The organism is Thermobifida fusca NBRC 14071 = JCM 3263, from assembly GCF_001592045.1.
GTDB lineage: Bacteria > Actinomycetota > Actinomycetes > Streptosporangiales > Streptosporangiaceae > Thermobifida > Thermobifida fusca.
Window position 1 is genome coordinate 1 of sequence record NZ_BCWB01000038.1, and the last position, 57671, is coordinate 57671.

Here is a 57671-nt window from a genome sequence, read left to right on the forward strand (position 1 = left end):
ACCGTCCGCAACATCGCGGCGGGCCCCTACGGCACACTCGACAAAACTGCCCTGATCAACTACCTGTGCCCGTTCGTGCACGGCATGCTGCGCGCCGAAGCAGAGCACCTCGGCGGCAGCTACGACCTAGTCCACACCCACTACTGGCTCTCCGGCCAGGCCGGATGGCCCGTCGCCCGGGAATGGGGCGTGCCGCTCGTGCACTCCATGCACACCATGGCCCGGGTGAAGAACATGTCCCTCGCCGAAGGCGACACCCCCGAGCCTGAGGAACGAGTACGCGGAGAAGACGCCCTGGTCGCCCTCGCCGACCGGCTCATCGCCAACACTGACGACGAGGCAGCCCAGCTCATCAACTACTACGGCGCCTCCCCCTCGCGCGTCTCCACCGTGTTCCCAGGGGTCGACCTTACGACCTTCACCCCCGGGTCGCGCGCCGAATCGCTGCGCCGTCTCGGCCTGCCCGAGGACACCATCCTGCTGCTGTTCGTCGGCAGAGTGCAGCGGCTCAAAGCCCCCGACGTGCTGCTACGCGCCGCTGCCCGCCTCCTGGAGCTCAACCCCAGCCTGCGTGACCGCCTCGTTGTCGCAGTAGTCGGCGGCCAGTCCGGAACCGGCTACCGGGAGCCCTGGCTGCTGTCCGACTTGGCGGACTCCCTGGGCATCGCTGACCTGGTCCGCCTGGAACCGCCCTGCCCACGGGCGGAGCTCGTCCACTACTACCGGGCAGCCACCGTGACCGTGGTGCCCTCCCACTCGGAGTCCTTCGGTCTGGTAGCAGTGGAGTCTCAAGCCTGCGGCACTCCCGTGGTCGCGGCCCGCGTCGGCGGCCTGCCCACCGCGGTGCGCGACGGCGTCTCCGGAGTGCTCATCGACGGGCACGACCCCCACGACTACGCCAACGTGCTGCACCGGATGATCACCGAACCCCGTTGGCGGGAACGCATGGGAGCCGCGGGCATCCACCACGCCTCCGGGCTGAGCTGGGAGTCGACCGTGGACGGGCTGCTGGCGGCCTACCGCGACGCCCTCCACCAGTGCCGACTCACCGTGCCGTGCCGGTGACCCCCGCCGGTGCGCTGAAGGCGAGGACGGCGACGAGAACAGCCCACCCAGGACGACACGACCGAGAGAGGACCGTATGCCCACACAGGAACAGGTCGACGCGGCCGAGGCGATCGAACAAGCGCTCAAAGAAGCGGAACTGGAGTACGAACGGCCCCGGCCCGACGCCTTCCTGGTCACCCTGCCGGGCGAGCGCAAGCTCAAGACTCTGGTGTGGCTGAACATTGGCAGACACAGTCTGCTGATCAAGAGCTTCTTCTGCCGGCGGCCAGACGAGAACGAAGGCGAGTTCTACCGCTACCTGATGCGGCGCAACTCCGACATGTACGGCATGGCCTTCACCGCCGACGACGTGGGCGACGTGTACATCACCGGGCGGCTGCCGCTGGCCGGGATCACCCCGCAGGAAGTGGACCGGCTGCTGGGGTGCCTCCTCTCTTACTCTGATGAGAACTTCAACCCGGCGCTGGAACGCGGGTTCGCCACGGCGATCCGCAAGGAGTGGGAATGGCGCACCAAACGCGGCGTGAGCCGCCGCAACCTGAAAGCCTTCCGCCACCTGGTGGAGCAGGGCTCTGACGACGGGTGCGCCCGGTGAAACCTAGGAAAATTGGCGTAGACCATTCGCTGCCCTCCGCCGTGGGCGGCCAGGGCGAGTCGCTAGGCTGAGACACATGTCGACTCTGGTTCTGCTGCGCCACGGCGAAAGCGTGTGGAACGCTGAAGGGCTGTTCACCGGCTGGGTGGACGTGGACCTGTCCCCGAAAGGCGAAGAGGAAGCCCGCCGCGGGGGCAGGCTGCTGGCCGAGGCGGGAATCCGCCCCGATGTGGTCCACACCTCCCTGCTGAAGCGGGCCATCCGCACCGCCAACATCGCGCTTGAGGAGGCCGGACTGCACTGGATTCCGGTCAAGCGCTCCTGGCGGCTCAACGAACGCCACTACGGCGCCCTCCAAGGAAAGAACAAGGCGCAGACCCGCGCCGAATTCGGTGACGAGCAGTTCATGATCTGGCGGCGTTCCTACGACACGCCTCCGCCGCCGCTCGCCGAAGACAGCGAGTTCTCGCAGCACAACGACCCGCGTTACGCCACCCTGCCCCCCGAGCTGATGCCGCGCACCGAATGCCTGGCAGACGTCGTGCGGCGGATGCTGCCCTACTGGTACGACGCGATCATCCCCGACCTGGCTGCGGGACGCACCGTGCTGGTCGCGGCGCACGGCAACTCGCTGCGCGCCCTGGTCAAGCACCTGGACAACATCGACGACAAGAGCATCGCCGGGCTCAACATCCCCACCGGTATCCCGCTGGTGTACGAGCTCAACGACGACTTCACTCCGCGGAAGACGGGCGGCGAGTACCTGGACCCCGAGGCGGCCAAAGAGGCCATCGAAGCGGTCAAGAACCAGGGCAAGTAGTCCGGAGCAGTGGACGCGAAGGCGGCCGGAGCCCCCGTGGACCCGGCCGCCTTGCGCGTGCTGGAACTGCTCGCAGCGGCAGTCACGTAGCCGGTTCGGGCTCGAACTTGTAGCCCAAGCCCCGGACCGTGATGATGTGCTGCGGTTTGCTGGGATCGGTTTCGATCTTGGCGCGCAGCCGCTTGATGTGGACGTCGAGGGTTTTGGTGTCCCCCACGTAGTCGGCCCCCCAGACCCGGTCGATCAGTTGCGGACGGGTCAGCACCCGGCCGGCGTTGCGGAGCAGGACTTCCAGCAGCTCGAACTCTTTGAGAGGAAGCTGCACGTTTTCCCCGCGCACCGTCACCACGTGGCGCTCCACGTCCATGCGGACCGGCCCGGCTTCCAGGACGCTGGGCAGCACCGTGTCGTCCGCGGTGCGGCGGCGCAGCACCGCGCGGATCCGGGCCACCAGCTCCCGCGACGAGAAGGGCTTGGTCACATAGTCGTCTGCACCCAGTTCGAGACCGACGACTTTGTCGATCTCGCTGTCTTTGGCGGTGAGCATGATCACCGGGACGTTAGACTTCTGTCGCAGGGTGCGGCACACCTCGGTACCGGACAGGCCCGGCAGCATCAGGTCGAGAAGGACGAGATCAGCACCGGTACGGTCGAAGATCTCTAGAGCACTCGTTCCAGTCGGGGCAACGGCGACCTCGAAGCCTTCCTTGCGAAGCAGGTACGACAGGGCATCGCTGTAGGATTCCTCGTCTTCAACGACGAGTACACGCGTCACTGTGCTGCCTCCTGATCACTTGTGGCAGTGGAGCCTGGCGGCTCCGGGGTCTCGGACCGGGGGAGACGCAAGGTGAACGTCGACCCCTCGCCCTCTTTGCTCCACACTGTCACTTCCCCGCGATGCAGGGTCATGATGTGTTTCACAATGGCCAGGCCAAGGCCGGTACCTCCGGTGGCCCGACTTCGAGCCGCATCCACTCGGTAGAAGCGCTCGAAAATGCGTTCCAGGTCTTGTGGGGGAATGCCGATTCCTTGGTCAGCGACACTGATCTCCACCGCGGTGTCGGTGGTCCGCACCGTCACCGCGACGCGGGTGTTCGCCGGGCTGTAGGCGACGGCGTTGGCGACCAGGTTGCGCAGCGCGGTGATCAGCAGGCCCTCGTCACCCATGACGGTGACGCCTTCGGCGCCACCGGAGACCAGTTCGATGTTTTTTGTGTCGGCGGCGGTACGCACCGCATCCAGTGACTCTTCCACCACGGTATCCACCGCGACTTCGACGGGTTCGGAGAGGGGTTCGGCTCCCTGGATGCGGGAGAGGGTGATCAAGTCCTGGATGAGGCTGGTCAACCGGTCCGCCTCGTGTTTCATCCGGGAAGCGAAGCGACGCACAGCGTCCGGGTCGTCGCTGGCGTCGTTGATCGTCTCCGCGAGGAGGGAGAGTGCGCCGACCGGGGTTTTGAGTTCGTGGCTGATGTTGGCGACGAAGTCGCGGCGCACCGCTTCCACGCGGCGGCGCTCGGTCTGGTCTTCGGCCAGGACCAGGATCAACCCGGTTGCGCCGAGCGGGGCGACCCGGACCGCAAAAGTGGTGGAGTCAGGGCCGAACCTGCGCACAGACACTTCGATCTCGGTTTCGCGGATCACCCCGTCTCTGCGGACCTGTCGGGCCAGAGCGAGCAGTTCCCCGATGACGAGTTCGTCACCGCTGACGAGCCGGTAGGCCCGGGCCGCAGAACTGGCGCGCAGCACCCGGTCGGTGGAGTCCAGGACGACTGCCGACGAGGGCAGTGCGGCAAGTACTTCGGCGATCCCGGGAGGGAGGCTCGATTGCGGGGCCGGATCGGGGGTATGGCTATGGCTTGACTCGCTGATGCGGAACGCTAGACCGGCCGCGACTCCTGTCACGAGCCCTACAAGTCCCGCGATCGCGGCCAGCAGCTCCCCTTCCACAATTCGATCGTAAGCGGACAGAACGGGCCGCTACCCGGAAGGTGGGCTGGTAGAGCGGAGTTTTTTCAAGAGTTCACCGGGGATTCCTCGGTGATTCACAGACCCCTTGGAACGATTGAGGACATGCGCGACACCTATCACGAGGAGCTGGACGCTCTCTCTGACCGGCTGATCGAGATGACCCGGCTGGCCCGGCACGCGATTGCGCGCGCCACCACCGCACTGCTGGACGCCGACCTCGACGCGGCCCAAGAGGTCATCTCGGGGGATGAAAAACTCAACACCCTCAACGACGAGATCGAAAGCAGCGCCATGGCGCTCATGGCACGGCAGCAGCCCGTGGCGCAGGACCTCCGCACTATTATCACCGCCCTCCACATGTCTGGTGACTTGGAGCGGATGGGGGACCACGCGGTGCACATCGCCAAGATCGCCCGGCGCAGGTACCCCGATTCGGCGATCCCGGCCGAGCTGCGCTCGATCGTCCTGGAGATGGGCCACCAGGCGGAGATGCTGGTGATCAAAGCGGGGGAGGTCGTCGCGAACCGGGACGTGGAGACCGCCCGGGAACTGGACAAGGACGACGACCGCATGGACCGGCTCCGCCGCAAGCTGCTGGAGCGCATCCTGTCGTCGAAGTGGGAGTACGGGGTGGAAGCCACGATGGACGTCACCCTGGCAGGCCGGTTCTACGAGCGTTTCGGGGACCACGCCGTCCACGTTGCCGACAACCTCGTCTACCTGGTGACGGGGGAACGGCCCAAGGACTCCTACGGGGAAGGCTGATCGTGCTGCGCCGACCCTGAAGCGGGGTGATGGGTGTCGGCTGGCGGCAACAGGAGCGGACCGGGGTGGGAAGTACCGCGGCTCCTCCGCGACGGGATGTTTCGGAGCCAGGAGCAGGGGGGCCGAGCAGGGCTGGCTCGGGAGATGGGCTGTGCCACCTCGTCCCGCCGCGAGTTGCCGGGATTTTTACTGGTTTTTTGCTACGGGGAGTGGGCGAGTTCGGCCGCGAGAGGGCCGGGCTCGCCCATGTCGTGTGGGGCGGCCGGGGTTCTGCTCCCGAATTGTTCGGGAGGTCCGTGCCTCGCAAGGGCTTCTGGACAGGGGATGACGGGATCGTAGGAGGACTATGGCCCTGTCTTGGGCGTACCCATGGCCGACTTGGGGGGTCGCGGGTAGAATGGGGGTTTCCCACCGCTATCAGGAGAAGCGGACTCTGGTGAGTGTCCCGTGAGTTTTTCCGATGCTTCGACAGCTACTCAAGCTTGCTTTGTCAAGCCGGTGATTGCGGCTTTGACCTGCGTATTCATAAATCCGATAGGTGCGTTAAGGGACGAGTTCGTGGTATCCTGGTAGTAGCGGAAGGGGTACTTGTCACATGACTTTCAAGGTCGGCGACACTGTTGTCTACCCCCATCATGGGGCTGCTCGAATCGAGGCTATCGAAACACGGACCATTAAGGGCGAGGAAAAGACTTACCTCGTTCTGAAGGTCGACAAAGGTGATCTTACGGTACGTGTTCCCGCGGACAATGCCGAGGAAGTCGGCGTCCGCGACGTGGTTGGTCAAGAAGGTCTAGATCGGGTTTTCGAGGTGTTGCGCGCGCCGCACACCGAGGAGCCCACGAACTGGTCTCGGCGCTACAAGGCAAACCTCGAAAAGCTGGCCTCCGGCGACGTCAACAAGGTTGCAGAAGTCGTTCGGGACCTCTGGCGGCGTGATAAGGAGCGCGGTCTTTCCGCCGGAGAAAAGCGCATGCTCGCGAAAGCCCGACAGATTCTGGTGAGTGAACTGGCGCTCGCCGAGAAGACGAATGAGGATAAAGCCGAGGCTCTTCTCGACGAGGTTCTCGCCGGTTAACGAACACAAGAAACACAGATGTGATTCGTGAATTGCCGATGGTGGGCGTCGGAACAGACGTTCACCCTTTCCAAACGGGACGTCCGCTTTTCCTCGCCGGTCTCGAATGGCCTGACGAGGTGGGGCTGAGCGGGCATTCCGACGGTGACGTCGCGGCTCATGCCGCCTGCGATGCCCTCTTCTCGGCGTGTGCTCTGGGCGACCTCGGTTCGCAGTTCGGCACCTCCGACCCCCGCTGGCGCGGGGCGTCCGGAGTGGCGCTGCTGACCGAGGCCGCCCAACGTGTTCGTGCGGCCGGTTATGAGATCGGCAATATCGCCATCCAGATCATCGGCAACCGGCCGAAGTTCGCGCCGCGCAGGCACGAGGCAGAGAAAGTGCTCAGCGCCGCGGTAGGCGCGCCCGTGTCCTGTGCTGCGACCACAACCGACGGCCTGGGTTTCACCGGTCGCGGCGAAGGGATTGCGGCGGTCGCTACTGCATTGTGCGTGCGCGTGCGCTGACTCTCTTTTCCACGGCGGTCCGCAGCGCTGGGGCGCTATTTCTTAGCGGCACGACTCCGCCTGTTCCGGAGAAGCAGCGTCATTGCGGTCGATGCCACCAGGCAGAGCAGTGTCATGGGCACGAACGCGGCCTGGAACGACAGGCCGAGGTCGAGCACGATGCCCGCGCCCACCACGCCCAGCATCACCGAGGTGAAGCCGCTCATGTTGACGAGGCCGGAGGCGGCACCGGTGCGCTGCTCTGGCAGCCCGTCCCGGGCGTAGTCGAACGAGATCGACGGGGCCAGCACCGAGGCGAAAGCGCTCACCAGGATCACCCCCGCGATGACTGGCAGCGGCGGCAGCCCGCCCGGCCACAGCACGACACCGAGCCAGACCAGGGTGACGGTCCACGCCAAACCCAGTCCCATCGGCTTGCGGGCGCGCGGGTAGTGCCCGGGGATGCGTCCCAGGAACGGGACGAGAGACATGGGCAGGAGCATCGCCCCGGTCAACAGCACGCCGGTGGTGTGCGAGGAAAGCCCGTAGCCCTCTTCGAGCAGGGGATAGCCCCACAGCACGCCGAGCACGGTGAACGGCACCATGATGACGGCGTGGGCGGCCATGCCGACGCGGGGGCCCCGGTGCGACAGGGCTTCGGCCAGGCTTTCCCGCATCGACAGGAGGGCGTGCGTCTGGGCGCGGCGGCCGTCGGGGCGATCGCGGATCACCAGCAGCACGAGCGCGCCGACGACGAGGTTCACCGCTCCTGCGCTGAGGAAGGAGACTTCCCAGCCGAAGGCGGTCAGCAGGGCGGACAGCGGGGCGGCGCTGACGAGCTGGCCGAGGCCGCCAGCGAGGCCGGTGAGCGCACTGACCAGGCTGTAGTGCCGTCGGGGGAACCACAGGGCGGCGAGCCGGATGGTGTTGAGGAAGACCAGGGAGTCGCCTGCGCCGATGAGGATGCGTCCCGCGATGGCAGTGGGCGCGTCAGGGGCGACGGCGAACAGGACCGTGCCTGCGGCCATGACGCCCAGGCTGATGAGCAGCGAGCGTCGCGGTCCTAGCCGGTCGGCGAGCAGTCCGGAGGGGATCTGGAGCAGGACGTAGATCACCAACTGGACCATCGGTAGCGTGGAGAGCAGGGCCGGACCGATGTCGAAGCGTTCCTGGGCGTGGAGGGCGGCCGCGCTCATCCCGTTGCGATGGAACATGGCGAGGAGGTAGACGGTGGCGGCGGTGCCCCAGACCAGCCAGGCGCGGAGACCGCCGGAAGGCTCGCCTCCTCCCGAATCGATCCCATGATCGGATCTTTCTCTGTTTTTTCGCAGGGGTGGTTCCAGAGTCATCATTCTCCTGTTCGCGCCCAAAACAGCGCTGATCGTACTCCTCCGGTCACCCTCAGCCTCGGTGGAGCTCCCCGAAAACGCGGCCGGTATGCGGAAGAGCGGGATACACGGGTGCGGGACTCAGCGCGGGACAGAAGGCAGGGGAGCCTTGCGGGTCCAGGTGGGTGATCCTGGCTGCTGGCGGGAGCAACGGGTGTGCGGCAGCGCCTGAAAGGTGCAAATCAGGCAATGATTGGGCAAAAAACACACCATGTCATGGTTGCAAGAAGATCACAATGTGACATGGCCTACAGCTCAAAGTAGCTCCAGTGGCGGGGGAGATGCTGCTAGCATCCCGGTTTCGAGGATCACTAAGAGGTAACGGAGAGATCTGTTCCTCGTAAAGAAGGGTGGTCCTCGGGTTGTCCGCCATCTGGAGGCGAGACGACCGGGCGGGCACAGCCAGTGGCCGCTGAAGAGGGGAAGGAGTGCCGCAGCGCAGCGGCGACTACGCCAGCCAGCAGGAGAAACCTTGAGTCATCCACGTCTGAACAATCCGCGGACTTATCGGGCGAAACTTGCGGAATCTGCTCGAATCCGGCGTCTCCCTCGGCACGGGTTTCGCGCCGACCGTTCGGTAGAAGCGCTCTTCGTCGAACTCCGCGAAACCTGGGCCGAACCCTGGTACCAGGCAGGCTCCTCGGACGTGGCCTTCATCTCCACCCGTTGCGGACTCAACGTGTGGTGTTGTGACGGCAAGTTCATCTGGAGCGACAAAAACGGAGCAACGGTCACCCACCCCGCCAACGATCCTTCCGGCGCAGCCGCCCTCCTCAACGCGATGTTCGCCCCCCGACTCTCCACCGCGGCCTAGAACCGCTCCTCCCCCCGAAGACCAAGCCCTCCCTGGCCTGCGGTCCCGCACACTTCGACGCTCAACACCCGCATTCCGCGACGGCCGCGGCAAGACGGTCAAGGGCTGCCCCCGTCGCGCTCGGATGGTTTGCGACAAACGCGAACACCAGGAGACGGCCTTGAGCGGTGTAAATGGTTCCCGCCAGCGAACTGACCCCGTTGAGAGTTCCAGTCTTGGCGCGGACCAGCCCCGCACCTGAGGCCGCATCGCTCTCCGGCGCGTACCGGGCGCTCAGACTTCCCGTGCTGTGCGCGGTCGGCAACCCGGAAAGGACCGGGTAGAGCTCGGGCCGCTCCGGATCAGCGGCCAACACCAGAAGCGTCGCCAACGCCTTGCTAGTGATCCGGGTGTCCACCGACAGGCCGCTGCCGTCACTGACCTGCACACCCGCCACACCCAGCTCGTCCATCACCGCCATCACTGCTCGGGCCGCGCCCGCAAAACTGGGCTCCTCCCCCTGCGCGATCGCCACCTGGCGGGCCAGCGCCTCCGCGACATTGTTGTCACTGTCCATCAGGGTCTTCTCCACCAGCGCGGAAATCGGTGGAGACGACACCCGGGCCAGCAGTTCCGCGCCCGCAGGCGCCTGGGTCGGCTGCGGGGTTTCCAGCACACTGATTCCGGCCTCATCCAGTTTGCGGGCGAACGCTTCCGCCGCCGCCAACGGCGGATCAGCCACCCGCGGACCGTACTTGCTCTCCACGGGGATGTCGATCCGCCCGCACTCGTCGATGACCCGGGCCAACCCGCAGTCCACCATCAGGGCGTGCACCGATGCGGTGCTGCCCTCGTCGATGTAGCCCTGCTTCCAGCCCGGGCCGAGCGGCTCACCCGCATAAGCCGACGTGTCATAGCCCAGCCGCACCGCGGTCACCCCCGCCTCCGACAGGGCCGCCGCGGTCTGCTCGGCGAGCTCTTCGAGACTGGCCAGCCGGGGGTAGCGGTGCGGGTCGGCGTTCTCGGTCAAAGTGGGGTCGCCGCCGCCGACCAGAACGATCTCTTCCGGCGAAGCCCCCTGGACGACGTCCGTGTGGATCTGCGCGTCCGGGCCGAGCACGTGCAGCGCCGCCACCGAGGTGACGACTTTCGTGGTGGAGGCGGGCACCAGTCCTTCGTCGGCATCGCGGGCGTAGAGTTCCTGGTGGGTCTCGGCGTCGATGACATATGCGGAGAGCCCCTCACCGATGCCCGACTGCGACATGGGATCATCAAGCTTATCCGCGAGTCGGGCCGGATCCACGGTCTCGGCATTCGCGGCGTCCGGAAGAGGCACCGCCTCTGCGACCGCGACGGGAACAGGCACGGTCTCGGGTGGGCGCGCGGCGATGACGTCGCGGGCGACCAGGCCGGTGGTCAGCACAAATAGGGTGAGCAAGGCCAAGGTGAGGAGAGCCCAGAGTCGATCGTTCCGCACTCCCGGTACCTGCCTTCCGTCGGCGTCGCGAAAACTTGTGAACTATGGCGACATTAGTCGTCAGGGGAGCCGAGAACAGTATGGAATTCGACGTCACGATCGAAATCCCTAAGGGAGAGCGAAACAAGTACGAGATGGACCATGAGACCGGCCGTATCCGGCTGGATCGCATGCTGTTCACCTCGACCAGTTACCCTGCCGACTACGGTTTCATCGAAGGCACCCTGGGTGACGACGGTGACCCGTTGGACGCCCTCGTGCTGCTCAAGCAGCCCACCTTCCCCGGTTGCATGATCCGATGCCGCGCCATCGGCATGTTCCGCATGCGTGACGAAGCCGGGGGAGACGACAAAGTTCTCTGTGTCCCCGCGACGGACCCCCGCATGGAACATTTGCGTGATATTCATCACGTAAATGAGTTTGAGCGGCTGGAGATCCAGCACTTCTTCACCGTCTACAAGGACCTGGAGCCGGGCAAGTCAGTGGAAGGCGCCATCTGGGTCGGCCGGCACGAAGCGGAACAGGAGATCAAGAACTCCATCAAGCGCGCCGCCGAGAGCGGGCAGCAGCACGGCGCGTACTTCAAACTGGACTGATCCGGAGCCGACGGCGGTGGCGCGGTCGTCGCGACACAAGGCCACCGGTCCTGACAGACGCCTCACCCCACGGTTGGACCACCGGACTGGCAGGCCACGGACACCAGACCCTCCGCACACGTCCAGGCGGGCGATGCCATGCACCGCCGCAGCGGCCAGCGCCACCTTCGTACGGACTTCAGCGATCAGCCCGGACCAGGGAAACCCGGGCGCCGGACCGTGATCGGCAGCGGAATCCCCGTGGACTGCACTGGTTGCCCCGGGCCGCGCGGTTGGCGCGCGCCGTCTGCTTCCGGGGCGACCGTTCCACTCAGCTTCCTGACACGGACCATGCGGGGAGCCCGACGGGAGGGGAACACGGGCTGTCCCGCTACCCGGTGCAGGGCTGCTGGGTAGGCCCCGTTCGCGGGGCGCACCGCACTGGAGGGAGAGCCGAGCGGTGCGCACGGCTTGTCCAGCCACGGGTCTCCTGGCCGGGACACGCGGCACTCCTCCGGCAGGGGAAACCGCCGTGGCGTGCGGTGCCCCTGCCGAGAAAGCCGGTCCGGGCCGCACCGCGGTTCCGCACGGCCGCGCCCGGCGGGCAGACAGACCCGCTAGGGGACGGGGCACGCAGTGAAACGCTGGGCGATACCGGTCACATCCTGGGGGTCGAGGATGGTCGGCTGCGCCAAGAGGTACTCCACCACCTGTCGGGGCCGGGTGATGATCGTGCGGCCCACGTGGAGTACCGGTTCCGGCATGCGTCCGGCAGCCGTGATCACCGGGGTCACTTTGACTCCCGGCCAGTTCTCCGCCAAGTGCAGGGAGCGTTCCAAACGGGCCGCGTGAGCGCTGATCCGCTCCGCGGCACGCCGTGCAGGCAGCGTGCCCAGCATGATCGTGTCGCCGTCCCGGGAGACCACGTGCCGCCACGTCCGGGTCTCCAGCAGGTAGACACCTCCCGCGCCGATCGCCACATGGCGGGACTGGTCACAGGGGACCACGTGGTAACCGTTGCGGTGCAAGGCACGCAGCAGGCGGCCCCTTCCCCACGGGGCGCGCAGGTGAGGGGCGAGAGTGGCGGACAGCAGGTAGCTGAGCGCGACCAGTACCGCGACCAGGGCGCCTGCCCGCCAGCCGAGGAATCCGGCGGCCATCACCCCCGAGGCCACGGCGACGAGGGACCGGATCGCGAAGCGTGTGACCTGGGCGCCTAGGGAATCGGGGACGACCGCCACGGTCCTGAGGTTCTCGGTGTGCGAGTTTCCGCCATATCCCACGTGGTGTCTCACCTCCGGTGTGGATCCCGAAAGCCGAGGCGCGGTCCCGGCGGGTGGAGCGCCCTCGCTGTCCGGCTGCGGTGCCTACGCAACCCCAACATCAGTCTTTTCGGCAAAGCCCAATGTCACCATTAGCCCCTCCAAAAACACAACTTCTCCGTAAACAGGCCGGGTGCGGCGATTCCAGGCCTCAAGGAGACACTTTTCCAGCTCGCCGCCTGTGACTTGACATCGCACCCCAAGGTTGATCTGCTTAACCACATGCGTACGCGCACGGTCATGTTCCACACAGCTCTCGCTCGTCAGGCCCCAGTGGTCTTCCAGCGGGTGGCCAGTGCGCTGTGTCGGGTTCCTTCGTGTTGTTGTTGATCGACTGATCCGCACCGCGGTTGCAGAGCCCTCGTGCGGCGGCTCTCCCGCGTGCGTCTTCTCACGCATCCTCGCGCGAACCGGGCTCCCGTGAGCCATTTCTCTGCCTGATCGCACCCCGCTCGGCATTGCGGGGGCTGACTGAACTTCACGAAGGACCACCGCCCATGTTCTCCGGTATGCCCACTGTTTCCGCTTCGTCCACTACGTCCGTCACGGAACGCAACGAAACGATCACCGTTTCCCCGGAAGGGATCGGGGACATCGTGATGGCCGGCGAAGCTAGCGGCTACGCGCATCTCGCGGCCCGCGCGGTGCCGACCGTGGGCCAGTTGACCACCGCGGCCCGGCGCGCCGCCGCACTCCTCGCCCAGCCCGAGCTGTGGCCGCGGCAGTACGGCCAGTGGCAGCGTCCCCCGCGCCCGGTGCGGCAGCGGGTGCCTGGACGAATGCGGATGAGCGTGGTAGCGCTGGCCCCCAACGGATTCGTCACCCTGCCTGCCGCCCGCCCGACCGCCCCCGTGCACGGTGATGTGCTGCTGGTGGTCCACGGCCGGATGCACGCGGTGATCATCGGAAGCGACGGTCGGCTGCTGGCGGTGCAAGAACTGGTAGCGGGCCGCACCCGAGTGCTCGGCGGAGTAGACGGCCGCCAGCTCGTCAACACCGGCTCCGAACCCGCCGTCGTGGTGCGGGTCACTGCCTGACCTGGGATTCACCGGACGGTCCAGGACTGATGGAGCGCAAGGCGCGATCAACGGCTTCGACTGCGCGGAGCGTGCGCGCAAGGCGGCTGCCCTCCGCGCGGTAGACCTCCCTGACCTGCTCCACCGCGGCCCGGGGCAGGAGACCGACCAGGTCGTCCGGGGCGGCCCGGTACCCTTCCCGGGCCGCGGCCAGTTCCGCCCGCACATAGCGCACCGCCAGCGCGGACAGCGCCGCCGGATACCTGCGCAGCACCCCGTGGATTCGGTAGTCGGCGGGAAGCAGGCCCAGCAGCCACTCCGCCGCGCTCTGCGGAAAATCCTCAGCCCAATAAGGGTGCACCCCCGCGGGCCACTCCTCAGGCAACCGTCGTTCGGCCATGCCGCCAAGCATAACCGTTATTCGAACACCAGTTCGATAGCGCAAGCGTGACAAAAGGCTTCCCCGGCGTACAAGACCCGGCCTCGCAGCGGTCACGCTCCGCAACACCACAGGCGTCCGTGGAGAAAACCCCGAAATACTCGCTGATCCCTAATGAGCGGGGACCCAGTGGGTACGGTGAAAAGGTGACTTTGATCGACTGGGACGTAGCTGTCAACACCGGTGTGCGCCTCGTGCGGCCCGGTCCGAACATCAGTCTCGCTGAGGCCCGGCAAGCAGTGGCCCAACTGCGAGAACTCTCCGTGATCGCACAGACCCATGTGCGTGATTTCACGGGGTTGACCAGTCTCGAACCGGCGGGCCCCGCCACCATCGTCGACCGCCCGGGGTGGATCAGGGCGAACGTCGACGGTTTCCGGGTCGTCCTCGACCCGGTCCTCGAGGCCCTCGGCCCCTCCACGCTCAGCAGCTCCCCGGTGGGCACCATCACCACGGCGGTTGGCTCCCGGGTCACCGGGGCGCAACTGGGCGCGGTCCTCGCCTACCTCGCCGGCCGAGTCCTCGGCCAGTACGAACTGTTCCTGCCGCCCGACCCTGAAGGAAAAGCCCCCACCGGCCGCCTCACCCTCGTAGCGCCCAACATCGTGCAGGCAGAGCAGGAACTCGACGTCGACCCGCACGACTTCCGCCTGTGGGTGTGCCTGCACGAAGAAACCCACCGCACCCAGTTCACCGCCAACCCGTGGCTGCGCGGCTACGTGCAGCAACTCATCACCGACTACCTGCGCGCCTCCCACCTGAGCGCCGGCGACTTCGTGGAACGGCTGCGCGCGGTAGGGGAAGCCGTCGCCGAGGTGATCCGCGGCAACGAAGCCAACCTCATCGACATCTTCCAAACCGAAGAACAGAGTGAGATCCTCGACCGCATCACCGCGGTCATGACCCTGGCTGAAGGCCACGGCGACTACGTGATGGACGCGGTCGGTCCGCAAGTGGTGCCGAGCGTCGCCGAGATCCGGCGCCGCTTCCAGCGTCGCCGCCACGGCGGAAACCGCATCGACAAAGCCATCCGGCAACTGCTCGGCCTCGACCTGAAACTGAAGCAGTACGAGGAAGGCGCGGCCTTCGTGCGCACCGTGGTGGCCCGCGTCGGCATGGCGAACTTCAACCGGGTCTGGGAGTCGCCCGACACCCTGCCCACCCTGGCGGAGATCCGCGACCCGCAGGCATGGATCACCCGCGTCCTCCACCCGCCGCTCCCGCTCACCCCAGGCGAGGAGCCCGAAACCGAGTAACCACGAACAGGAGCACGTGTGAGCGGACCGCCGCCTCCTGTCGCGCTGGTGCGCACCGCGGTACGCCGCGCGCTGCGGGACCTGCCCGCCGGCAGTCTGGTGCTCGTGGCCTGCAGCGGCGGCCCTGACTCGCTGGCGCTCGCGGGAGCCACCGCCTTCGTCGCCCCCCGCCTCGGCCTGCGCGCTGGCGGGGTCACCGTCGACCACGGACTCCAGGAAGGCTCAGCGGAACGCGCCGACACTGTGGCAGCGCTCCTCCGTAACCTCGGCTTCGACCCCGTGGAACGGGTCTCGGTGACCGTCGGCACGGCGGGGGGACCGGAAGCCGCGGCCCGCAGCGCCCGGTACGCGGCCCTGGAGAAAACCGCCGACGTCCACCAGGCAGCCGCGGTGCTGCTGGGGCACACCCGCGACGACCAGGCCGAGACCGTGCTCTTGCGGCTCGCCCGCGGATCCGGGGCGCGTTCACTGGCGGCCATGGCCACCCGCACCGGCCGCTATCTGCGCCCGTTCCTGGACGTGGACCGGCGCACCGTCCACGAAGCGGCGTCGCTCATGGGTTTCGAACCCTGGTCCGACCCGCATAACACCGACCCCGCCTACACCCGCTCCCGGGTCCGCCACGAGGCCCTGCCCGTATTGGAACGCGTCCTGGGGCCGGGGATCACCGAAGCCCTCGCGCGGACCGCCACCCTGCTGCGCGACGACGCCGATGCCCTTGATGCGTGGGCCGACCAGGCCCAGCAGCAGGTGGGACGGGGGCCGACCGCCTTGGACGCCGCCGGACTGGCGGGCCTGCCGCGCGCGATCCGCACCCGCCTGCTGCGCCGCATCGCCCTAGCCGCGGGATGCCCCGCGGGCGCCCTCACCGCGGAGCACGTCTTCGCGTTGGACCGGCTCGTCACCGAGTGGCGGGGGCAGAGCCACGTCGACCTTCCCGGAGCCCGGCGGGGCCGAAGACACGACGGGCAGATCATCGTCTCCGCTGACTGAGCGGCCGCCGGCAGGGAGAGTTGTGCACGGTACGGTGCGACGGAGTACTGTCCGAATCGGTACGCTCCTCCTGTCCGGAGGGGGACGAAAATGCCGACGTTTGGTCCGTTTATCCTTGAATCCAGCAAGAACTCCCCGTCTGAGCAGCGAGGACCTGAAGCGTGGACGCGAAGGACATGGGCTCCGCCCTGGACAAAATCCTGGTCACCGAGGAACAGATCAGGACCCGCACCCGGGAGTTGGCAGCCGAAATCGACGCCGACTACGCAGGAAAGGACTTGCTGCTCGTCGGTGTCCTCAAGGGCGCGGTCATGGTGATGGCCGACCTGGCCCGCGAACTTCACCACCCCTGTGAGATGGACTGGATGGCGGTCTCCTCCTACGGGGCGGGGACCACCTCCTCCGGTGTCGTCCGCATCCTCAAAGACCTGGACACCGACATCCAGGGGCGCAATGTGCTGATCGTCGAAGACGTCATCGACTCCGGGCTCACCCTGTCCTGGCTGGTCGGCAACCTCAAATCGCGACACCCGGCGTCGGTGGAGATCTGCACCATGGTGCGCAAGCCGATGGCGTTCAACGTCGACCTGGACGTCAAATACGTCGGCTTCGACCTGCCCAACGAGTTCATCGTCGGATACGGCCTGGACTACGCCGAGAAGTACCGCAACCTGCCGTTCATCGCGACTCTCGCCCCGCACGTGTACGACGACTGATTCGCGGCTGAGAGGCAGGTCTCGTTCCGGAAGCGACCCGGGGCGGGAACAACGGAGGCGCCGTTGAGCGTTGCGTCCATGACGGGACAACTCCGGCGCGCTGCCGCATCACCTGAGTGATCCGGCAGGGGCTGGGTGTACCGTCGATTATCCCGGCATCATTGTAGGGAGCACATGTCCGACAGGTCCCGCTTCCGGCGGTCGGCATGAGGTGCCGTGTCGCGCGGCACGGTCCGGTACGACAGCGGATCGTCGCCCCGGACCGCCGACGCAACCGACACCTCTGGCGGTATTCGGAGGGACCGCTGTTAGAAGGGACGGGCCCGGCGGGGTTCCGTATCGATGAATCTGAAGCGTTTGTACCGTGGACCGTGGCTGTGGTTCATTGCCATCCTGCTCATGCTCCTGGTGACCTCCCAGTTCATGGGATGGGGCAGTGGACCCGAACACGTCAAGACCGACACGTCGAAGGTCTTCACCCTGATCGAGCAGGACCAGGTCAGGGATGCCAAGATCATTGACAAGGACCAGCGCATCGAGCTGACCACCGTTGACGGCAAGCTGTATGAGGCTTACTGGGTGGACGGCCAGGGCGCTGAGCTGGCCGAAGCTCTCCGCGCCAACCAGGGCGGCAACCTGGAGGCGTACGACGTCGAGGTTCCCGGCGACAACATCTGGCTATCCCTGCTCTTCAGCTTCCTGCCGCTCCTGCTGGTCATCGCCGTCTTCTTCTTCATCATGAACCAGATGCAAGGCGGCGGCTCCCGGGTCATGAACTTCGGCAAGTCTCGGGCAAAGCTGATCTCCAAAGACACTCCCAAGACCACCTTCGCTGACGTGGCGGGAGCAGACGAGGCGATCGAAGAGCTCAAGGAGATCAAGGACTTCCTGCAGAACCCGGGGAAGTTCCAGAGCCTGGGCGCCAAGATCCCCAAAGGTGTGCTCCTGTATGGTCCGCCCGGTACCGGTAAGACCCTGCTGGCCCGGGCTGTCGCAGGCGAAGCGGGAGTGCCGTTCTACTCCATCTCCGGTTCGGACTTCGTCGAAATGTTCGTCGGTGTGGGCGCCTCCCGGGTCCGCGACCTGTTCGAGCAGGCCAAGGCCAACGCCCCCGCGATCATCTTCATCGACGAGATCGACGCGGTTGGCCGCCACCGCGGCGCCGGCATGGGCGGCGGCCACGACGAACGCGAGCAGACCCTCAACCAGTTGCTCGTGGAAATGGACGGCTTCGACTCCCGGGGCGGGGTCATCCTGATCGCCGCGACGAACCGTCCGGACATCCTCGACCCGGCGCTGCTGCGCCCCGGCCGTTTCGACCGGCAGATTGTCGTGGACCGTCCCGACCTGGAGGGCCGCAAAGGCATTCTCCGGGTGCACGCCCAAGGCAAGCCGCTCGGCCCCGACGTCGACCTCGACGTCATCGCCCGGCGCACCCCCGGGTTCACCGGTGCCGACCTGGCCAACGTGATCAACGAGGGGGCCCTGCTGACGGCCCGCCGCGGCAAGCAGCAGATCGACATGGCCACCTTGGAGGAGGCCATCGACCGCGTCATCGCGGGGCCGGAGCGCAAGAGCCGCGTCATGTCCGAGGCGGAGAAGAAGATCATCGCCTACCACGAGGGCGGGCACGCCCTGGTGGGCCACGCTCTGCCGAACGCCGACCCGGTGCACAAGGTCACCATCCTGCCGCGCGGCCGTGCCCTCGGCTACACCATGTCGCTGCCGACCGAGGACAAATTCCTCACCTCGCGTTCCGAGATGATGGACCAGTTGGCCATGATGCTGGGTGGACGTGCCGCCGAGGAGCTGGTCTTCCACGAGCCCACCACCGGCGCGGCCAACGACATCGAGAAGGCCACCAACCTGGCCCGCAGCATGGTCACCGAGTACGGCATGAGTGAACGGCTCGGTGCCCGCAAGTTCGGCAACAGCAACACCGAACCGTTCCTGGGCCGGGAGATGGCGCACAGCCGCGAATACTCCGAGGAGATCGCGGCCCTCATCGACGAGGAAGTGCGCCGCCTTATCGAAGCCGCCCACGACGAAGCGTGGGAGATCCTCGTCGAATACCGGGACGTCCTCGACGAGCTGGTGCTCCAGCTGCTGGACAAGGAGACCCTGTCCAAGGAGGAGGTCCTGGAGATCTTCGCCCCGGTGCGTAAACGCCCGTCCCGCGGCTCCTACAAGGGGTACGGCAAGCGGATCCCCTCAGACAAGCCGCCGGTCCTCACCCCCAAGGAGCTCGCCCTGATGGGCCCCAAGGACGTGGAAGACCTCGTCGGGGGCAGCAACGGACAGGCGAACACCGCCGGCGAACTGAGCTGGGAACAGAAGCACGACCGCAAGGCCGGTCCGGGAGACGCCAATCCTGGAGCAGACCGTGACTGAGTACGAATACCGGGTTGGTGATACCGACGCGGGTCTCGCCCCCGCGGGGATCGACCAGCCGCGGATCGAGAAAGCGGTGCGGGAAATCCTGCTGGCTATCGGCGAGGACCCGGATCGGGACGGTCTCGTGGAGACCCCGGCCCGGGTCGCACGGGCCTTCGCGGAGCAGTTCGCTGGGCTCAGCCAGCGCCCCGAGGACGTGCTGACCACGGTGTTCGAGGCCAACCACGAAGAGATGGTGCTGGTCAAGGACATCGAGTTGTACTCCACGTGCGAGCACCACCTTGTCCCCTTCTACGGGGCTGCGCACGTGGGGTACATCCCCAACACGGACGGCCGGATCACCGGACTGTCCAAACTGGCCCGTCTCGTCGACATCTACGCCCGCCGCCCCCAAGTGCAGGAGCGGTTGACGTCGCAGGTCGCAGACGCGTTGATGGAGCGGTTGGAGCCGCGCGGCGTCATCGTGGTCGTCGAAGCCGAGCACCTGTGCATGACCATGCGCGGTGTGCGGAAACCGGGGGCGAAAACCGTGACGTCCGCGGTGCGCGGCGCGTTCCGGGAGAGCTACAAGACCCGCGCCGAGGCGATGGACCTCATCCTGGGACGCCGGTGAGCTCCGCTGTTTCCTTGAGGGAAACTTGACCCGCGCCCCGGGCACGACCGGGGAGATACCGGGGAGAAGGCCAGAAAACCTGGACGCTGGCGGGAAATCTGTAGGCTGACGACTATGGCGACGACAAAGGAACTTCCCGGTCTTCCGGTCGAAGAACGCTGCCTGGTGATGGGGGTCGTCAACGTCACCCCTGACTCGTTCTCCGACGGTGGCCGATGGTTCGACGCTGGTCGGGCGATCGAGCACGGTCTGCGGATGGTCGGGGAGGGCGCGGACATCGTCGATGTGGGCGGCGAGTCCACACAGCCCGGTGCGCAGCGGGTCCCCGCGGACGAGGAGCTGCGCCGGGTGCTGCCGGTGGTCACCGAACTGGCCCGGCAGGGAGTCGTCGTCAGCGTTGACACCATGCGCGCGGAGGTCGCCGCGGCGGCCGTGGACGCGGGCGCGGTGCTCGTCAACGACGTCAGCGGGGGGATGGCGGACCCGGCGATGGCCCGCCTCGTAGCGTCCACCGGTGTCTCCTATGTATTGATGCACTGGCGTGGGCATAGTCATGACATGCAGAAACGCGCCGTGTACACCGACGTCGTGCAAGAGGTCTACGACGAGCTGGAGCAGCGCATGACGGCCGTGGTTGATGAGGGGGTCGACCCGGGCCAGATCATCATCGACCCTGGGCTGGGGTTCGCGAAAAGCCCGGAGAAGGGGCACAACTGGGCGCTGTTGGCGCACCTGGACCGCTTCGCCCAGCTGGGCCGCCCGATCCTCATCGGCGGATCCCGCAAACGCTTCTTAGGGCGGCTGCTCAGCGACGCGGACGGCAACCCGCGCAGTTTCACGGAGTGCGACGACGCCACGGTCGCCGTGACCGCGTTGGCTGCGTTCCACGGCGCCTGGGCGGTCCGCGTCCACGAGGTGCGCCCCAACGCGGACGCGGTGCGCGTCGCCCAAGCGTGGCGGAGCGGCGGGACCGCCCTCATCGACGGGCGCGCCGAGATCCCCCGGGTGCGGGGCGGCCAGTGAGGTCCCGGCAAGAGATCGAGGAGCGGGTGGCCGCGGTCAACGCTGACTTCTACCAGGCCATCGAAACCGGCGACATCGATCTCATGGACCGCGTGTGGGCTGAAGAAGGGCAGGCTCCCGACCTTGTCTGCGTCAACCCGGGCTGGCCGATGCTGCGGGGACGCGCCGAGATCATGCGGGCCTGGTCGCTGGTCATGGCAAACATCCCGTACATCCAGTACGTGCTCACCGGAACCCACGTGGGAGTCAGCGGCACGATCGCCATGGTCACCTGCGAGGAGAACGTGCTGACCGCTGAGGACGACGAGCCCGGGTTCGTTGCGGGCGGCCGGGTGGTGGCTACCAACCTGTTCGTGGAGACCGAGCAGGGCTGGCGGATGTGGTCGCACCACGCTTCGCCAGTGATCCTCCAAGAGGACCTCGAGGGCGCATGACTGAGACGTTCGAACCGTTGGATCGGATCGCGATACGCGGGCTCCGGGCCCGGGGCCGGCACGGGGTGTTCGACTTCGAACGGCACGAGGGGCAGGAGTTCGTCGTGGACGTGGTCTTGGGTGTGGACACGCGTCCGGCCGCGCGGACTGACAGCCTCACGGACACGGTCGACTACGGCGAACTGAGCAGCCGCCTGGTCGACGTGATTGAGGGCGAGCCCGTGAACCTGATCGAGACGCTTGCCCAGCGGCTCGCCGACGTGTGCCTGACCGACCCCCGGGTGGTGGCGGTCGACGTCACGGTGCACAAGCCTGAAGCGCCGATCCAACACCGGTTCGACGACGTGTCCGTCACCATTTCCCGGAGGCGCGGGTGAGTACCGACTGGAGCAAGGCCAGCCGCGTGGTGCTGGCGTTGGGCAGCAACCTGGGGGACCGCCTGGCCGCGCTGCAGGGCGCGCTCGATGCGCTCGCTGACCCCGATGCGCTGCGACTGCTGGCCGTGTCCCCGGTCTACGAGACGGCTCCAGTGGGCGGCCCGGAACAGGACGACTACCTCAACGCGGTAGCGGTGGCGGAAACCGTGCTCGCCCCGGAGGCGCTGCTGGCCCGCGCCCAGCAGGTGGAAAAAGAGTTCCACCGGGTCCGCGACGTGCGCTGGGGGCCGCGCACCTTGGACGTGGACATCATCGACTATGCGGCGCTGGTCCGCACCGACCCGGAGTTGACCTTGCCGCACCCCCGCGCTCATGAGCGCGCTTTCGTGCTGCGCCCGTGGGCCGACATCGACCCTGCCGCTGTCCTTCCTGGGCGGGGAGCCGTCCGCGACCTGCTCGCGGGGGTAGCCGACCAGGAAGTGCGGCGACGCGACGACCTGGTATTGCGGGTGCCACGGTGAGTTCCCCGAGCGACAACGGCCGCAACGGCCGGATACGTCCTACCGGCTGGCGGATGCCGCTGGCGGTTGCCGCGGTCACCGGGACCATCGTGTTTCTGGTGGTGCGGGAAACCTACTCCAGCCTGGTGCTGCTGCCGTGGACGGCGATTCCTACGCTGGCGCTGCTGGCGCTCGGGGAGTTGATCACAGCGGTTCAGGTGCGCCGCCGGATCCGCGGGGAACCAGGGACGGAGCCTATCGAGCCGCTCAGCGCGGCGCGGCTGCTGGCGTTCGCGAAAGCCAGTGTGCTGCTCGGTGCGCTCGCCTGCGGGGGGTTCACCGGGTTTGCTGTGGCGCTGCTGGAGTGGCTGCACAGTCCGCACGCCCGAGCGGACGCCCTTATTGCGGGCGGTACCGCCTTGTCGGGACTGCTGCTGGTGCTTGCCGCGGTGTTTTTGGAGTACGCCTGCCGCGTGCCACCGGACAGCAATGAAAACAACCAGGTCAGTGGGTAGCAGAGCTCTTCCACGACCGGTTTGACCGACAGACGGTGAGTAATTTATCGCTCAGTGCAGGGGTTGGCCCGTTCGGGGGTGGTTGACTGGAATGGTGGACTTCGCCGAATCATCCAAGATGCCGCGATTGGCGGCCCCCGTGCTGCCGAAGGAGCCGGGGTCTCCCCTGGAGCGGGCGTTCGCCGCACCCGTGGGATCCGAGTGGCACCGGTTGGATCCGGCGTTCACCCGGTACCGCAGGATTCTCGCGGCGCTGCTCGCCGTCCCGGTCGCTGCCCTGGGTGGTACTGCCGTAGGCATGTGGCTGCACTGGGCGGTGGGGGCGGCCGTGGCCGCCCTAGTCCTGCTCGCCATGGTGGTTTCCTGGGCCACCGCGGAACGGACCAGGTTGTCGTGGGGGTACGCCGAGGGGGACAGCGACTTCTATCTGACGTTCGGCACGGTGATCCGGCAGTTGCTGGTCATCCCGTACGGCCGGATCCAGGTAGTGGACATCACCGCCAACCTGCTGGAGCAGGCTCTGGGGATCGCGACGGTCCAGGTGCGGACGGCCGCGAGCACCGCTGACATGCGCATCCCCGGGTTGCGGTTGGTGGATGCCGCCGCGCTGCGGGACCGGCTGGCTGAACGCGGTGAGACCTTCCCTACGGGGCTGTGAGTCGTGACTGATCCACGACACGACCCGAAGGCACAGCGGCCACAGGAGAGCACAGCAGACCAGGACCACAAATACCGTGCCTGGGACCAGGACACCCACCTGGGGGACGAGGGCGACCTGCCGGTTCCCGAGCCGCTTCCGGAGGTCGACCCGGCTGGTGAGGACAGCGTCGACACCGAAGAGCCGCTGCCGGAACCGGAACCACTGGATCCGCCCCAGGAGGCGAGCGGCGAGTCCACCGATGCGGGGAGCAGCGTTTCCGAAGACCGGTTGTCCCCCGTGGACGCGCCTCCGCTGCGCGAGGTGACCGCGCCCAACGAGTACGACGAAGACGAGGACCAGACCGCCGGGCCGATCGCGGCGTGGACGTTCTCCGAGCTTCGCGATGCCGCGGGACGGATTTCCTGGCGTTCCCCGGAAGAGGGGCCTGCCAGCCCGGCTCAGCGGCCGCAACAGCCCGACGCCGGCGAGGATGCGGCGGCGTCCGACCGGGAGCAGGCGACGCCTGACCCGCCCCCGCCGCCCAGCCCGCCTCCAGCCCCGCCGCAGCGGGGACGCACCCCGCTGTGGGGGACGCCCGCGGTCCGCCAGGCACAGGCGCCGTCCGCAACCGCTGCCAGTCCCGGCAGCCACCATCCTCCGGCCGCCTCCCCGCAGCCGGGAGCCGAGCAGCGGGCCGAACCGCCCCGCCACCCGGGGGCGCCGCGCTTCGCGCCCGCCCACGCGCCCGCGTTCCCAGCGACGTCGATCACCCAGGGACGTCCGTACGTTCCCCCGGTGTCGCCTCCCGGACCGTTCTGGGCGCCGGGGCACCGGACACCGCCCCCGCCTGCGGGGGCGTACCCTCCCCACCCTGGTCCGGCGCAGCACCCCGGCCCGTGGGGGAGGCCGCCTGCCTCCGCGCCGTGGAGCGGCCCCCACAGCCCTGTACCGCCGCCGCAGGGGGCGCCGGTGTTCGCCCCGCCGTCTTTCGGTCCGGGGTGGACATGGCCGCAGCCTAAGCTCAGCATGCCCACCGGGGCAACGGAGGACATCACGGCCGGCTCCCACCGGCTGCACGGGGCCACGGTCGTCCTCAACGCCGCGATCGTCACGCTCGTGTTCCTGGCGCTTCCCGGACCGCTGCTGCTTCCGCTGGGGATCGGCTGGCTCCTGCTGGCGCTGCTGGTGGTGGCGTTGGGGTCGCTCATGGTGTCCGTGGTGTCCTGGTACTACACCCGTTTCGAAGTGCACGAGGAGCGTCTCATCCTGCGCACCGGCCCGTTCCGGCAGCGCGTCCGGGAAGTCCCGTTGAGCCGCCTCCAGGCCGTAGACGTGGTCCGCCCCCTGTTCATGCAGGTCGTCGGGCTTTCTGAGCTGCGGGTCGAGGTTGCGGGGGGAGACCACGGCGAAGTCCGGCTGCGCTATCTCGGCCGGCGGAAGGCGGAACGGTTGCGCGCGGCCCTCTTGGCGGCCGCGGCCGGGCTGTCAGAGCACCTCCCGGAAGCCCCGGAGATGCCGCTGTACCAGCTCCGGTTCTCACTGCTCATCGGCGCGCTCACGTTCCGCATCCCGGTTTTGGTGGCTTTCGCCCTGTTCGGGGCGCTGATTGCGGTGGGGTGGGCGTTCGACGAGCCGGGCGTGCTGGGTGGGGCGGTGCCGCTCCTGCTCGGGCTGGTCCACGGTTTCGTGGGGCCGCTGCTGCGCTACATCGACTTCTACGCTTCGCTCTCCCCGGACGGGCTGCGCGTGCGCTACGGGGTGTTCCAGGCGCGGATGCAGACGGTGCCGCCGGGGCGGGTGCAGGCAGTGCGTATCGTCGAGCCGCTGCTGTGGCGGTGGCTGCAGGTGGTGCGGGTCGAGGCGAACATCGCCGGGTACGCAGGGCAGCGGCAGGTCGACTCGACGACGCTGCTGCCGGTGGTGCCTCGAGCGCTCGCCTACGAGCTGCTGCGCGGTTTCCTGCCCGGGAATGGGTTGGACACGGTCCGGTTCCGCCCAGGGGCGCGGGAAGGCAGCTCCGAGGAGCTGGGCATGGACGACGCGCTGTTCGTGGTCCGACGCGGCAGGTTCTGCCGGATCGTGGAGGTCGTGCCGTATGCGCGGATCCAGGCGGTGCGGCTGCGGATGGGGCCGTTGGAGCAGCGGCGCGGTACCGCTGTCGTCGAAGTGGAGGTCCCGGCCGGTCCGGTGAGTGGTCGTGCCCCGGAGCTTGAGCTGGCGGAGGCGCGGGAAACACTGGACCGGATTACGGCACTGGCGCGGCAGGCCCGTGCCCAGACCGGAGGGCCCGAGCGGTGGGCCATTCGAGGGGAACCGGTCTGAAGTTTGCTGCCCGCGTGCGGCGGGGCACGCCCCGGAAAGCCCGACAGGGACGGGGATTTCGCATCAGGAGCCCAGTAACCGCCCCACCAGCGGAAAGTGATCTATGGCACACAAACGGGGTGGTGGTGTGGAGTTTTTCGGTACCAAATCACGACATGTCAGCCACAAACAGTCACTGAATAGATTCGCTTAGTTATTCACATTCGCGAAATGGGCCACAAAGCGGCGGAAGATGTGGCTAGATGGAGCCCGAACACACCAAGTGTTCGCCACAACACCCATCGTCAATGGGTCGGGCCCCCCTATTCCCCCGACCCTCTGGAGGGAAGAAACGTGCTGAAGAAGATCCTCGCCGTCGCCGCTGTCACCGCCGCCACGACCCTGAGCCTGACGGGCACCGCCCTCGCCCACTCCGGAGACGACATCATCACCTCCGGAAAGGGATCGATCCTCGGCGGCAACCAGCTCGTCGTCGACGCCAACGTGCCGGTCAACGTCTGCGGCAACGCGATCGCCATCCTCGGCTTCGCCAACGCGGGCTGCTGGTACTCCGGCGCCGCCGTCCTCAACTAACACCCGCACCCCTAGCTTGCGGTGACATGGGGCCCGCACAGCCCCATCGGCGTCAGGACAATCCTGGTGGTATCCGCTGAACGGCCGACGCCGACCTTCCGGTCGGTGTCGGCCGTTGTCGTGGTTCCGGAGGCCCGCCCCCACGTGTCACCGGGACGCAACCGGCAAGTAACCTAGAGCGTGTCTGACGGACCGTTCCGGAGTCGAGGCCACAGCCACCGTTTCGGAGACCACCTCGCGAACACACCCAGCCGTCGACAAGTCCGGTACCCGAGTGGACTGGAACGAATGCCATGAACACGGCGCATGACACACGGCAGCGCCCCGCACGGCTCGCCGTCGGGGTCATCGGCCCGGGCCGGGTCGGGTCAGCACTCGGTGCGGCACTCGAACGCGCCGGACACCGCGTCGTCGCGGCCGCAGCGATCTCCGAGGCGTCACGGCAGCGGGTCGCCGCCCGCCTGCCCCACGCCCGGATCCTCGAACCCGCCGACGTCATCGCGGAAAGCGACCTGGTCCTGCTGACCGTCCCCGATGACGCCCTCGCTCCGCTCACCAACGGACTCGCTGCCACCGGTGTCACCGTCACGGGAAAACTCGTCGCGCACGCTAGTGGCGCACACGGCTACAGCGTGCTCGCCCCCCTCACCCAGGCCGGGGCACTCCCGCTCGCCCTCCACCCGGTCATGACCTTCACCGGCCGGGACGAAGACCTCACCCGGTTGGCCAACTGCTCTTTCGGAGTCACCTCACCCGAATCGCTCCGCCCCATCGCCGAGGCCCTCGTCATGGAAATGGGGGCCGAACCCGTGTGGATCGCCGAAGAATACCGGGCGCTCTACCACGCGGCCCTCGCCCACGGTGCGAACCACCTTGTCACCCTCGTCACCGAAAGCGCGTCCCTCCTCGCCCAAGCCGGGGTCGACCACCCCGGCCGCATGCTCGCCCCACTCCTCGGCGCAGCCCTGGACAACGCGCTACGCCTCGGCATCGACGGCCTCAGTGGGCCGGTGATGCGTGGAGACGCCGACACCGTCGCCACGCATCTCGCCCAACTACGCGAACACGCACCGGAGAGCGTCGCGAGCTACCTCGCGCTGGCCCGCCTCACCGCGGACCGCGCGCTCGCGGCGGGTCTGCTCAGACCGCAGGACGCCGAACGGCTCCTCGACGTCCTCACCTGACACGCCCAACTTCCCGAGCAACGGAGACCAGCCGTGACTCAATCGACCGCCTCCGCACACAAAACCCCGGTCGTGACCCGTACCGCCGAAGAAATCCAGGCCCTGCGCCCGCAGCTGGGGCGTCTTGCTCTGGTCCCCACCATGGGAGCCCTCCACACGGGGCACCGCAGCCTCATCGCCCAAGCCCGCGAACACGCCGAATCCGTAGCCGTCAGCATCTTCGTCAACCCGCTGCAGTTCGGACCCAACGAAGACTACGACCGCTACCCCCGCACCTTCGACCACGACCTGCGCGTCTGCGCTGAAGAAGGAGTGGACGTGGTCTTCGCGCCCACCGTGGACGTCATGTACCCGGACGCGGACGGCGACAGCCTGGGACAGATCGTCACCGTCGACCCCGGAAGCATGGGCCGAGTCCTGGAAGGAGAATTCCGCCCCGGCTTCTTCCACGGCGTGCTCACCGTCGTCAACAAACTGTTCAACCTCATCCGCCCGGATGTGGCGGTCTTCGGCCAAAAAGACGCCCAACAGCTGGCCGTGGTGCGCCGCATGGTCCGCGACCTGTGCCTGCCCGTCACCATCGTGGCTGCACCGACCGTGCGCGACCCCGACGGTCTGGCCACCTCCAGCCGCAACGTCTACCTGAGCGCTGAAGAGCGCGCCAGCGCGCTCGCCCTGTCCAAAGCCCTGTTCGCCGGGGCAGACGCCGCCTCCTCCGGCCCCGCCGCAGTGCTTGCCGCCGCCCGCGCCATCCTCAGCGAAGCAGCCCGCGCCACACCCCCGGTCAGCGTCGACTATCTGGCCCTCGTCGACCCCACCACCTTCACCGAAGTGGGCGACGACTACCGGGGCGACGCAGTGCTAGCGGTAGCCGCGTGGGTGGGGGAGACCAGGCTGATTGATAACGTTCCGCTGACCCTGTAACCACCCTCAACAACCGCGCAAGGGAGCTTCGTTGTGAACGCGAGCCCTGCCCCGATACCGCTGCGGCTGACCGCACCAGAGCCCGGCTGGACCGCACACACCGATGTGGTCATCGTCGGATCAGGGATCGCAGGGCTCAGCACCGCACTGCGCTACATCGAGCGGACCCCCACAGGCAGGGTCGTGCTCGTCACCAAGGACCTCATCGCCAACGGCTCCACCCGGTGGGCACAAGGCGGGATCGCTGCCGCCGTCGACCCCGGCGACAACCCGTGGGCCCACCTGGTGGACACCATCGAAGCCGGGGCAGGGCTGTGCGACCCAGACGCGGTCCGCATCCTCGTTGACGAAGGCCCCGCAGCCCTGCACTGGCTGATCGACCAGGGAACCGTCTTCGACCGCACCGACACCGGGGACCTCGCCCTCACCAGGGAAGGCGGCCACCGCGCGCACCGCATCGCACACGCCGGTGGGGACGCTACCGGCGCGGAGATCGAACGCGCCCTCGTCGAAGCGGTCCGCGCCTGCGACCGCATTGAACTCATCGAACACGCTTTCGTCCCCGACCTGCTCGTCGGCGTCGACACCCAGGGGCAGCGCCGGGTCGCCGGGGTCACCGTGCACGTCATGGGCGAGGGCGAACGCGACGGCGTGGGCGCAATCCACGCCACAGCCGTTGTGCTCGCCACCGGAGGCATGGGACAGGTGTTCGCCGCCACCACCAACCCGGAAGTGTCCACCGGAGACGGTCTCGCGTTGGCGCTGCGCGCCGGAGCACGCGTCCAAGACCTCGAATTCGTGCAATTCCACCCCACCGTGCTGTGGCTGGGCGCCCACGCCCGCGGCCGCCAGCCCCTCGTCTCCGAAGCGGTCCGCGGCGAAGGCGCGTTCCTCGTCGACGTGCACGGCCGCCGCTTCATGCGCGGCGTCCACGAGCTCGCGGACCTCGCCCCCCGCGACGTCGTCGCCCGCGAAATCGCCCGGGCCATGGCCGAAACCGGCGCCGACCATGTCTACCTGGACGCCCGCCACTTCGGCGCCGACAAGTGGGAACGCCGCTTCCCCACCATCCTCGCCTCGTGCCGCACCCACGGCATCGACCCGGTCACCGACCTCATCCCCGTCGCCCCGGCCGCGCACTACGCGTCCGGCGGCATCCGCGTCGACCACGACGGGCGCACCGACCTCGCCGGACTGTACGCGGTCGGCGAGACCGCCCGAACCGGCGTGCACGGAGCCAACCGGCTCGCCTCCAACTCCCTGCTCGAAGGAGTGGTCTTCGCCGACCGGATCGCCGCCGCCCTCGCCGACGAGCAGCCTCCCGCGTTGACCGGTCCGGTCCTGCCCGCCGGAGGCGGCCCCAGCGGGCTCGCGGCCCCGGAGATCCTCCCCGAACTGCGGGAAGCCATGTCCCGCTACGTCGGAGTGCGCCGCGACGCGGCAGGGCTTGCCAAAGCCACCGCGGTACTGGAAGAGCTCACCGCCCGCGCTACCGCCACCAACCCCGCGCCGGGCGTGCCCGCCTGGCAGGCCACCAACCTGCTCACCGTCGCCTGGGCCCTGGTGCGGGCAGCGGAACGCCGCCAGGAAACCCGCGGCTCCCACTGGCGGGCCGACTACGAGCAGCCGTCGGCTCAGGCACGCTCCCGGACCTTCATCCTCGACCCGTCGGGAATCAGGGAGGACACGTCGATGCGCCCCTACACGCTGCCGGAGGAACTCGTCGAGGAGCTCAACCGGATCACCGTGCCCGAAGCTGCGCTGCGCGGAGCCGCACCGGAGAAAACCCGGCCCGCCGTGGCATGGCACGAAGAGCTCATCCGCACCGCGCTCGCCGAGGACTGCTCCGGACACCAGGTCGACGTCACCACGGTCGCCACGATTCCCCCCGCACAGATCCGCACCGCCGACGTAGTCGCCCGCCGGGACGGGGTGGTCGCCGGGCTGCCCCTCGCGGAACTCGTCTTCCGCCTCGTATGCGAAGGCGTTGTCGAAGTGATCCGGCACGCTCGCGACGGCGACTCCGTCAAACGCGGCGACATTCTCATGACGGTCACTGCGCGCACCCGCGACCTGCTCACCGCGGAACGGACCGCCCTGAACTTCCTCACCCACCTGTCGGGGATCGCTACCGCCACCCGCGCCTGGGTGGACGCGGTAGCCGGCACTAAAGCCGCGATTCGGGACAGCCGCAAAACCCACCCGGGCCTGCGCGTCCTGGAAAAATACGCGGTTCGCTGCGGCGGCGGGGTCAACCACCGCTTCGGGCTCGCGGATGCCGCTTTGATCAAGGACAACCACATCGCCGCGGCCGGGGGAGTAGCCGAAGCAGTGCGAGCAGTCCGGGAGCGTTTTCCCGACATCCCGCTGGAGGTGGAAGTCGACCGGATCGACCAGATCGAACCGGCGCTGGCCGCGGGCGCGGAAGAGATCCTGCTCGACAACTTCACCGTGCCCGAACTGCGGGAAGCAGTCGCTCTGGTCGCGGGCCGCGCCCGCTTGGAGGCCAGCGGCGGGCTCACCCTCGATCGGGCAGCGGATGTGGCGGCCACCGGAGTGGACTATCTTGCGGTTGGCGCGCTCACCCACTCCAGTCCCGCACTGGACATCGCGCTCGATCTCCGTGAGAACTTCTGACCGACAGCGACCCCCTTTTGGTAGGCCCCCATGCTGCTCACGATCGACGTCGGCAACTCCGACACTGTCTTCGGTCTATTCGAGGGCGAGGATCTGCTGGAACACTGGAGAGTCTCGTCTAAGGGGCGGCGGACCGCCGACGAATGGGCCGTGGTCGTCCAGAACCTGCTGCACTTCGACTCGCTGATCCACGGCGACATCGACGGGATCGCCATGTGCTGCACCGTGCCGATGGTGCAGAACGAGATGCGCCAGATGTTCCGCCGCCACTACGGGGACGTGCCCGCCGTCATCGTCGAACCCGGGGTCAAAACGGGCGTACCGATCCGCATGGACAACCCCAAGGAGGTCGGCAGCGACCGTATCGTCAACGCGCTGGCCGCGGCGCGGCTGTACGGCGGTCCCGCCGTGGTCGTGGACTTCGGCACCGCCACCACCTTCGACGCGGTGAGCGCCCGAGGGGAATACGTTGGCGGAGCCATCGCCCCGGGGATCGACATCTCGGTGGAGGCGCTGTCCAAACGGGGTGCGCAGTTGCACATGGTGGAGATCATCAAACCGCGCTCGGTGATCGCGAAGAACACCACTGAAGCGCTGCGCTCCGGCATCGTCTACGGGTTCGCGGGCCAAGTCGACGGCATCGTGGACCGCATGGCCCAGGAGCTCACCGACGACGTGGACGACGTCACCGTTGTCGCCACCGGTGGCCTGGCGCCTCTGGTGGTGGACGAATGTGAGACGGTGGACGTGCACGAGCCGTGGCTGACGCTCATCGGCTTGCGCATGATCTTCGAACGGAACACGTGAGCAGAAGATCAGGAGACCCTGCGCCAGGAGCAAACCCCTGGTAGCAGACGCACGAGCGGCGCTGCAGGACGGCTGTCCCCCCGCCCAGCGCCGCCAGCACGGCGGTGGCATGCACCGCGTGCGGCGCTGTGTCTTTCCCGTTCAACCGAGGGTGCACGCTGTTGACGCGTAGATTGCTGTGCTCCCCTGACCGATAGGATCGACTGCGTGAGTGAAGTACTGGATGATCTGCCGGAACAGATGCGGGTTCGCCGCGAGAAGCTGGACCGACTGCGTCGGGAGGGTGTCGACCCCTACCCGGTGACCTTCCCGCGCACGACGACGATCGCAGAGGTCCGGGCGAAACACGGCGATCTCGCTCCGGACGTCTACACCGGGGAACGCGTGGCCCTGACCGGGCGGGTCATGCTGTATCGGACCGGCGGCAAACTCTGCTTCGCCACGATCCGGGACGCGTCCGGGGACATCCAGGTCATGCTCTCCCTGGACAGGGTGGGCGCCGAGCGTTTGGCGGCGTGGAAGAGCGACGTCGACCTGGGCGACCACATCGGTGTCGAAGGGGAAGTGATCACTTCTCGGCGAGGCGAGTTGTCGATCCTCGCGGACACCTGGACGCTGACCTCCAAGTGCCTGCGCCCGCTGCCGGACAAGCACAAGGGGCTGACCGACCCTGAGGCACGGGTGCGCCAGCGCTACGTGGACCTTATCGTCAACCCCGAGTCGCGGGAGATGGTGATGCGCCGCGCCCGCACGGTGCGTGCGCTGCGCGACGGGCTGCACAACCGCGGCTACATCGAGGTTGAGACGCCGATGCTGCAGCAGGTGCACGGCGGGGCGACGGCACGCCCCTTCGTCACCCACATCAACGCCTACGACCTCGACCTCTACCTGCGCATCGCCCCCGAACTGTACTTGAAGCGGATGGTGGTCGGCGGGGTTGAGAAGGTCTTCGAAATCAACCGGAACTTCCGGAACGAGGGCGCGGACTCCACGCACAACCCCGAGTTCACGATGCTGGAGTTCTACCAGGCCTACGCGGACTACAACGTGATGGCCGACATCACCCGCGAACTCATCCAGGAAGCCGCCGTCGCAGTGTTCGGCAGCACGGTGGTCCAGCGGGGCGACACAGAGGTCGACTTGGGCGGCGAGTGGCCGCAGATCACCTTGTACGGCGCGGTCTCTGAAGCGCTGGGCGAAGAAGTCACTCCGCGGACCCCGGTGGAGACGCTGCGGAAGCTGGCGGATGCGCGCGGTGTCGAATGGAACCCGGAGTGGGGTCCGGGCAAGCTCGTCGAGCACCTTTTCGAGGAGTTGGTCCAAGACAGCCTGGTGCAGCCGACTTTTGTCCGGGACTACCCGCTTGAAACCAGCCCGCTGACCCGCCAGCACCGTGAAGACCCGCTGCTCACCGAGAAGTGGGATCTCATCGGATTCGGTATGGAGTTGGGCACCGGATATTCCGAGTTGATTGATCCGGTGGAGCAGCGCCGCCGCTTGACTGAGCAGTCTCTGCTGGCTGCCGGGGGCGATCCCGAGGCAATGCAGTTGGACGAGGATTTTCTGCGCGCCTTGGAGTACGCCATGCCGCCTACCGGCGGTGTCGGTGTGGGCGTCGACCGGCTGTTGATGGCCTTTACCGGAAAGAACATTCGCGAGACGATCCTGTTCCCATTGGTCCGACAGGAACAGAGATAAGTAAGTCCTGTCGAGGGCACACTCATACGCGTCTCTTACGCGTGAGTGTGCCCTTCCTTTTCGGTCAGGAGACGTCGAAAACTCCTCGAAGGGCTGTCCAGAATTCCTGCTACGGAATGCGGACTAGCCTTTAGTGTCGAGCTCCCCCATGACCAGGGCAAACACTGTTTATGCAGGTCAAAGTCTGTCATGGGGTTCTTTCTCTAGCTTTTGTCACCGTGGGTTTTTGAAATATTACCGTTAGTGTTCGAATAACTCTTGACGGTATGTCGCTATACGCTTAGCGTTTTGCGAGGAGCGGAGAATCCGCGCGCGTTTGCCGCAGAGGACCACAGCAGATAGCGAGGGGGCGAGGCGGTTATCACCGTTTCGAGCACTGTCTGGTGAGCACATACCCGCGCGAGGTCTGTCCGTCCCAGGCCACCGCGTGTGAGTGCGTGAAAGTCCGACCACCGAAGCCCAGCCATTCCCCAATCCCACGGGGCCTATGGGGGCAATGTGGCGCAGAGTTTCGAGAAAAGCACCAAAAGTGCGAACCAAAAGATCCCGTATCTCATCTGAATGTGTGTCTTCGCGGTGATGGAGTCGTTGTTCCGCACTCACCGGACGGATGAGGAGGACGGAGTGGAACAGGCCACACTCGTACGTCAGACAACCGCTAAAGAAGAACTGAACGGACCGGTCCTGCGCGACTGCTGCCTGGTGCCCGCCCAAGGGCGTGAACGCGACTCGAACGAGGAGTACGCCCGGGCCGTGGGCCTCAACGAAGACGAGCTGCGCATGCTGGCCGAAATCGCCACCGGCGTCACCACCGACGTGGTGGCGCGTCGCCTGGACCTCAGCGCGCGCACCCTGCGCCGCCGCCTCCGCTCGATCTGCGACCGTCTTGGCGTCAACACCCCCATCGAAGCGGTCGTCTGGGCCGCCCGCCGGCACCTGATCTAGCCCGGCTGCGCTGCGCGGACACCGCTCTGTATGCCACTACCAGGCCTTGGACCTCCACGGCGCCGCCCGCACCCGCCCACGGAGCACACCACAGCGCCGTTTCGGCGGGAGCGCGGACGGCGCCGTCGCCGAGATACGGATAAGCTGACTCGGCGATGACAATAGAAGAAGCGATCACCGTCCGCCGGGCACGCACCCGCGACGTCGTCCACATCCGCAGACTCATCGACCTCTTCAGTGGGGAAGGCCGCATCCTCACTAAGAGCACGGTCACTCTGTACGAGGACATCCAAGAGTTCTGGGTGGGCGAACTCGACGACGGAACAAGCAAGCGGGTCGTGGGGTGCGGGGCGCTTCACGTGCTGTGGGAAGACCTCGCCGAGGTCCGCACAGTCGCCGTCGACCCGGAGGTCCAGGGCCGCGGGGTGGGGCACCGCATCGTCTCCGCGCTGCTGGACACCGCGCGAGAACTCGGTGTGCGCCGGGTCTTCTGCCTGACCTTCGAAACCGCGTTCTTCGCCAAACACGGTTTCGTGGAGATCAAAGGCACCCCGGTCTCCGACGAGGTCTATCAGGAACTCTTGCGCTCCTACGACGAGGGGGTCGCGGAATTCCTCGACCTGGACCGGGTCAAACCCAACACCCTCGGCAACGTCCGCATGCTGCTGCACCTGGACTCCGACCCGGCCCAGGACTCCGCGAACGGCTCCTCGGCCCGCCCCGGGGCCTAGAGCAGCCGCAACTGCCGGTCCTTCGGGCGCTTCCGGAGCGCCGACTCCGCATCCACCGCCATGGTGAGCTTCGCGTCAATGGCCGCGAGGAAAGGAGACGGTGCCGCGTCGAAGGTGCGGCCCCGCCGCGTGCGCCGCCGCGCCCGGGACAGGTACAGCCGACGCTGCGCCCGCGTGATCCCCACGAAGAACAGGCGGCGCTCCTCAGCCGTGTCCTCGTGCTCCTCACCCGGGAAGAAGAACGGCAGCAGCCCGTCCTCGCAGCCCACCAGGAACACCACCGGGTATTCGAGCCCTTTAGCGGCGTGCAAGGTCAGCAGCGACACCCGGTCGGCCCGCGGATCCAAGGCGTCCACTTCAGCGCCGAGCGCCAACGCGGAGAGGAACTCGGAAAGGTCGGTGCCGCACCGCTCCGCCAGCGGGGCCACCAGTTCCCCGGCGGCCCGTACGTCGGTGACCCGCCGCTCGTTGTCGGCATAGCGGCGACACAGCGTCTCCACCGCGGACCGCACCCGGTCGACCACCGGACCGTCCGGCTGGTGTGGCAGCTCCGCGACGAGGATCCGCATCTCCGGGCGGGACAGCAGCCGGTCGTGCGAACGCTTCTGGAACGGGATGCCCGCCGTGTTGAACGCGCTGATGATCGCCTCGCTCTGCGCATCGGTGCGGTACAGCACGCAGATGTCGCTGAACGACAGCGAATCGTCCCCGTCCTCGGTGACCCGGCCGCTGTCCAGCGAGTGCAGCGACGTCCCACCAAGCAGCCGGTCGATCGCGCGGGCCACGAACGACGCCTCGGCGTACTCGTCGGCTGCAACGTGCACGCCGATCCGCGGCGCCTCACCGAACTGGCCCACGGCGCGCAGCGTCCGCCCCGGCACCAGCGAGGCGGGGGCGATCGCCTGCAGCGCAGCGTTGACGATCGTGGAGTTGGACCGGTAGTTGCGGGTCAACTGGACGGTGCGCGCGCTCGGATAGTCCTCGGTGAACCGCAGGAAGAAGCCCACATCAGCGCCGCGGAACCCGTAGATGGCCTGGTCGGGGTCGCCGATCACCGTGAGGTTCGCCTCCGGGCCGGCCAAGAGCCGCAGCAGCGCGTACTGGCTTTCGTCCACGTCCTGGTATTCGTCCACGCTGATGTACGGCCAGCGGCTCCGATAGTGGGCGACGAGCTCCTCGTCCGCGGAGAGCAGCCGCACCGGCAACCGGATCAGGTCGGTGAAGTCCACCAGGTTCGCTTCCCGCAGCCGGGCATCAAACCGGGCGATCTCTGCGTCGTCCTCGTGCAGCGCCGTCTCCCGGCGGGCGAGGAGCCGCCGCCCTTCCCCGGCAGAACCGGCGATCTCGGCGGCGATCTCCTGACGCAGGCTGTCGTCGGCGATGGTGAAGTCGGGGCTCAGCCCGGCCCGCGCGTACTGCTCCCGCAGGATCAGCGCGCCCAGGCCGTGCAGCGTGGTGATGGTCATGTCCGCGGCGCGTTCGCCGAGGAGCGCGTGCAGCCGTTCCCGCAGCTCGTCGGCTGCCCGCCGGGTGAACGTGATCGCCAAACACTGGCTGGCGGGAACACCGCGTTCCGCCACCACGTAGGCGATCCGATGCGTCAGGGTGCGGGTCTTCCCCGTGCCGGGGCCGGCGACGATGAGCAGTGGCCCCCCGGTGTGTTCTGCGGCGGCCCGCTGGTCCGGGTCCAGGCCGTCCAGCAGGCTGGCGGGCGACGGCTGGGACGAGGTTTCCTCGGCCGAGAAAAGCGCGGGCTCGGCGTCGGTGTCCGCTGGTGTTACCGGCTCCGGTGCGGGGGTTGGCGCCGACGGGGCGGAGCGGCGCGCCGTCCGCGGAGCAGCCGGGGCTTGCTCCGGAAGGTCGAGGTCGCCGAAGAGGGTCGGCGTAGTGTTCTTGGAGCGCAGCTCCTCAGGCTGGAACATGCGGATCACGCCGTATTCGCCGTCGTAGCCGGCTTCCCGGATGACCTCGCCGCGGCGCAGTCGGGTGATCGCCTCCCCCAGCAGTTCCCCGCCGACCCGAGTCACCTCGTCCAAGGGGACCGACTGCAGAATGTCCAACTCGGGGCCGAGTTCACCGACCAGGCGGGTCACTTCGCCCATGACGCGTTTGCTCTTCGGGCCCACACCCACGATCTCGCTGACGATCTCCGGCAGCGGAACCAGGCTGGTGAAGTCCGCCGCCCCTGGCACCCGGTAGCCTTCAGACCGGTCAGCGAGTTCGCTGACCCGGTGGAAGACGCCGACCGTGAGCGGTTTCCCGCACACCGGGCAGCGACCATGGTGGTCCCGGGTGGCCTGCGGGTCGAAGCGGATCCCGCATTTGCGGTGCCCGTCCAGGTGGTATTTCCCTTCCTCGGGGAAGAATTCGACCGTGCCGCGGAAGCCTTCCCCGGTCTCCAAAGCCCGCCGCACCGCGTAATAGTCGAGATCGGTGTCGAACCGGGTCGCTTCCCGCGCCAGCATCGGCGGGGAATGCGCGTCGGAATTGCTCACCAGGGTGTAGGAGTCGAGGGAAGAGACCATCCAGTTCATGGCCGGGTCGCTGGACAGCCCGGTCTCCACCGCGAAGATGTGGTCAGCCAGGTCGGCGTAGCAGTCGGCGATGCTGTCGAAACCGGATTTGGAGCCCAGGGCCGAAAACCACGGGGTCCAGATATGGGCGGGCACGAGATAGGAGCCGGGATCGCTGGAGAGCGTAATGTCCAGCAGGTCGCGGGAGTCCAGGCCCAGAATGGGGCGGCCGTCCGAGGCGAGGTTGCCTATCTTGGCGAGGTCGGCGGTAATCCGCCCGGCCGCCTCAAACGACGGCGCATAAAGCAGGTGGTGCACTTTGCGGGTGCGGCCGTCGCGTTTGTAGATCGTGGAGATCTCCACGGAGAGCATGAAGCGGGGCAGGGTGCGGCAGTTCGGTGGCAGAGTCCGCAGGATGCGCGACTCGATTTCGGGGCGCAACCGGAAAAGACCGGGTTCTGCGGGGACCAGGTCGCGCTCCAACTCGGCCCGCCAGGCAGGGTGAGTGAAATCACCGGTTCCGACCAAGGCGATCCCCTTGCGGGCAGCCCACCACGCGAGGTGTTCCAGATCGGAATCTTTGCTGCACGCCCGCGAGTACTTGGAGTGGATATGTAGATCGGCGTGGAACTCCACGGCGAGGTCCTCTCAATGCCCAAGGGGGAGTCCTGGTGTGCGCAGACAGCGGGGTCTGCCACTCTCTCCGGTCACCCTGCAACGATCCCACAACTTCCCACTGGGACAGACCTTAGAGCTTGCTGAGAGCACTCTGTGGAGAGAAGGGGTAATCTGTGCAATGCGAACAAAAAGCGGATCGGTTTTTGTTCGCATAGGACGTTGCGCGGCGCTTTGTGATCTTCTTCTGTTTAATACGATCTGCTTGCGGCTGGGTGTTTGAGTTCTCTGCCGGCTACGCGCAGTTGTCTTTTGGTCCTGTGTGTATGGGTGTTTTAGGCTGAGTGCGATCCCCGATAGACCTTTAGCCACTTCCAACTCTGGCTAAACGGGATGCGGGTTCCTGGTGGAACAGCGTGGCTGCTCACCTATGATGACCTGGGCCCGTCGACAGTTGATACGGCCGTCGTACCAGGGAACCAGCAGGCATCCCGCTCTGGGTAATCGCTGTATAAAGGAACGGCCAGGAGAAGGGTTCGTCTGATGTGGGACGTATTGTCAGCACTGATCCCGCCCGCTGTTGTCGCGACAGTGTTCTGCGTGGCTATCTACACGCTGCTCCGTAAGGAGATGGCGCCCAGAACGTCCGACGGCAGGCCCATTGACGAGGGCGAATCACCAGAGACGAAGGAAGCGGACAACAAAGTCGCTGCTGAGAGCCAAGACACACCGCGCGCTTCCGATGCGGAAGTCCGTGACACAGAGGAAGAGCACAAGGGGCGCTAAGCCCACATCAGTGAATGCTGTGTCGGCGGGCATGTTATGAACTTCTTGACTGCATCTGACAGCTCAGCATCAACTCTGTCATAAATTTCTTCCCATCATCTTGATGTGATCGAAGATAACTTCATTCTGAGTAGAGTGAATTGTCTTTCCAAAGGCCGCAGGATAGCTTTATATTCAATGGCCTGTTAACACTCTTCTCAGCCAAGAAAGGACCCAGCATGGCCCAAAAGGTACAGGTGCTACTCGTCGATGACCTCGATGGAGGTGAGGCTGAGGAGACGGTCTCCTTCGGAATCGACGGTGCCACCTATGAGATCGACCTCAGTGGTGAAAACGCGGCTAAGCTCCGCGCTGCGCTCGAACCTTTTATTAAGGCCGCCCGCAAGGCACCGACGAAGCGTGGTGCTACCCGCAGCAAGCAGCGCAGCACGCTGAGTCGGGAGCGCAGCGCCGAGATCCGCGCCTGGGCCCGGGCGGCTGGCAAGCAGGTCAGCGAACGAGGCCGCATCCCTCAGGCGATCATGGACGAATACCACGCCGCCCAGGGACGCTGACTGTCGCCCTCGCCCCGGATTCACGCCGTGCCGCTGAGGGCGTGAATCCTCTCCAGCGAGGATTGCCCCCTCCGGAACACTGACCAGCAACGCTGTTCGCTTAGAGCAAATATCGTGCGAACACGCATCACGGCCCGCGTTCTCTCACGTAGTTGAGGGTCGCGGGCCGTTCGCTTGCGGCGTACGCGGAACATATGAGGGGCGAACAGTAGTTGGATGAGGATGAACGCCCTATCGTCGGGGAAAGTCTCTTGGCATAGCACCGTGTGAAGAGATCGGTGGTGGGTGTATTCGTGTGGCCGTCCGGGGAGCCGGTCGGCGCGGTGTAGACGGGTGCGACAGTGCCCTGGAGGTTCCCTGATCCACCTCGGGGCCGATAGGCGGAAAAGTGAGGGTCGGAACTTCCGTCCCTGCCTGACCGCTCTGTGAGGAGCGACGAGACATGTTCGAGAGGTTTACCGACCGCGCACGGCGCGTGGTTGTCCTGGCTCAAGAAGAAGCCAGGATGCTCAACCACAACTACATTGGCACGGAGCACATCCTGCTCGGCCTCATCCACGAGGGCGAGGGCGTCGCTGCCAAGGCTCTGGAGAGCCTCGGCATCAGCCTGGAAGCCGTCCGTCAGCAGGTTGAGGAGATCATCGGGCAGGGGCAGCAGGCCCCGTCCGGCCACATTCCCTTCACACCCCGTGCCAAGAAGGTCCTGGAACTGTCACTGCGCGAGGCCCTGCAACTGGGACACAACTACATTGGCACGGAGCACATCCTGCTCGGCCTCATCCGAGAGGGCGAGGGTGTGGCCGCCCAGGTGCTGGTGAAGCTGGGCGCCGACCTCAACCGGGTGCGCCAGCAGGTGATCCAGCTGCTCCACGGCTACCAGGGCAAGGAGCCGCAGGCCGCCGGCACGGCCGCCGAGTCGGCACCGTCCACGTCCCTGGTGCTGGACCAGTTCGGCCGCAACCTGACCCAGGCCGCCCGCGAAGGCAAGCTCGACCCGGTCATCGGTCGCGACAAGGAGATCGAACGGGTCATGCAGGTCCTGTCGCGGCGCACCAAGAACAACCCTGTCCTGGTGGGCGACCCCGGTGTCGGAAAGACCGCCGTGGTCGAAGGCCTGGCGCAGAAGATCGTCAAGGGCGAGATCCCCGAAACCCTCAAGGACAAGCAGCTCTACACGCTCGACCTCGGCGCCCTGGTCGCGGGCAGCCGCTACCGGGGTGACTTCGAAGAGCGGCTGCGTAAGGTCCTCAAGGAGATCCGCTCCCGCGGCGACATCATCCTCTTCATCGACGAGCTGCACACCCTGGTCGGCGCCGGCGCCGCGGAAGGCGCGATCGACGCGGCCTCCATCCTCAAGCCGATGCTGGCCCGCGGTGAACTGCAGACCATCGGCGCGACCACCCTGGACGAATACCGCAAGTACCTGGAGAAGGACGCCGCGCTGGAGCGCCGCTTCCAGCCCATCCAGGTCGAGGAGCCCACGATCTCGCACACCATCGAGATCCTCAAGGGCCTGCGCGACCGCTACGAGGCGCACCACCGCGTGTCCATCACCGACGGTGCTCTGGTCGCCGCCGCGCAGCTAGCCGACCGCTACATCAGCGACCGCTATCTGCCGGACAAGGCCATCGACCTGATCGACGAAGCCGGCTCGCGCATGCGGATCCGCCGCATGACCGCCCCGCCGGACCTGCGCGAATTTGACGAGAAGATCGCCAAGGTGCGGCGTGACAAGGAGGCGGCGATCGACGCCCAGGACTTCGAGCGGGCTGCCGCACTCCGCGACGAAGAGAAGCGGCTCCAGGCGCAGCGCGCGCAGAAGGAGAAGGAGTGGAAGGCCGGCGACATGGACACGGTCGCCGAGGTGAACGAGGAGCTCATCGCCGAAGTCCTCGCCACCGCTACCGGCATCCCGGTCTTCCGGCTCACCGAGGAAGAGTCCTCGCGCCTGCTCCGCATGGAAGAGGAGCTGCACAAGCGGGTCATCGGCCAGGACGACGCCATCAAGGCGCTCTCCCAGGCGATCCGCCGCACCCGCGCCGGCCTGAAGGACCCCAAGCGTCCCGGTGGCTCGTTCATCTTCGCCGGCCCGTCCGGTGTCGGTAAGACCGAGCTGTGCAAGGCGCTGGCCGAGTTCCTCTTCGGCGACGAGGACGCGCTGATCCAGCTCGACATGAGCGAGTTCATGGAGAAGCACACCGTGTCGCGCCTGTTCGGCTCGCCTCCCGGCTACGTCGGCTACGAGGAGGGCGGCCAGCTCACCGAGAAGGTGCGGCGCAAGCCGTTCTCGGTGGTGCTGTTCGACGAGATCGAGAAGGCCCACGGCGACATCTTCAACTCGCTGCTCCAGGTGCTGGAGGAGGGCCGTCTCACCGACGCCCAGGGCCGCAACGTCGACTTCAAGAACACGATCATCGTCATGACCACCAACCTGGGCACCCGGGACATCTCCAAGGGCCAGCCCATGGGCTTCGCGCGGCCGGACGACACCCAGACCACGTACGACCGCATGAAGGCCAAGGTGAACGAGGAGCTCAAGCAGCACTTCCGGCCTGAGTTCCTCAACCGGGTGGACGACACGATCGTGTTCCACCAGCTGACGCAGAAGGAGATCACCGCCATCGTCGACCTGATGGTCGCCCGGCTGGACGAGCGGCTCAAGGACCGCGACATGGGTATCGAGGTCCGGCCGCACGCCAAGAAGATCCTCGCCGAGCGGGGCTACGACCCGGTGCTGGGCGCCCGGCCGCTGCGCCGGACGATCCAGCGGGAGATCGAAGACGCCCTGTCGGAGAAGATCCTCTACGGCGAACTCAAGTCCGGCCAGATCGTCATCGTCGACGCGGAAGGCGAAGGCGCCGACGCCAAGTTCACCTTCCGCGGTGTGCCGAAGCCGCAGGCACTGCCGGAGACCGCAGAGGTGGGCGCTCAGTAGCACCGAGCTCTTCCATCGAGCGGTCCCGCACCGACCCGTAACGCACCCAATACACGAGAAGGAGGGGTGGTCCACCGGCCACCCCTCCTTCTCGTATGCGCCGACCTGTGCACACCCCGACAACCGCGGCACGCACCACGCACCGGCTTTCCCGGCCGGCCGCACCCGCACCGCCTCCCCTGCCGCCTCGAGACACGACACGGGCACGGCTTCCCGGTCAGTTAGGCAGCGCGTACTCGCCCGTCTCCAACGGGTCCACCAGACCGTCAGCCACCAGACTGTCCAACGCCCGTTCCCGCTGGACCGCGTCATCCCACACCGCGTCCAACATCGACTTCGGCACCGGACCGGACGCTTCCCGCAGCACCGCCAACAGCCGGCCGCGGACCTGGCGGTCCGTCCCCGCATACCGCTGGCCGCGCCGCGGCGGCCCGTCATGCGGGGGACACCCCGCGAGCACCCACGCGCACTGGTCCACCACCGGGCACACCCCGCAGCGGGGCGACCGCGCCGTACACACCAGCGCACCCAGCTCCATCACCGCGACCCCCCACCGAGCCGCTACCGCGGGCTCCTCCGGAAGCAACGACTCCGCCAGCCGGTACTCGGCTTTCGTGGGGGTTCGCGGCGGATACTGCCGCCCGTTCACCAGCCGCTCCAAGACACGCCGCACGTTCGTGTCCAACACCGCATGCCGCTGCTGGAACGCGAAACTCGCCACCGCGGCCGCCGTGTATGCCCCCACCCCGGGCAGCGCCAACAGTTCGTCGTACGAGTCCGGCACTGTGCCGCCGTGCCGCTCCACGATCACCGTCGCACACGCGTGCAACCGCAGCGCACGACGCGGATAGCCGAGCCGCCCCCACATCCGCACGGCTTCCCCCGCAGAATCGGCCGCCAGGTCCTTCGGGGTAGGCCAGCGTTCCATCCACGCCTGCCAGGCGGGCAGCACCCGCGCCACCGGGGTCTGCTGGAGCATCACCTCGCTCACCAGCACACCCCACGGGGTCACCTCCGCGGAGCGCCACGGGAGATCCCGTGCGTTGGCGTCATACCAGGCGAGAACGGCTGTACGGTAGGGGTTTGCGGTCATAGACGATCAGAATTCCAACGGCGGGTCGAGTAGGCGTAAAACTCTGGAAGCCGGGATACTTACGGTTATGGCTTCGGGACCGGTAAGCAAGGCAATCTACTGGCGGCGACGGTTCGTGGTATTGGCAGGGCTGCTCGCGGTACTCGCGCTGATCGCATACGCCTGCCGTCCCTCCGCCGACGAGGAGGACTCGATCATCCCGGCAAGCACCGACTCCAGCCCTGGCTCGGAGGACGCTCCGCACAGCGCCGGGTCGGCAGAACCCAGTATCCCAGCCTCACCCCCCGACGACCCCGACAATGCCGACGATTCCCCTGAAACCGACGATGCGGGGGAGGGGGACCCCGACACCACCGCGGCAGGCGGCAGCACCGACCCTGACTTCGCCGCGGGCGGCTCGTCCGGGGGAGGAAGCAGCGGTGCCCAGTCCACCGCCGCCCCCTGCCACCCCGAGAACGTGGTCGTGACTGTGCACTCCGACCGGGACGACTATGCCGCAGGGGTCTACCCCGTCCTCACCCTCACCCTGGTCAACACCGGTTCCACCACCTGCCGGGCAGACGTGGGACCCGACACCCTGGAACTGCGCATCACCTCAGGCAACGACCGCATCTGGTCCAGCGCCGACTGCGGGGACGCGTTCCGCGCAGAAGCCGTGGAACTCCGGCGCGGCGTCCCCCACGACGTGGACCTCACCTGGGACCGCACCCGCTCCTGGCCGGACTGCCGGGACGACGTCGTCCACGCCCGCCCCGGCACCTACGTGGCCAAGGCCTACAGCGACTACGAAGTCGCCGGATCCCAAGTGTTCCGCCTGCACTAGCCCCTGAAACCGGGGTCAGTGCGGGCGGCGCCGCAAGGCGATCTGCGCGTTCGCCCCCGTGTCCGGGCTGACCACCACTTCCTGCGCGGCAGCGATCCCGTCCACCACAAACTCGGCGTCCACGGGAACCGTCCGCTTGACCAAACCCAAAGCGATCGGTCCCAGCTCGAAGTGGCGGGCCGACGACCCCACGAACCCCACGGAACGGCCGTCCAACTCGATGTCGGCCCCCCGCGCGGGCAGCCGCTCAGCCGTGCCGTCCAAGTGCAGCATCACCAGACGGCGCGGCGGACGCCCCAAGTTGTGGACTCGCGCCACCGTCTCCTGCCCCGGATAGCACCCTTTGTCGAGGTGCACCGCGGAACCAATCCACCCCATCTCGTGGGCGATCGCCCGGTGGTCCGTGTCAATCCCGAACCGGGGCCGGTGCGCGGCAATCCGGCGCGCTTCATAAGCCCACAGCCCGGCAGGCCGCGCCCCCGCCGCAGTCAACGCCTCAGTGACCTCCACCAGCGCCGCTGCCGGCAGGAAAAGGTCGGTCTCGTCGGCAGCGGGACGGAGCACGGTCTCCGGCGGCAACGAGTCACGCACCGCGTCCAGCACCGCAGCCCGATCCGGGCCCGCCACGGTCACCACGGCGCGCTCCGCGCTCAGATCGTCCACCTCGACCCGCAGCATGAACCGCATGGACTGGAGGAACGCAACAAGCTCCTCCGCGGTCCCCGGTTCCACGTGAGCCCACAGCGCGGTGCCGTCGTCCACCACCGACAAGTGGTGCTTGATCCGCCCGTTGGCGTCCATCACCAAGGTTTCAGTGGCGGTCCCCGGGGCCAGCTCCCGCAAATGCTGGCTGGTGAGGTCGTGCAACCATCCCAACCGGTCCGGGCCGGACACGCGGACCACGCCCCGGTTGCTCCGGTCCACCCAGCCCGCGCCACGGTCCAAGGCCCGCTGTTCCTGGAACATTTCCCCGTAGTGGGCGGCGATCTCAGTATCAGGCGCCTCGGCGGCCACCGCGCCGGGACGCGTGAGCAACGGCGAAGTCATACCTGTGAGCCTATGTCCCCGCCACAGCTCGGTGGGGCGGACACCTCCCCGTTCCCGGAATACCCGCGAAAAAAGGTTTGCCCCGCACCCGTCCCTGCACGTACCGTCGAGGGCACGCGAGAAAGGAGGTGGTCCACAAAGTGAGCTCTTTGCGGACACGCGAGGTGTTCGCCCGCTAGGGCGACCCCACGGATCGCGCTAGCGAATCCACGGTGGACACCCGGACCCTCGGGTGGCCAGCCTTGTCCGACTGGCCCCAGCCTGCGCTGGAGAAACCCGAGGGTCCGCCCCAGGCCACTTCTCACGACTTGCGGTCGACCCGCTGCAACTGGGCGGACATGTACGGCTGCAGTTCTTTGCTGTTGGCCGCCAGATCCCAGGCGTAGCCCAGCGTCTCCCGGTTGTCCCCGAACAACCCGTACAACCGGTGGCTGGCCGCCGCAGGAAGCCCCGTCTCCGTGCGGACCACCACATCCGTGTGCAGCTCCACCCGGTGAGCGAAAACCGTGCCGAGGTAGACCTCGCTGTACCCCTCGGGGTGGGAGATCAGCACCTCCACGTGGATGGGCGGCTGGTCAGGATCCTCCTGCTGCGCTGCCTTGCCCGTCCGAACCCGCCAATACCCCGACTCGGACGTCACCGGTTCACCCCGGGAACCGTCCTCGTTGACCCGCCACACCTGGCTCCGATAGTTCAGATGCGGATGGCCGTCGTGGGTGAACTCGATGACCTGGGTGAACTGGAATTCTTCGGTATCCGGGTAGCCTGCGACCCCCAGTCCTTCCCAGCGGCCCAGCAAAAACGACAGCTTCGCCAGTTCTGGATGCATCTCAGACTGCATAGTGTCCGAGACTAGCGGCGGCACAGCATTCGCCCGTACCCGCAGCCGACGCGGCCGGCACCAGCACTTCTTGCGCCTACCACGGTTTTCTCCGTTCTCTTCGGCACCGGCTACCCGCCATTCGGGCAGGCGTTGTCCACGACGGATATCAGTGGAGACGTTCTCACGTCTCCCTGTTATGGCCCTAGCCCGGCACAGACCCTGGTAAAGAAGTAAGGAACGGACAAGGGGCACGGATGCCGTGGCCCGCGGACCACGACAATAGAGAAGAGGGGCTTCATGCTGGTGATCGGAATTGCCCTCCTTGCCAGCGCGGCGATTCTGGCACCCATGGGCTTCCTCGCCTACCGGCGCTGGCAGCACCGCCACGCCTTGGCCACTCTGTGCCCCCGCGCTTTCGTCGCTCTCGCCGGCCACAACGTCACCCTGCACGGCCGGGCAGCCACCGGACCGGCCGGAACAGTCGAATCCCGCCTAGCCGGGGTGGAATGCGTGTGGCACGGCCACGAAGTCATCCGTCACTACACCACCTGGCGCACCGTTGAAGAGACTGGGGAACGCCAACAAGTGCTCGGCGACGACCGGATCGCCGACTACAGCTCCCCGGAACTGTTCGCCCTCATCGGCCCCGACGGCAGTCCTCCCAGCGACCAGCCGATCCTGGTGGACCCGGAGGAGGCCGACACCACCCGGGTGAACCTGTGCCTCCAACGTGTCGTCAGCCGCCCGCAACGCGGAGTACCTGCTCCCGCCGACGACCTGCTCGGCCGGATCAAAGGCCGCGTGTCCGGAATCTTCCGGGGAGAGACCCTCGAATTCGAATACCGGGAGCGCGCCATCCGCGCAGGGGACCCTCTGATCGTGCGGGGCCGGGTAGAACTGCGGGAAGGCCACCCCGTCCTCGTCGCCCCCGAAGACGGTCGGCTCAGCATTGAACACAGCACGACCGCGCCCCCGCCCGTCCCCGGACCGCCGGTCCACGCCCTGCTGTTGAGCGGCAGCGCCCTGCTCCTCGGCATCGCGGGCCTCCTGCTCTTGGTGAGCAGTTAACCCCGACCCGGGCCACCAGCATGCCGCCCCGGGACGCCCAACCCACCGGGACCGGCGAGGGCCTCACATCAGGAAGCACCCGGCCCTGCGCGGCACACGAGACCAGCAGTGAAGCTTTGACCTGCGTCTTTCTCCCGCTATGGTGACCGGAGAAGACGCCCTTGACCCAGGCTTTACAGGCTTCATTGCCCACCACACCGGGCCGCAACCCCGCCTGGTCCCACGTGCACTGGCGCGCGCCTGTCCTGCCGCCATTCTCGTGCGGAACACCCACACTGATCCGCCAGTGCCGGACCCTCGCATTTCGCAGCAGCTCACCTGGCATGGCCTCGATATGACCAGGGAACACTTCTGCGAATCTTGTCTTACTTTCCGTAATGAGAGGATAATTGACAGTAAATCACCAGTGGGTGGGGAACATGCGGAGCCCTAAACCATGTCCACTGTGGGGGCACACACCAAAGGAGAAATATGTCCACACAGGAGCACGCCCCGCCCTCCTCCGGGGAACCAGTCACTGCTCCCACACAGCACCGAAGCGCCCCGTCACTCTGGCCGCCGCTGCGCGCCCTCGCCTTGCGCCTGCACTTCTATGCGGGAGTCCTCGTCGCACCATTCATCGCGGTCGCAGCGATCACCGGGCTTCTCTACGCCTACACCCCGCAACTCGAACAATGGCTCTACGCTGACCAGTTGCGCGTTGAACAACAAGGGCATCGGATTCCGCTCAGCCTGCAAGTCGAAGCAGCCCAAGAAGCCCACCCGGAAGGCACCCTCCACGCGATCCGTATCGGCGGCCCCGAAGACAGCACCCGAGTCCTCTTCCAGGTCGACGGGCTGGAAGAAAGCGTCCGTTCCAGCGTCTTCGTCGACCCCTACACCGGGGAAGTCCTCGGCACCCTCGAGGTCTACGGCAACAGCGGCGCCCTCCCGGTACGCACCTGGATCAGCATGCTCCACCGCCATCTCCACTTGGGCGAGGTCGGCCGCCTCTACAGCGAACTCGCGGCAAGCTGGCTGTGGGTGGTCGCCCTCGGGGGCGTTGTCCTGTGGGTGAGCCGCGGCCGCACCGGCTCGTGGATCCGCCGCGTCTTCCTGCCTGACCAGGGCGCCACCGGGCGGCGCAACACCATGTCCTGGCACGGCACCGTGGGCGTGTGGATGCTCCTCGGAGTGCTCGCGCTCTCCGCAACCGGCATGACCTGGTCAGCCTATGCCGGGCAGAACATCGGAACCATCCGCCAAGCCTTGAACTGGCAGACCCCTTCCCTGAACTCGGAGGTTTTCGAAGCAGGACACCACGACACGGGCGGCACAACCGCAGAACACGGCCACGAGCACCACGTCGCGGTCAGCGTCGACCAAGTCGTCGGCGCGGTACGCGAAGCCGGGATCGACGGCCCCATCGAAGTGATCTACCCGGCTTCCGAAACCCAGGCGTTCAAAGTCGTCGAAACCGGCAGGGAATGGCCGGTCCAACAGGACTCGGCGCTCGTCGACCCCATGACCGGGGAAGTCATCGACATCCTGCGGTTCGAGGACTACCCGCTGATGGCCAAGCTCACCGTGTGGGGCATTGCCGCGCACATGGGCCTGCTGTTCGGGCTCCCCAACCAGCTTGTGTTGACCGCGCTGGCCGTGGGCATCCTGGCTCTCATCATCTGGGGATACCGCATGTGGTGGCAGCGCCGCCCCACCACCCGGGAAGGATTCGCCCTAGGTCGCCCGTTCCCACGTGGGAGCTGGCGACGGCTGCCCCTGTGGGCGAAGGTCGCACTCGTCGCGGTGCTCGTCGGACTGGGCTGGCTGATGCCGGTCTGGACGGTTTCCCTCGTGGGATTCCTTGTCATGGACGCGGTCATCGCCCGAACGAGCACGTAACCTCCCTGCCGGTGCCGCCGGGGTGGGCGTCCGTGGTTATGGGCCCCGGCGGCACCCCTCACCTCAGCCCAGGAATGCGCGGACCTAGGGACAGCCCGGACATGAGCACCCGTCGACAGGCCCGGGACCGTAGCGCAGCGGAGACCCCGCAAACACCGGGGAACACCGCAGCCACCCTCCCCAGGCCCCGGCGCCATCGTCGAACAGGCAGTCCACGAACCACATGTCCTGCCCGCGTCCCGCAACTGCTGCCGTCACCGCCGCAACGGGTTTCCCGCCAGTGCGCAGCCACTGGCGGGCGGACGACTTCGGTGGACCGGGCAGGGAAGCTGGGATACGGCGGCGTAGCCGCTACTGGGCGGGGTGTCGGCTCGTGCCCACGCGTCGTCCACGGGGAAATGCTCACCCAGGCGAGCGGGACCTCCTTACCACGGCAGAGGAGCAGACCGGTCAGACCAGGACACGCTATTCCTCGCGGTCCGATGCCTCCTCGGTGTCACGCTGGAGTGAAGGAGAAGCGGGGGAACGGCGGTTCGAACGGTCCGCGATACGCAGTTCCAGCCTGCGCCAGGCAGTGGCCCAGCGACGGTACTCCTCGTCGCTGCCGCCGCACGCGGCGATGAACGCTTCGACGAGGGAAAGCTTCGGGAGTTTGTCCTGGCTCAGTGCAGTGTGGAACGAGGTGGCAGAGCACCGGTTGCCGCAGTTCTGCTGCATCTTCCGGTAGGAAGGGGTGCCCGCCCAGCGGCGGAAGAGCCGCATGGCCTCCACAAACTCCGCTGGCGTAGTGGCGGCCAAGGGGTCCGGACGGGTGTCGTGTCCGTCTAGGTCGGGGACTGCCGTGGAACGAGGAGGCTGCCGGTCCAGTTCCCCACCCCGCGTGTTTCGGACACCCTGGTCTCCCTCGTCGTGGGGGACGGGGATCAGCGGCACCTCACCGTAGAGCTTTCCGTCGGCTCCCCGCCGCACTCGCTTGGGAAGAGCGTCGGGCGCGACCCGGTAGACGGTCGACGGGGTAGTGCGACGCAGGGAAGGATGTGGTCCGCTAGGGCTGAGCAGGTCAGAGGTCATACTCGCACCTCCCGGACTCCGGCGGACACGCTGGTGCTGAGACGAACGATCACGGAGCCACTACTCCTTGGACGTGAAAGCGAATGGGGCGCCTGCCCGGACGCGACCCGGAAATGGCGGTCTGTCGCCGTATAGGGAAGAGCGCGGTCAAACTCTCCACAAAATATTGGACTGTGGGAAAGAAGTTACCGGAACAGTGGTGTGACGCAATCCCCCAGACGGGGGATGAGTCCGCTATGTCCGGTCTGTGTCTTTGCTGGGTGCGGCAGGGTCCTGCCCGGTGAGCGCGGGGACGGTAGCGGCAACGTGCAGCAGCATTCGAAAATGTTCAATTTTGTACAGAAGTGTCCAGGGGGATTCCGTATCGTCGGTGAGCTGCGCACGCGAGGGGGATCGGTGAAGATGGCACGGAACAAAAACGAAGACGGAGAGTGCTAGTTACGGCGAACTTTTTTCAGGTTTTTAGGCCGGCTGGAAGTAGGAAGTCCGCCGGTTCGGGCCGACCGTCCCGAATCGGACCCGATCTGACCATCCCCGCACCGGACACCGGAATTCCCGCACGCTGATCGGACCATTCCAGCCCTGCCCAGCACCTTCCCGAACACCACAGCCGCACCGCACCACCGGCCGCCGCCCCAGCGCGCCACCCCGCACCCGGCTCTGCTACGCCCACGCTCCCCCACAACCGCACAAAAAGGGGGACATCTGACAGCATCCCGCGACAGCAGCGGACCACCCTGGAGCGCGCCCCGCACCGACAACCGAGAACCCCCGGCCACCGCAGCTCCGGGAACCACGACAGGCCAAGCAGACACACAAGCAGAAACCCATCCCCAGCGCGGAGCTGGAGCCAGCCGCCGGACCCCGTACCCCGTACCCCACACAGCCCAGGCGCCCAGCGCCGCACGGCACCCCACGAGAAGCGCAGCACCCACGACCCCTGGGCAACGTTGCCCTCCCCCGGAGGGGAAACCGCCTCGCGCAGCCCGTCTCACAGATCACGGCCCGCAGAAAAAAGCCACCGAATCCGCGTCATTTCACAGACGCTGATTCTCCGCTCTCCACTCGCAATCTTTACCGAGCCATTCCCTTTCCGTTGTGCATTCCTGAAATTTTGCTGAGCCAGATAAAAATTTCAGAACACGGTGTCGTGATACTCGATAACCGGAAACTCAACCCGCTCCCGGCCACCATTCCCCCCGCACTTGCCTGAATCGCCGAAAGGAATCCCGAAGCAAACCACCAATGTGCGAGCACCTGAAAGGGATTTCTCCACTGTGCAGGGAAGAGCATGACTACCTGCGATCCCGCCCTGTGCTCACGACTCAGGAACTGCCTTACAGAGACCCACGTCACCCCCACCGATGCGCCCCATCGCAGGGAGGGAGAGCACCGATCCCCACCAGCAGTGCTGCACCCCGCCCCGCAGCGACGTGGGAGAAGGCAACGGCGACAGAACAACTCCGCAACCTTTCACCATCCGATAATCCGTAGGGACGGCCGGGGACCCCCAATGACCGAACCGTCAATCTCCCGCGCAAAGCCCCAAGATGCGGCCTAGAAAACCGACCAAAGAAGTGTCCAGGAGCACAACCACCGCCGACAGCACCGGCACGGACCTGCGAAGACACACTCTTGGGGGTGAGGATCGCAGACCCAGCGGGCATTCCCCGCCGCCCGTCGGCACATCCCCTCTGCACGCCGCCACGAACAGAACCCAGAAACGGACAGGATGACTCTTGCTGGTGGGTAAGCCTTAGACTGGGAAGCGAACTGGTATAAGGGATAAGGAGACCGCGGTTGTTTTCCTCAACAGCCGCCCCAACTACCACCAACACTCACCGTGTCCACTAACGTCATGGCTCTGTTACTGTCTGTGCTTAACCCCCCGTGTGTAAACCGCTTTTAATGCTCCAGTCAGCGCTGTGTTTCAGCGGAAGTGGAGAAGACACGCTCTTATCGCGGTAAAGGACAGTTCATGGGCCGGTGATCCACGTCCTCCCTAGGACTCCGTAAAGCTGACAACCAGTCTCCTGGGTTCAGAGCCAGGTATACGAGCCTGCGGGAGAACACACGCGACAATTGGTTGTTTCCGGAGCCCTGAACGAATAGTTCTCTCCCACAGGTTTGAGTCCTGCACTGGGGGGATGAAAGGGGGGTACTGGCCGAAGAGGCCAATTGCTTTTCGGATTTCTCAGGAGAGATTCATGGCACGAAAAGTCCAGGTCCTTCTCATTGATGACCTTGACGGCAGTCAAGCCGAGGAGACGGTCTCGTTCGCACTCGACGGCACTTCCTACGAGATCGACCTCAGCAGCGCTAACGCCAAGCGACTGCGTGAGGAACTCGCCCCGTTCGTCGAAGCCGCCCGCAAGGTTCCGGCGCGTCGGGGTGTCTCCAGGACCAAAAAGCGCACGGCGCTCAGCCGGGAGAGGAGTGCACAGATCCGTGCCTGGGCGCAGCAGCAGGGCAAGCAGATCAGCGAACGCGGGCGCATCCCGAAGGCCATCGTGGACGAATACGAAGCCATCCACGGGTAGCAAGAAGGATCCTGACAACTGTGAAGGGGACATGGCCGTCCCCTTCACAGTTTTTTGAAAACTCGTTGCAGTGCCCCGGGACGGAAGATCACCCCGCCCCGGTCACCGGGGAGAAAGTCACGAGACCGGGAATCGCCGCACTCAGGCCTTCTTACGGCCGATTCCAGCCATTCCCAACTGCTCCCCCGGGGAGAGGTTGTCCGGGTCAACCGGCTCGTCAGGACGCCACAGCGCGGTGTAGACGACGCCGGGCTCCACAAGTTCAAAGTCGCCGAACTGGCGTTCAATCTCCTCGGGGGTGCGCGCCCACCCTTCGCCGAGGTTCTCCCGAGTGATCCGAGCCAGTTTCTGCTGTGCGGGAAGCCCCGTGTCCACCAGGGAAGTCATGAAAAGGTAGCTGCCCGGTGCCAGTGCGTCCCGATAAGCGCCCACCACCCTGTCCACAACATCAGGGGAGAGATAGTGCAGCATGCCCACCAGCATGATTGCTGCTGGACGGCTGAAGTCGATCATGCGGCGCACATCGGGATGGTTGAGAATGTACTCCGGGTCGCGGACATCTGCGGTGAACACCGCGGTGTTGGGGTCTTTTGCCAGCAACGCCCGACCGTGGGTGAGCACCATCGGGTCGATGTCCACGTAGACCACGCGCGCATCAGGGTTGACCGACTGGGCAACTTCGTGCGTGTTCTGCACAGTGGGCAACCCGCTGCCCAAGTCCAGGAATTGGCTGATCCCTGCCTCACCGGCGAGGAACCTCACTCCGCGGACCAGGACCTTCCGGTTTTCGATAGCCGATTCTTTGAGCCCGGGAATGTGCTTACAGGCGTAGTCCGCCAAGGCCCGGTCGGCTTCGAAGTTGTCCTTGCCACCGAGTAGCGCATCGTAGGCGCGGGCTATCGTGGGCTTGGAGAAGTCGAGCCCTGGGGGCGGCCACACGGAGTCGTGCTGCTCGTCGCTCATCAGTGCGCTCCTCGTTCGGGGGATTCAAAAGGGAAAACACCGACATCGTAGTTCGCTTTTGTGCTCTGATGTCCCCGTGAGCGCTATTGATCCGACAGTGGATGTGGGGACGCGATTCCGTGGTGAAGAGCCTGGGGAGGCTTCTCACCACTAAGAAGCATTCCGGGAAGCTTCGTGGTTTTGTTCGTTTTGTCCTGGTTTATCAGGTTTTCGGGCTTCTCTGGCTGCCATTCATGGAGCGCAAGTGTCAGGACAGGCGGTTGGTGCGCACCCGCTGAGGATCACAGCCGTACTGCCCGCGACGAACGCTTTAAGGCATCAGCGTGTCAACCCGTCCACGGACAAGAGGCGCAAGGTCGGCCTCAAGGCACAGAGCCGTAGGACTGAACGAAGGACCAGGGGCGCACCGAGCTAGCTTCTCAACAGAGGCTTCCCTGAAAACCGTATGCCCACTGCACCTTGCCAGACACGTTCCTGGGCTTCGGGTTGGGGATCCTTCCGGGGTGGGAAAAGGCTAACCGCTACGTTCGGTTGGGGAAGTCGACGGGGAGCAATGGCGGCCACGGCAGGACGCCCGCCGACAAACACTTCCCAGACTGAGATGTTTGGGGTGTTTGTTGATCAAATTGATGTTTGTGGTGCTTTGTGTGTCAGATCTGTGCTGTCTTCGAAGGAAGACGAGGAAAGGTGATCGGATCCCTGAGTTGATCCACCGTGCCTAGAACAGCCCTCCCTGCAGGGGAGTAAGGACTTACCGTTAACACCTGCTGTCCAGCTTTCGGGGTTAGGGATCGACTGTCAAAAATTGTCGGAACGAAAGGACCGAAGCTCCGAGATCGCCACTTTGCTTGGGCTCTGTAGCAAGATTCGCCTGTATGGCCGGGCTCAAGGAGAATAGGCGTAAACAATGCGCTGGAATGGATCCCCCCGATGGACTCTTCTCCTGCTGGTGGTCGCGTGGCCTATGGCGACGAGTCTTATCTCGAAGCTGTATCCGGCGGCTACTACGTGTTAGCCAGTGTGACGTTCGATCCCTCTGTGGCCGAAGAAGCTCGCCAAGCGATGCGCGAGCTCCGCGGCAATCGTCGCACTGACAAGCTGCACTGGAACGAGATGGACCGAAAGCAAAGGGAGGCTGCAGCCTTTACAGTTGCCTCTCTTGAAGGCTTCCACGTTGTCGCAGTCGGCGCCCCTGTGCCCTTAAAACGTCAGGAGCGGGCTCGCGCTGCTTGTCTCACGAGGCTGGTGGACGAACTCTACGGCTACGAGGTGAGAACCCTGGTGCTGGAGTCGCGTGGCCGGACTCTCGACAAAAAAGACGAACGGGTGGTCAGGCCATTCCAAGCGCAGCACAACGATGACCGCTTCACGCTCCGGCACGAACCTGGCGGCAATGAGCCACTGCTATGGGCGGCTGACATCGTTGCCGGAGCAGTTCGCGCTAAACAGGACGGAGAGTCGAGGTACTGCGACATCCTCCACGACAATCTTTACGATGTCACAGTCTTCGTCCGCTAGGCATACTCGGCCCCAGAAACGCGCCGAGCCAGGCTCCCGGTCTGCCCCAGGCCACCTGGCTCCACGACTTCTGACCTCCCGTAGGGGCCAGCAAAACTCTTTCGCTAGCTGACGATAGTGGTTCTTACGAAGTTTCACAAGTAAATTTTTGGCACATTTAAGGTATTCATCGTTAATTTCTTGCAAGGTGTCCTGTCTGTTAGTGGGTTGTGCCCCCATCACATGGCCCCCATCACGTGAAGGCACTCTGGCTCGTCTCAGGGCCCTCTTCGGCTGGATGCCAGACATCGTGACGGGCCACCCAGTTCTCTACGGGCCGCTGTCAGCGAGCAGCGCACGGCCTGGATGAGGGCCTGTACCGGTCCGCCGAGGCCAGCCGAGGGGCATCGCTGAAAGTGGATCCCAACTCTGGGATGGACAACCGACGAGGCGGCCAGGCGCAGGGCTACCGACGGCACGTGACCGGGGCACTGCGACACCAAGTACCTGGGACAGTCACGGGCTGCTCCGTCCAGGAATTTTCACTCCGCCTGCTTGGTTCTTGCTGGTAGCAATCAGGCTCATCTCCTACAGTTGTGTTCATAACACCCAGCACCACCCCCCTCTGGCCACATCCAGTCCGAAAACCCGTTACTCTTAAGGAAGGCATGTGGCACCCTAGTGGGTGAGATGTCACGGGCCATTAGCTCAACTGGCAGAGCAGCGGACTTTTAATCCGCGGGTTCTGGGTTCGATCCCCAGGTGGCCCACCACAAAAGCCCCGGGTCGGATCCTGTCTAGACAGGATCCGACCCGGGGCTTCGTCGTGTGCGCCTAGTTCCGGCAGTCGGCTGGAGCCCTCGCCCCCGCATCGCCCAGGTCTCTGGGACGAAGGCTCTGCTCCACCAGTGGACGCCTCCGCTCCCCCGCGGCCACGGTTGAACGGAGACCGTGCCAGTAAAGCTGGTTACCGGCTCACTGAACGCCTCGTTCCCGTGTCCTGGGGAAGAACTGCCGTATCATCAGGTCCCTCAACAGCGAGGGAATGAAGACCTCAGTCCAGGAAACGGGTGCTATTTGCGCTGTTCAAACGGGAAGGCTGTCCTCTCCCGCGATGACAGGGCTGTGGTGCCGTGCGCCCTCGCGATGGAAGAAGCCGAGGCACAGCGAGGCGAACGCGGTCATGGCCACCCCTATCGCGGAGCCCACAGTGTTGACGAGTAGGTCACCGGTGTCTGCGGTACGGCCAGCAGCCATTGCCCACTGGACTGTCTCTATGGCCAGTGACAGCCCTGGTCCTGTGGTTAGGCGCGCCCACCAGGAGGAGAAAGCAGCGAAAGCCAAAATGCCGATGGGCACGAAGAGCAGGGCGTTGACGATCTTCTCCTCCACAATGAGGCCTGCTGACGGCTCGGTGCGGACAGGAGGTGGCGGGACAGCCTCAAGTTCCGCGCGTTTGTCGAGGTCCACGTCGTGGCCGTAGGCGTCGATCCATACGATGCGGCCGTCGGTAGTGGGATAACGGTAGTAGGCTGCGTCGCCTGGATCGACTTCCCGACGCGCCTGTTCCAATTCTTCAGGGGATAGTTCTCGTGCCCCGTAGTAAACGGTTTCTTCCGCGCTAGGTCCCAGTGCCAGGTAGGCGCCCTCTGAAGCAAGGGTTCTCTGGCGCAGTTCCTCATAGGCCGACAGCGGATTCCACGTTATGCCCCAACCGGTGGTGCCGACCTTGTCCCACCCCAGCAAGGGACCGCCCAGAATGAGCAGGTACACCGCTGCGGCCGTGCCCAGAAGCCATCGGGCTTCCCTTGGGAACAACCGCGGTGAGCGGCGGTTCCATCGAGCCACCACCACGGCGGATACTCCCAGAATGACCAGGGCGATACCGACCGTGATCGGGGTCACATAGAACAATACCTGCCACATGACGGGTTTCTTTCGTGAAACCTGGTTGCGTGCGTCCGGAGGTACCTGGACGCACGCAATCAGGAAAGTAAATCAGTTTCAGTTAAACCTTCTCAGGTCACATGCACGAGACCCTTTCAGTCGTGTAAGTCGTGCTTGACCCTGTGACTTGCATGAGACCGGAAATAGGAGGTCCGCCATAGGTGAAGTAGGAGCGGATACGGAATGTTGCTCCGGCCCTTCCTCCAGGAGGAACGTTCATGTAGGAGCTCCACTGATCGGATTCTCCAGACTGGCGGACACCAAACCTCGCAGTAATTGTGTTGCCGTAGTTCTTGAAGTAGTCCACGGAGGCAACCCTGCAGTCGATGGCGTCGACACGCAGAGTTCCGTTGCTCAGGTACCCATAGCCGATCGCCATCGGGGTGAACGTTCCAAGACCGTCAGTGTTGATGCCGTCTTCCCGCATGGCCTGTCGGACGTATT

At 66.2% G+C, this 57671-nt stretch carries 50 protein-coding genes and 1 tRNA gene (1 of these 51 running past the window's edge); 37 read left to right on the forward strand and 14 right to left on the reverse strand.

Going from position 1 to position 57671, the window contains the following annotated elements; genetic code table 11:
- From mshA to TF1_RS08695, 3 genes are all read left to right on the forward strand, one after another.
- Positions 1–1065, forward strand: a 1065-nt coding sequence (gene mshA, locus TF1_RS08685) for a D-inositol-3-phosphate glycosyltransferase (protein ID WP_061783801.1), incomplete at its 5' end; no start/stop codon positions are given.
- Positions 1066–1141: 76 nt separating this feature from the next.
- The gene (locus TF1_RS08690) at positions 1142–1663 is read left to right on the forward strand and encodes a YbjN domain-containing protein (protein ID WP_011293335.1); all 522 of its coding nucleotides are present in this window, start codon (positions 1142–1144) and stop codon (positions 1661–1663) included.
- Positions 1664–1739: 76 nt separating this feature from the next.
- Positions 1740–2483 carry a phosphoglyceromutase gene (locus TF1_RS08695; protein WP_011293334.1) on the forward strand — a complete coding sequence of 248 codons (744 nt, stop codon included), beginning with the start codon at positions 1740–1742 and terminating at the stop codon, positions 2481–2483.
- A gap of 82 nt (positions 2484–2565) precedes the next feature.
- Here the strand turns inward: TF1_RS08695 and TF1_RS08700 are convergent, their stop codons facing one another.
- Together TF1_RS08700 and TF1_RS08705 are read right to left on the reverse strand one after the other, a co-directional pair.
- Complete coding sequence (locus TF1_RS08700; RefSeq protein ID WP_011293333.1) at positions 2566–3258, reverse strand: response regulator transcription factor; 693 nt, start codon at positions 3256–3258, stop codon at positions 2566–2568.
- Positions 3255–4433 carry a sensor histidine kinase gene (locus tag TF1_RS08705; protein WP_061783802.1) on the reverse strand — a complete coding sequence of 393 codons (1179 nt, stop codon included), beginning with the start codon at positions 4431–4433 and terminating at the stop codon, positions 3255–3257. Before TF1_RS08705 ends, TF1_RS08700 begins: the two co-directional genes overlap by 4 nt.
- 123 nt (positions 4434–4556) lie before the next feature.
- Between TF1_RS08705 and phoU the strand changes: the two genes are divergently transcribed.
- From phoU to ispF, 3 genes are all read left to right on the forward strand, one after another.
- Entirely contained in the window at positions 4557–5219 is a 663-nt protein-coding gene (phoU, locus tag TF1_RS08710) for a phosphate signaling complex protein PhoU (RefSeq protein WP_016189365.1), read from the forward strand.
- Positions 5220–5814: 595 nt separating this feature from the next.
- On the forward strand, positions 5815–6297 hold the full coding sequence (locus TF1_RS08715; protein WP_011293330.1) for a CarD family transcriptional regulator: 483 nt from the start codon (positions 5815–5817) through the stop codon (positions 6295–6297).
- Between the two features lie 38 nt (positions 6298–6335).
- Positions 6336–6800 carry a 2-C-methyl-D-erythritol 2,4-cyclodiphosphate synthase gene (gene ispF, locus TF1_RS08720; RefSeq protein ID WP_011293329.1) on the forward strand — a complete coding sequence of 155 codons (465 nt, stop codon included), beginning with the start codon at positions 6336–6338 and terminating at the stop codon, positions 6798–6800.
- A 35-nt stretch (positions 6801–6835) separates the two neighbouring features.
- Here ispF and TF1_RS08725 read toward each other — a convergent pair whose 3' ends face one another.
- Positions 6836–8128, reverse strand: coding sequence for an MFS transporter (locus TF1_RS08725; protein ID WP_011293328.1), 1293 nt, complete (start codon positions 8126–8128; stop codon positions 6836–6838).
- Between the two features lie 511 nt (positions 8129–8639).
- On the opposite strand from TF1_RS08725, the gene TF1_RS08730 reads away from it, so the two are divergent.
- Positions 8640–8981 carry a hypothetical protein gene (locus TF1_RS08730; protein ID WP_011293327.1) on the forward strand — a complete coding sequence of 114 codons (342 nt, stop codon included), beginning with the start codon at positions 8640–8642 and terminating at the stop codon, positions 8979–8981.
- Between the two features lie 61 nt (positions 8982–9042).
- Here TF1_RS08730 and dacB read toward each other — a convergent pair whose 3' ends face one another.
- A complete protein-coding gene (dacB, locus tag TF1_RS08735) occupies positions 9043–10437 on the reverse strand; it encodes a D-alanyl-D-alanine carboxypeptidase/D-alanyl-D-alanine endopeptidase (RefSeq protein WP_011293326.1) in 1395 nt (464 codons plus the stop codon).
- A gap of 80 nt (positions 10438–10517) precedes the next feature.
- Between dacB and TF1_RS08740 the strand changes: the two genes are divergently transcribed.
- Positions 10518–11033: an inorganic diphosphatase gene (locus TF1_RS08740; protein WP_011293325.1), complete on the forward strand. Its 516-nt coding sequence runs from the start codon at positions 10518–10520 to the stop codon at positions 11031–11033.
- 596 nt (positions 11034–11629) lie between these two features.
- Here the strand turns inward: TF1_RS08740 and TF1_RS08745 are convergent.
- Complete coding sequence (locus TF1_RS08745; RefSeq protein WP_011293324.1) at positions 11630–12295, reverse strand: hypothetical protein; 666 nt, start codon at positions 12293–12295, stop codon at positions 11630–11632.
- Between the two features lie 536 nt (positions 12296–12831).
- Between TF1_RS08745 and TF1_RS08750 the strand changes: the two genes are divergently transcribed.
- Positions 12832–13371, forward strand: a complete 540-nt coding sequence (locus TF1_RS08750; protein WP_011293323.1) for a hypothetical protein — start codon at positions 12832–12834, stop codon at positions 13369–13371.
- Here TF1_RS08750 and TF1_RS08755 read toward each other — a convergent pair.
- Positions 13361–13762 carry a hypothetical protein gene (locus TF1_RS08755; protein ID WP_016189362.1) on the reverse strand — a complete coding sequence of 134 codons (402 nt, stop codon included), beginning with the start codon at positions 13760–13762 and terminating at the stop codon, positions 13361–13363. The genes TF1_RS08750 and TF1_RS08755 overlap by 11 nt on opposite strands.
- Before the next feature lie 179 nt (positions 13763–13941).
- Here TF1_RS08755 and TF1_RS08760 point away from each other — a divergent pair, with 179 nt between their 5' ends.
- From TF1_RS08760 to TF1_RS08855, 20 genes are all read left to right on the forward strand, one after another.
- Entirely contained in the window at positions 13942–15045 is a 1104-nt protein-coding gene (locus TF1_RS08760; RefSeq protein WP_041428253.1) for a zinc-dependent metalloprotease, read from the forward strand.
- Between the two features lie 18 nt (positions 15046–15063).
- Positions 15064–16038: a tRNA lysidine(34) synthetase TilS gene (tilS, locus tag TF1_RS08765; RefSeq protein ID WP_011293320.1), complete on the forward strand. Its 975-nt coding sequence runs from the start codon at positions 15064–15066 to the stop codon at positions 16036–16038.
- A gap of 161 nt (positions 16039–16199) precedes the next feature.
- Complete coding sequence (gene hpt / locus TF1_RS08770; RefSeq protein ID WP_011293319.1) at positions 16200–16754, forward strand: hypoxanthine phosphoribosyltransferase; 555 nt, start codon at positions 16200–16202, stop codon at positions 16752–16754.
- A 342-nt stretch (positions 16755–17096) separates the two neighbouring features.
- Positions 17097–19145 carry an ATP-dependent zinc metalloprotease FtsH gene (gene ftsH / locus TF1_RS08775; protein WP_011293318.1) on the forward strand — a complete coding sequence of 683 codons (2049 nt, stop codon included), beginning with the start codon at positions 17097–17099 and terminating at the stop codon, positions 19143–19145.
- Positions 19138–19761 (forward strand): GTP cyclohydrolase I FolE, encoded by a 624-nt coding sequence (gene folE / locus TF1_RS08780; RefSeq protein ID WP_011293317.1) that lies wholly within the window; start codon positions 19138–19140, stop codon positions 19759–19761. The genes ftsH and folE overlap by 8 nt, the downstream gene beginning before the upstream one ends.
- 114 nt (positions 19762–19875) lie before the next feature.
- Positions 19876–20784, forward strand: coding sequence for a dihydropteroate synthase (gene folP / locus TF1_RS08785; protein WP_011293316.1), 909 nt, complete (start codon positions 19876–19878; stop codon positions 20782–20784).
- Positions 20781–21218 (forward strand): nuclear transport factor 2 family protein, encoded by a 438-nt coding sequence (locus TF1_RS08790; protein ID WP_011293315.1) that lies wholly within the window; start codon positions 20781–20783, stop codon positions 21216–21218. Before folP ends, TF1_RS08790 begins: the two co-directional genes overlap by 4 nt.
- Entirely contained in the window at positions 21215–21595 is a 381-nt protein-coding gene (gene folB / locus TF1_RS08795) for a dihydroneopterin aldolase (RefSeq protein WP_011293314.1), read from the forward strand. The genes TF1_RS08790 and folB overlap by 4 nt, the downstream gene beginning before the upstream one ends.
- Positions 21592–22116 (forward strand): 2-amino-4-hydroxy-6-hydroxymethyldihydropteridine diphosphokinase, encoded by a 525-nt coding sequence (gene folK / locus TF1_RS08800; protein WP_011293313.1) that lies wholly within the window; start codon positions 21592–21594, stop codon positions 22114–22116. Before folB ends, folK begins: the two co-directional genes overlap by 4 nt.
- Positions 22117–22169: 53 nt before the next feature.
- Entirely contained in the window at positions 22170–22610 is a 441-nt protein-coding gene (locus tag TF1_RS08805) for a DUF3180 domain-containing protein (protein ID WP_049754991.1), read from the forward strand.
- Positions 22611–22701: 91 nt separating this feature from the next.
- Positions 22702–23268, forward strand: coding sequence for a PH domain-containing protein (locus TF1_RS08810; RefSeq protein ID WP_011293311.1), 567 nt, complete (start codon positions 22702–22704; stop codon positions 23266–23268).
- A gap of 3 nt (positions 23269–23271) precedes the next feature.
- Positions 23272–25572 (forward strand): PH domain-containing protein, encoded by a 2301-nt coding sequence (locus tag TF1_RS08815; protein WP_011293310.1) that lies wholly within the window; start codon positions 23272–23274, stop codon positions 25570–25572.
- Between the two features lie 333 nt (positions 25573–25905).
- Entirely contained in the window at positions 25906–26145 is a 240-nt protein-coding gene (locus TF1_RS08820; protein WP_011293309.1) for a chaplin family protein, read from the forward strand.
- A 293-nt stretch (positions 26146–26438) separates the two neighbouring features.
- Complete coding sequence (locus tag TF1_RS08825) at positions 26439–27329, forward strand: Rossmann-like and DUF2520 domain-containing protein (RefSeq protein WP_016189356.1); 891 nt, start codon at positions 26439–26441, stop codon at positions 27327–27329.
- 33 nt (positions 27330–27362) lie between these two features.
- Positions 27363–28253 carry a pantoate--beta-alanine ligase gene (gene panC / locus TF1_RS08830; protein WP_011293307.1) on the forward strand — a complete coding sequence of 297 codons (891 nt, stop codon included), beginning with the start codon at positions 27363–27365 and terminating at the stop codon, positions 28251–28253.
- 33 nt (positions 28254–28286) lie between these two features.
- Positions 28287–30890 carry an L-aspartate oxidase gene (locus TF1_RS08835; protein ID WP_061783803.1) on the forward strand — a complete coding sequence of 868 codons (2604 nt, stop codon included), beginning with the start codon at positions 28287–28289 and terminating at the stop codon, positions 30888–30890.
- Between the two features lie 30 nt (positions 30891–30920).
- Positions 30921–31697, forward strand: a complete 777-nt coding sequence (locus TF1_RS08840) for a type III pantothenate kinase (RefSeq protein ID WP_011293305.1) — start codon at positions 30921–30923, stop codon at positions 31695–31697.
- Positions 31698–31904: 207 nt separating this feature from the next.
- Positions 31905–33395 carry a bifunctional lysylphosphatidylglycerol synthetase/lysine--tRNA ligase LysX gene (gene lysX, locus TF1_RS08845; protein ID WP_011293304.1) on the forward strand — a complete coding sequence of 497 codons (1491 nt, stop codon included), beginning with the start codon at positions 31905–31907 and terminating at the stop codon, positions 33393–33395.
- Positions 33396–34019: 624 nt separating this feature from the next.
- Positions 34020–34340, forward strand: coding sequence for a LuxR C-terminal-related transcriptional regulator (locus TF1_RS08850; RefSeq protein ID WP_038044184.1), 321 nt, complete (start codon positions 34020–34022; stop codon positions 34338–34340).
- A gap of 155 nt (positions 34341–34495) precedes the next feature.
- Entirely contained in the window at positions 34496–35071 is a 576-nt protein-coding gene (locus tag TF1_RS08855; RefSeq protein ID WP_011293302.1) for an amino-acid N-acetyltransferase, read from the forward strand.
- Here TF1_RS08855 and TF1_RS08860 read toward each other — a convergent pair.
- Positions 35068–38220, reverse strand: a complete 3153-nt coding sequence (locus TF1_RS08860) for a UvrD-helicase domain-containing protein (RefSeq protein WP_011293301.1) — start codon at positions 38218–38220, stop codon at positions 35068–35070. The two genes, TF1_RS08855 and TF1_RS08860, sit on opposite strands and share 4 nt — an antisense overlap.
- 983 nt (positions 38221–39203) lie before the next feature.
- On the opposite strand from TF1_RS08860, the gene TF1_RS08870 reads away from it, so the two are divergent.
- Together TF1_RS08870 and TF1_RS08875 are read left to right on the forward strand one after the other, a co-directional pair.
- A complete protein-coding gene (locus TF1_RS08870; RefSeq protein WP_016189353.1) occupies positions 39204–39539 on the forward strand; it encodes a histone-like nucleoid-structuring protein Lsr2 in 336 nt (111 codons plus the stop codon).
- A gap of 442 nt (positions 39540–39981) precedes the next feature.
- A complete protein-coding gene (locus TF1_RS08875) occupies positions 39982–42474 on the forward strand; it encodes an ATP-dependent Clp protease ATP-binding subunit (RefSeq protein WP_011293299.1) in 2493 nt (830 codons plus the stop codon).
- 217 nt (positions 42475–42691) lie between these two features.
- On the opposite strand, the gene TF1_RS08880 is transcribed toward TF1_RS08875, so the two are convergent.
- Entirely contained in the window at positions 42692–43567 is an 876-nt protein-coding gene (locus TF1_RS08880; protein ID WP_011293298.1) for an HhH-GPD family protein, read from the reverse strand.
- A gap of 67 nt (positions 43568–43634) precedes the next feature.
- Here TF1_RS08880 and TF1_RS08885 point away from each other — a divergent pair, with 67 nt between their 5' ends.
- Positions 43635–44390, forward strand: a complete 756-nt coding sequence (locus TF1_RS08885) for a hypothetical protein (RefSeq protein WP_011293297.1) — start codon at positions 43635–43637, stop codon at positions 44388–44390.
- A 15-nt stretch (positions 44391–44405) separates the two neighbouring features.
- Here the strand turns inward: TF1_RS08885 and ygfZ are convergent, their stop codons facing one another.
- Positions 44406–45437: a CAF17-like 4Fe-4S cluster assembly/insertion protein YgfZ gene (gene ygfZ, locus TF1_RS08890; protein ID WP_011293296.1), complete on the reverse strand. Its 1032-nt coding sequence runs from the start codon at positions 45435–45437 to the stop codon at positions 44406–44408.
- Positions 45438–45738: 301 nt separating this feature from the next.
- Complete coding sequence (locus TF1_RS08895) at positions 45739–46278, reverse strand: nitrobindin family protein (RefSeq protein ID WP_011293295.1); 540 nt, start codon at positions 46276–46278, stop codon at positions 45739–45741.
- Between the two features lie 279 nt (positions 46279–46557).
- Here TF1_RS08895 and TF1_RS08900 point away from each other — a divergent pair, with 279 nt between their 5' ends.
- A complete protein-coding gene (locus TF1_RS08900) occupies positions 46558–47328 on the forward strand; it encodes a hypothetical protein (protein ID WP_011293294.1) in 771 nt (256 codons plus the stop codon).
- Between the two features lie 471 nt (positions 47329–47799).
- Entirely contained in the window at positions 47800–49209 is a 1410-nt protein-coding gene (locus TF1_RS08905) for a PepSY-associated TM helix domain-containing protein (RefSeq protein WP_011293293.1), read from the forward strand.
- 465 nt (positions 49210–49674) lie between these two features.
- Here TF1_RS08905 and TF1_RS08910 read toward each other — a convergent pair whose 3' ends face one another.
- Positions 49675–50280, reverse strand: coding sequence for a hypothetical protein (locus TF1_RS08910; RefSeq protein WP_011293292.1), 606 nt, complete (start codon positions 50278–50280; stop codon positions 49675–49677).
- A 2207-nt stretch (positions 50281–52487) separates the two neighbouring features.
- Between TF1_RS08910 and TF1_RS08915 the strand changes: the two genes are divergently transcribed.
- Positions 52488–52820, forward strand: a complete 333-nt coding sequence (locus TF1_RS08915; RefSeq protein WP_011293291.1) for a histone-like nucleoid-structuring protein Lsr2 — start codon at positions 52488–52490, stop codon at positions 52818–52820.
- 141 nt (positions 52821–52961) lie between these two features.
- On the opposite strand, the gene TF1_RS08920 is transcribed toward TF1_RS08915, so the two are convergent.
- Positions 52962–53783: an SAM-dependent methyltransferase gene (locus TF1_RS08920; RefSeq protein WP_011293290.1), complete on the reverse strand. Its 822-nt coding sequence runs from the start codon at positions 53781–53783 to the stop codon at positions 52962–52964.
- A 930-nt stretch (positions 53784–54713) separates the two neighbouring features.
- Here TF1_RS08920 and TF1_RS08925 point away from each other — a divergent pair.
- Both TF1_RS08925 and TF1_RS08930 read left to right on the forward strand, forming a co-directional pair.
- Entirely contained in the window at positions 54714–55301 is a 588-nt protein-coding gene (locus TF1_RS08925; protein ID WP_011293289.1) for a hypothetical protein, read from the forward strand.
- 676 nt (positions 55302–55977) lie between these two features.
- Positions 55978–56053, forward strand: a tRNA-Lys gene (locus tag TF1_RS08930).
- 313 nt (positions 56054–56366) lie between these two features.
- On the opposite strand, the gene TF1_RS08935 is transcribed toward TF1_RS08930, so the two are convergent.
- Positions 56367–57206, reverse strand: coding sequence for a VanZ family protein (locus TF1_RS08935; protein WP_041428156.1), 840 nt, complete (start codon positions 57204–57206; stop codon positions 56367–56369).
- 97 nt (positions 57207–57303) lie between these two features.
- Positions 57304–57671 carry the 3' portion of a hypothetical protein gene (locus TF1_RS08940; protein WP_011293287.1) on the reverse strand. Its footprint extends 202 nt past the window's final position, so the window shows 368 of its 570 coding nt (coding positions 203–570); its start codon lies off the right edge, out of view — the gene reads right to left on this strand; its stop codon occupies positions 57304–57306.

Coding starts and splice junctions, on each gene's coding strand:
- TF1_RS08690 (WP_011293335.1), top strand. CDS start 1,142: ATGCCCACACAGGAACAGGTCGACGCGGCCGAGGCGATCGAACAAGCG.
- TF1_RS08695 (WP_011293334.1), top strand. CDS start 1,740: ATGTCGACTCTGGTTCTGCTGCGCCACGGCGAAAGCGTGTGGAACGCT.
- phoU (WP_016189365.1), top strand. CDS start 4,557: ATGCGCGACACCTATCACGAGGAGCTGGACGCTCTCTCTGACCGGCTG.
- TF1_RS08715 (WP_011293330.1), top strand. CDS start 5,815: ATGACTTTCAAGGTCGGCGACACTGTTGTCTACCCCCATCATGGGGCT.
- ispF (WP_011293329.1), top strand. CDS start 6,336: ATGGTGGGCGTCGGAACAGACGTTCACCCTTTCCAAACGGGACGTCCG.
- TF1_RS08725 (WP_011293328.1), bottom strand. CDS start 8,128: ATGACTCTGGAACCACCCCTGCGAAAAAACAGAGAAAGATCCGATCAT.
- TF1_RS08740 (WP_011293325.1), top strand. CDS start 10,518: ATGGAATTCGACGTCACGATCGAAATCCCTAAGGGAGAGCGAAACAAG.
- TF1_RS08750 (WP_011293323.1), top strand. CDS start 12,832: ATGTTCTCCGGTATGCCCACTGTTTCCGCTTCGTCCACTACGTCCGTC.
- TF1_RS08755 (WP_016189362.1), bottom strand. CDS start 13,762: ATGCTTGGCGGCATGGCCGAACGACGGTTGCCTGAGGAGTGGCCCGCG.
- ftsH (WP_011293318.1), top strand. CDS start 17,097: ATGAATCTGAAGCGTTTGTACCGTGGACCGTGGCTGTGGTTCATTGCC.
- folP (WP_011293316.1), top strand. CDS start 19,876: ATGGCGACGACAAAGGAACTTCCCGGTCTTCCGGTCGAAGAACGCTGC.
- folB (WP_011293314.1), top strand. CDS start 21,215: ATGACTGAGACGTTCGAACCGTTGGATCGGATCGCGATACGCGGGCTC.
- TF1_RS08805 (WP_049754991.1), top strand. CDS start 22,170: ATGCCGCTGGCGGTTGCCGCGGTCACCGGGACCATCGTGTTTCTGGTG.
- TF1_RS08810 (WP_011293311.1), top strand. CDS start 22,702: ATGGTGGACTTCGCCGAATCATCCAAGATGCCGCGATTGGCGGCCCCC.
- TF1_RS08825 (WP_016189356.1), top strand. CDS start 26,439: ATGAACACGGCGCATGACACACGGCAGCGCCCCGCACGGCTCGCCGTC.
- TF1_RS08840 (WP_011293305.1), top strand. CDS start 30,921: ATGCTGCTCACGATCGACGTCGGCAACTCCGACACTGTCTTCGGTCTA.
- TF1_RS08855 (WP_011293302.1), top strand. CDS start 34,496: ATGACAATAGAAGAAGCGATCACCGTCCGCCGGGCACGCACCCGCGAC.
- TF1_RS08870 (WP_016189353.1), top strand. CDS start 39,204: ATGGCCCAAAAGGTACAGGTGCTACTCGTCGATGACCTCGATGGAGGT.
- TF1_RS08875 (WP_011293299.1), top strand. CDS start 39,982: ATGTTCGAGAGGTTTACCGACCGCGCACGGCGCGTGGTTGTCCTGGCT.
- TF1_RS08880 (WP_011293298.1), bottom strand. CDS start 43,567: ATGACCGCAAACCCCTACCGTACAGCCGTTCTCGCCTGGTATGACGCC.
- TF1_RS08885 (WP_011293297.1), top strand. CDS start 43,635: ATGGCTTCGGGACCGGTAAGCAAGGCAATCTACTGGCGGCGACGGTTC.
- ygfZ (WP_011293296.1), bottom strand. CDS start 45,437: ATGACTTCGCCGTTGCTCACGCGTCCCGGCGCGGTGGCCGCCGAGGCG.
- TF1_RS08895 (WP_011293295.1), bottom strand. CDS start 46,278: ATGCAGTCTGAGATGCATCCAGAACTGGCGAAGCTGTCGTTTTTGCTG.
- TF1_RS08900 (WP_011293294.1), top strand. CDS start 46,558: ATGCTGGTGATCGGAATTGCCCTCCTTGCCAGCGCGGCGATTCTGGCA.
- TF1_RS08905 (WP_011293293.1), top strand. CDS start 47,800: ATGTCCACACAGGAGCACGCCCCGCCCTCCTCCGGGGAACCAGTCACT.
- TF1_RS08910 (WP_011293292.1), bottom strand. CDS start 50,280: ATGACCTCTGACCTGCTCAGCCCTAGCGGACCACATCCTTCCCTGCGT.
- TF1_RS08915 (WP_011293291.1), top strand. CDS start 52,488: ATGGCACGAAAAGTCCAGGTCCTTCTCATTGATGACCTTGACGGCAGT.
- TF1_RS08920 (WP_011293290.1), bottom strand. CDS start 53,783: ATGAGCGACGAGCAGCACGACTCCGTGTGGCCGCCCCCAGGGCTCGAC.
- TF1_RS08925 (WP_011293289.1), top strand. CDS start 54,714: ATGGACTCTTCTCCTGCTGGTGGTCGCGTGGCCTATGGCGACGAGTCT.
- TF1_RS08935 (WP_041428156.1), bottom strand. CDS start 57,206: ATGTGGCAGGTATTGTTCTATGTGACCCCGATCACGGTCGGTATCGCC.